Here is a 56,987-nt window from a genome sequence, read left to right as displayed (position 1 = left end):
TGTGCTCGGCGAGCGGGATGAACCGGTCCGGGCCGATGACGCCGTGCTGCGGGTGCAGCCACCGCACAAGCGCCTCGGCGCCGCGCACGCTGCCGTCGCCGAGGTGGACCAGCGGCTGGTACTCGATGAAGAACTCGCCCCGCTCCAGGGCCGCGGGCAGCGCGGTGGTCAGGCCGTGCCGGGTGATCGCGCGGGCGTCGGCCTCCGGGTCGGCGAGCTCGAAGCGGTTGCCGCCCGCCGACTTGGCGCGGTACATCGTGATGTCCGCGCTGCGCAGCACCTCCGCGGCGCCCCGCTCGCCCGCCGGGCCCTCCACGATGCCGATGCTGCCGCGCACGGTCAGCTCGCGGCCCTCGACGCGGATCGGCGTGGACAGCGCGTGCATGATGCGCCCGGCGAGCTCGTCGACCTCGGCCTCCGTGTCGCGGCCCGTGGTCAGCGCCACGAACTCGTCGCCGCCGAGCCGCGCGACCATCTCGCCGGGCGCGGTGGCGCAGGACTGCAGCCGGTCGGCGACCTCCACCAGGAGCCGGTCGCCCGCCGCGTGGCCCAGGCTGTCGTTGACGGTCTTGAAGCCGTCGAGGTCGAGATAGCAGAGCCCGAAGCGGGCGCCGTCGCCCGCGGCAAGGGCCTTCTCCAGGCGTTCGAAGAACAGCGTCCGGTTCGGCAGGCCGGTGAGCGCGTCGTGCGTCGCCTCGTAGCGCAGGCGCAGATTGAGCAGCCGGCGCTCGGTGGTGTCCTCCATCAACGCCAGCTGGTACTGCGGCACTCCGTCCGCGTCCCGCAGCAGCGAGACGGTCAGATTGGTCCACAGGACCGTGCCGTCGGGCCGGTAGAAGGCCTTCTCGACCCGGTAGTGCTCGCGCTCACCGCGCACCAGCTCGTCATAGAGCTTCCATACGTGCGGGGAGTCGTCGGGGTGCGTCCACTCCGCCACGTTGCGTCCGCGCAGCTGGTTCTCCAGGCCGCCGAACATCCGGATCAGGGCGTCGTTCACCTCCAGGACCGTGCCCGAGAGGTCGGCGATGCCGATGCCGATCGCGGCGCCGTGGAACACCGCGCGGAAGCGGGCCTCGCTCGCGTGCAGGGCCTCGGCGACGACGCTGCGGGCGTTCAGGGCGGCCCGCGATATCGCCTCCTGCTCGGAGAGGGTGCGCTCGCGCAGCGCCGCGGCGAACCCCGCGGCGACGGCGTGCTGGAGCCGCGCGGAGCGGGCTCGCAGATCCTCCTGCCGGCCTTCCTCGCCGCAGTACAGGACCAGGTATGCGTCCACGCAGTCCAGGGTGCGGCTCAGCGCCTCCGGATCGGTGCAGTGCGTGCCGATCAGCGCGGCGCCGACCGCCTGTCCCTCGCCGGAGTCGAAGACCCGCTCAAGGAGCGCGTCACGCAACCGCCGGGCCAGCGGCACCAGTTGGAGCTCGAACTCGGGCCGGGTCAGCGACGTGGCGGTCACCGGGAAGATCGCCCGGCTCCAGATCGTCGCGAACCTGCGCACTCTGTCCTCGGGACCGTCCGCTTCCCCGCTCATGCCCTGCGCCCCACGCCGGCGAACCCGGAGAAGGCGTACGGATCCTCCTCCTCGGGCGAGGTGTCGGGCCGCCAGTGCGGCATCGGCACGAGGCCGGGTTCCACCATGTCGTATCCCTCGAAGAACCGCGCGATCTCTTCGCGCGAGCGCATGATCAGTGGATTGCGGATGTCCTTGTACACGCCGACGGTCTGACCGGCCTGCTCGGCGGGGATCGGCATCCCTTCGTACGAGGCGTGCGTGAGGACGACCACGCTGCCGGGCGCGAGTGCGTCCCGCAGTTCGGCGACCGCTGTGTAGGGATCGTACGCGTCCTCCACGAAGTGCAGGACGGCGACGAGAAGAAGGGCCACCGGACGCTCGAGGTCAAGGAGTCCCTTCACCTCCGAACTGCCCAGAATGTCCCGTGGTTTGCGCAGATCCGCGGCGACGATCCCCGCCCTGTCGTTGCCTTCGAGCACGGCCCGGCTGTGCGCGACGGCCACCGGGTCGTGATCGACGTACACCACGCGGGCGTCCGGGTCGGCCTGCTGTGCGACCTCGTGGACATTGCCGAACGTGGGGATCCCGGAGCCGATGTCCAGGAACTGGCTGATGCCCTCGTCCACGGCGAAGCGCACAGCTCGCCGCATGAAGGCACGATTCGCCTGCATGATCTTGGGCAGGCCCGGCATGAACTCCATGGCCCTGCGGGCCGCGTCCCGGTCGACCTCGAAATTGTGCGAACCGCCAAGGTAGTAGTCGTAGATGCGGGACACGCTGGGCATCGTGATGTCGATGCCCTGCGGGGCCCAGGCGGGACGCTCCATCAGGACTCCAAGGCGTAGGCGAGGCGAGCCGGTGTTCGAAGGTGAGGCTACTGATCGTCCGCCAAGGGAGCGAGTCAAAACGGAAATTGGTCGTCCGTTCTCGGTCACTGCCTGCGGCATGTGCCGAATATCAACCCAAAGAACCGGTCCGTTCCACCCTCCCTGGCGGGAATGGAACGGACCGGTCGACCGTACGCGCACTCCTTCTTGCTGTCCCCCTTTCTTGGCCGAAGTTCGCCCTTTCTCGGCCGAAGTTCGGCCTACTTCGGCGCGCCGACTGGCTTTCCGTCCGGCCCCGCCGCGTACCAAGTCCCGCCCACACCCTGGCCGTTGGTGTCACCCGGCTTCTTGTCACCGGCGAAGGTGTACATCGGCCAGCAGTCGATGGTCTGCTGCTGCTGTCCGTCGGGCCGGTCGAAGACGACGAAGCCCTTCTTGAGGATTCCCTTGGTGTCGTTCTTCTCGACCGGCGGCACCACCGGCCACTTCTCCAGGCACGCGCCCGTGCAGGCGGACTTCATCGGCCAGGCGGAGTCCTTCGTGAAGCGATAGACCGTCATGCCGTTCTTGTCGACGACGATCTCGCCGAGCTTCGGATCGTTCCTGGTGGAAAGACCTGCCGGGTCCACGGGTTCGGTCTCGGCCGGCGGCGCCTCCTCCTCCTCGGCGGCCGCCGCCTTCTTGCCGTCGGGGGCGGCGGCGTACCAAGTGCCGCCCACGCCTTGGCCCTTGGCGTCGCCGGCCTTCTTGTCCTTGGCGTACCGGTACATCGGCCAGCCGTCGATGGTCAGCTGCTTGCTGCCGTCGGACCGGGTGACCTCGCCCATCAGGGACTCGTCGACGCCGGGCGGGGCGACCGCGCCCTTGGCCGACACGACGGGCCAGGTCGTGGCGCAGGCGCCCTCGCAGTTCGACTTGGGCGGCTGGGCGGTGTCCTTGTCGAAGCGATAGAGCGTCAGGCCCTCGCTGTCGGTGACGACCTTGCCGAGCTTCTTGCTGTCCCAGACGGCGAGTTGGCCCGCCGACTTGGCCTCCGCTCCCTCTTGCGCGTCCCCCGAGTCCGCGCCGTACCCGTCGCCGGCACCGTAACCGGCGTCGGCCGGGGCCTGGTTGCCCACGTTCTGTCCGTTGGGCGACTGGTCCCCCTTCTCCTGACCGCACGCCGTCGTCAGCGCCAGCATCGCCGCAGCTGTCGCTACGAGCGAGGCGCTCCGCCAGGCCCGGGGGGAACCCCCAGATAGATGCAGCATGTTGACTCCCGCTGTCCGCTTAGCTGTTCGCGCCACCCGAGTGGGTCACGCATGGCCCTAGGTACGGGCGGGAGCGGCTGATGCGTTCAACGGGGTTCCAATAATTTTTGTGAGGGGGCGGGTACGCGGGGGGCCGCTGGAGCTGTCGGCGTCAATCCCGCGATCATGGGCACCCACCTTCGGGTCATCATCGGGGCGGACCGGCGTTCCTGCGGGAAACGGCGCCCATGATCTCTGACGTGCTTGGATCATCAAGGGGCGCATCCGCCCTGGTCACGCGAGCGCTGGCGCTGCTGGTGCTGGCCTGGTTAATCGGTTCGCCGGCCACCGCCGTGGCCGTTCCCTTCGCCGACTGCGCCTATGCATCGGTCGATCAGGGCGGCAGCGGTTCGGGGGGCGGCGCGGTGGCCGTCTCGGGTGACGGGGTGGTGTGCAGTGCCGGTCCCACGCGCCGCCCGAAACCGCCGCCTCCGCCCCCTCCACCGCCGCCGCCCGCCCCGGCTCCCCCGCCACGGATCGAACCCCCGGCACCGGAGCCGCCGTCTCCACCGCCCCCGCCCCCTCCGCCGCCTTCGGCCGCTCCCGAGCCCGCTCCGAAGCCGACGCCAAAGCCCGTGCCGGCCGTCCGCCCCAAACTCGCGCCGGCGCCGGTGAGTTACCCCTCGTACCGCACAGCGCCACGCAAGACGCCGCCCCGCAGCGGCCCGTCCCTGGTCTCGCTCACCCTGCTCGTCACCGCGCCCGCGGTGCTCGCCGCCGCCGCGCTGCGGCCGCGCTGAACCGCCGGAGGTCCCATGTCGGAATGGCTTGTTCTCACCCTCGCGATGCTCGCCGCATGCGGCGTCGTCCTCGTCATCGCCTTCCTGCGGCACCGCAGAACGAGTCCGGATTACGACGCGTCGGAGACGCCGGACGTCATCGAGTACATGACGATGATGATCGGCGTGGTGTACGCGATCGTCCTCGGTCTGGCCATCGCCGGGGTCTGGGAGGCCCGCAGCGTCGCCGAGGACCACGTCCACGCCGAGGCCCAGGCCCTGCACGAGGTCTCCGAACGGGCCCGGGTCTACCCGGAGGAGGTCCGTGACCGCATCCGCACCGACGTCCACGCGTATGTCAGCTACGTGGTGAACACGGAGTGGGACAGCATGGCCGAGAACGCCGAACTCACCGACCGGGGACAGGAGTTGCTCACCCGGGTCCGCCACGACGTGACGGACTACGTGCCCAAGTCCGACTTCGAGGCGCAGGCCTATCAGCCGCTGGTCGACCAGGTCGCCGCCGCCGACGACGCCCGCAGCGCCCGAGGCGACAGCGCGGGGGCCACCATGCCCGGCGTGGTGTGGTTCGGCCTGATCGCCGGCGGCCTGGTCACCATCGGCATGGTCTTCGCCCTGCAGATCCGCCGCACCCCGCGCGAACTGATCCTGGCCGGGCTCTTCTCGGCCCTGTTCGCCTTCCTGCTCTTCCTGATCTGGGACTTCGACGCGCCTTACAGCCGCGGCATCTCGGCCAGCGCGGATCCGTTCCGGGCACTCTTCGACAACCTAGGGGGGTGAGTCAGCCGACGACGACCGATGCCAGCTGGGTGAGGTTGTCGATCCGCCAGTCCGCGCTCTGGACGACGGTCGGGTCGTCGGCCCACCAGTGGCCCCAGGGCCCGCGCCGGATGTGCGCCGCGCGCAGGCCCGCCGCCTTCGCCGGGTAGATGTCGTGTGCGGGGTGGTCACCGACGTACACGGTCCGCTCCGGCGCGGCCTGCGCGACCTCGGCGACCCGGGCGAAGAACGACGGATCGGGCTTCGCCACGCCCCACTCCTCCGACGTGACGACGAGGTCGGCGGGCAGATCCAGGTCACGCAGCAGTTCGCCCGCGCGCGGGCTCTGGTTCCCGGCGATGACGACGCGGATCCCCTGCTTGCGCAGCCCGCCGAGCGCGGGGCGCACGTCGGGATAGAGGTCGGTCTCGCTCAGATGCTCGCCGCGCCCCGCGACCTCGCGGGCGTGGTACGCGGCGGCGACGTCCATGTCCGGACTGAGCAGGCGCAGCGCGTCGGTGGCGTCCTGCCCCCGTGTGACCACGCTTCCCACGAGCGCGGAGACGGTGTGCCGTGGCACGCCGAGCCAGTCCGCCCAGGACGCCCAGTAGCGGTCATCTTTCGTGAGGGTCTCCCCCACGCCCAACACCACAGTCTCGATCATCATCGTCCGTAGCCTAGGACTCCGGACCGCGACCACGGCCGTGCGCCGCGCAGGCCTCGAGGTGTGTTCGGCCGCCGCACCGGCACCGGCCGCCCCCGCAGGTCCGCAAACTGGGCTGCGCCGCGGCCCCGCGCGGCGCACTCTGGTGGCATGGCAGCCTGGCAGACACCCATCGTCGTTCACCCGCCCGCTTCCGACGGCGGACGGCGGGTCACCGTGCGGGGGCGGACCGTCGGTGTCGCCCACGACGACCGGGACCTGGTGGAGTTCCTGCGCCGTACGGGACTCGGCGACGCCGACATGGCGCTTGACGACCCGCATCTGGTGGAGTGGCGCGGCGGCGGGCCGCATGTGTGGGCCGCTACACCGCCGACGCCCTGATATCCCGTCATCGAGGCCGCGACACCCCGGCCCGTTCCCCTGTCCGGCCCACGCGGTTGCCCCGTTCGCGCGACAGCGATCGCGGCCGCCCAGGTCCCTACCTAGCGTTTCGGGCATCGAGGTGCATTTCAGGCGCAAGCGGAAGAAGGTCCGCGGCTGCTCCTCGGGGACCCGGAGGAATCATCATGCGCGCGATACGCGTTGCCTCGGCCACTCTGCTCGCCGCCACCGCCCTGACCCTCACCGCCCCCACCGCGGCCGTCGCGGACGACGGCGACACGAAGAACAACATCACGTCGTTCGGCTTCCGCGTCACCCCGTCGACGATCGCCGCGGGCGGCCAGGTCACGCTCAGCGTGGACGGCTGCCAGGGCGACACGACGGTCACCTCCGGGGTCTTCGACGACGCCCATATCTCCCATGGGCAGCAGTCCGTCAACGCCCAGGTCTTCCCGGACGCCAAACCCGGCGCGATGTACGAGGTGACCTTCGACTGCAAGGGCGAGAAGGGGACGACGGATCTCACCATTGCCACGGGCCGTCCCACGCACCACCCGACCATGCACCCCACCACGCCTGCCCACCGGGGCGTGAAGGCCGGCGTCGGCGGCAGCTTCGGCGGTCTCGATCTGCACGAGATCGCTCTGGGCGGCGCCCTGATCGTGGGCACGCTCGGCACCGCGTACTACTGGACGCGCCGCCGTACCGGCGACGACAACTCCTGACCCGCCCGCCGCACGGGCTGCCGGGCGGCGGCGTGCGCCTGACCGGCGCGGAAGGGGGACGCGCCGGTCAGGAAGGCGGACTGAACCGCAGAGGAACGTGCCCTCAGATGCCGCGCCCCGCGTTCTCCGAACGGCGCCGCATCCAGAACACACCGCCGCCGATCACGGCGGCCGCCACGAGGCCCCCGCCGATCGCCATGTCGGTGGTGGTCGCCCCCTCGCTGGAGCTGCCGCCGAGGCCACCGCGGACACCGCCGTGGATGACGGTGAAGGCGGACGGGCGGGTGAGTTCCCTGCCGCCGCATACGGCCTTGATGTCGTACGCGCCCGGGTTGGCGTGTTGGTGGATGGTCGCGGTACCTGTCGCCGTGTGGCCGCCGCCGCCCGGCATCGGCTTGATGGGCGTCCTCGGGAAGGCGGGCGACTCGATGTGACCGCCGGACGGGCAGTTGTCGACCGTGACCGTCAGCTGCCCGCCTCTCGGGATGACGCTCGGCATGGCGACGATGTTGGACGGGTTGTCCCAGGCGGCGGCCGTCGGGGCGGCGAGCCCCACGACCGCCCCCGCGGTGACGGCGACCGCCAGAGCACGGGTGGCGCGCATACGGGAAGTACGCATGTGAATCCTCCGCGGAAGACGCCCCGGGGAAACCGTCCCCGGTCGATCGGCGAGAGCGCCTCCCAGACAGACCCTCAGATGCCTTGCACAGAGCCGCATTTCGGGAATCGGCCGTACTGGTGAGGCGACACGCCGAAGGGCGAAGGCACAAGCCGATATTGCCGCAGGTCACGGACCGTCAGAAAATAACTTTCCGGGGCGACTCGGATGGCGCACGCCCGGTATGGCCGCCACCCGTTCGCTCCTGCTCTGTCGCTGACCGCGCGCGCCGCGCTTAGCGTTCTCGTACGCGCAACGGACGCGGTTCGAAAGCCGCGTTGAGAGGGGATCAGAGAATGCTTTCGTCCCAGCCGGCCGAAGAGGAGGAAAGGCAGAGGAAGCGCGCGCCCTGGGGCGTGATGGCGCTTGTTCTGCTGACCGGCCTCGCGCTGATCCGGAATGGCTCAGGGGAATTCGACGTGGGTCCGCCACAGCCCGCGTCGGCGGCCGCGGCGGACCAGGCGCCCGATGCGGCCAGGAAGGACGTCGCACCGCTGACGTTCTCGCCCGCCGACCGGGTCCAGATCAAGGGGATCCGGGTGGATGCGCCGGTCCTGCCCGTAGGGCTCGACATGGAGGGCTGGGTGGACGCGCCGCCGCCGGAGGACCCGAACCTGGCCGGCTGGTTCACCGGGGCGGTGTCGCCGGGCGAGAAGGGCACGTCCGTGCTCGTCGGCCATGTCGACAATCAGCAGGGGCCCGCCATCTTCTACGGCCTCGGTTCGCTGAGGAAGGGAAATCGCATCGAGGTCCTGCGCAGGGACCGCAAGACCGCGGTCTTCGAGATCTACGGCATCGAAGTGTTCGAGAAGAACAATTTCCCGGGAGATCGCGTATACGGCGACAAGGGAACCCCGGAAATCCGGGTCATCACCTGTGGCGGCGGTTTCTCCAAGCAGGCCGGATACGACGGGAACGTCGTCGTTTTCGCCCGCCTTGTGGATGTGCGGGGCTGACGGCGATCTCGCCGAAAGCACGCGGCACAGGGCAGGCGAAAGCCCGACCTGCTCAGACCTACATCGAATGGCGGCTCGGCACCGTAATGCGGTAGCCCGATTCGATGAGTTCCGGAAGGTACGTCCGCAGGGCGTCGACGCTCTGGGAGCGGTCGCCGCCCGCGTCGTGCGAGAGCACCACGACCCCGGGAGCCGCGCCGTTGCGCACGCGCCGGATGATCGTGGCGGTGCCCGGCTCGGTCCAGTCCAGGGTGTCGACGGTCCAGGCGAGCGGCTCCATGCCCAGGTCGGCGCCGAGCTGGAAGGCGTTGCGGTTCCAGGCTCCGTAGGGGGCGCGGAACCAGGCCGGGGGTTCGCCGACGGCGTCGTCGACGACCTCGCAGGTGCGCTCGATCTCCTCGCGCATCGCGCTCCTGTTCACCTTCAGCAGGAGCGGATGGGACCAGGTGTGATTGCCGATCAGATGCCCTTCATCGGCCATCTCGCGCAGCAGGTCCTTGTTGTCGACGGCCCTCTCCCCGCACACGAAGAACATGGCGCGGACGTCGTACCGGCGCAGGGTGCGCAGGATGCCCGGGGTGTAGCGGGGGTCGGGTCCGTCGTCGAAGGTCAGCACCATGCTGCGGTCCTGCCCGTCCATGCGCAGGATTGGGGCACGGCGTACGCGCGGCAGGGCGCGGGCGACGTGCGGCGGGCCATAGCCGGCCATCGGCTGGAGGCGGTACGCGGACGGCTTGAGGGCGCGCGCGGCCGGTGGTCCACCGGCCGCCGCCCCGCCGGTGGGCTTGGGTCCTGGCGTGCCGGGCCGTTCCGTGCCCACACAGCCCGCGGTGGCGGCAAGACCGAAGACAGCGGCGCCGCGCAACAATGCGCGGCGCCCTGGAGTCATTTGATGCTTTTTCATGACTAATCCGTCGCATGGCGGACGTCCCGCGCGGACCAGCAACACCACGGCGGGCCGCGAATGCACCCGATCCGACCAGCGGCGACGGCTCCAGGGCCGGGTGGGTAACCTCTGCGCTGTGACCGAAGACCACTCCCACCAGTTCGAACGCGGTACCGACGGCCCGAAGGTGATCGTCGTCGGGGTCGACGGCTCGGACTCCTCGCTCCGGGCCGCCGCCTACGCCGGAGGGCTCGCCCGACGGCAGCGTGCGCTGCTCGCCGTCGTCTACGTCCAGCCGGTGATGGCCGCCGGTGCCGCGCTCGGCGCCCCCGTCGCCGAGACGACGGACGAGATCGCCGAGGGTCTGATCGCCGAGATCCGGGCGGCGACCGAGCGGGTGAAGGGGATATTCGACGTGCGCTGGGAGTTCCACACCTTCCGCGGCGACCCCTACAGCGGTCTGGTCAAGGCCGCGGACGACCTCAAGGCCGACGCGGTGGTCGTCGGGGCCTCCGAGCAGGCCGGGCACCGGATCGTCGGATCGGTCGCGGTACGCCTGGTCAAGGCGGGCCGCTGGCCCGTCACCGTGGTGCCGTAGCCGTCGTGTCATAGCCGTCGTGTCGTAGCCGTCACCCGCCAGAGTGCTGAACCCTCACATATGTGAGGGGTGTGGTGTCTGTCGCCGCGAGCCCGCCTGCGCCATCATGATCCGCCGTCAGCTCATGGCCGTCTGCGAAGAGGTGGAGCTCATGGCGGGACTCCGTATGGGGCAGGGCGTACTGCGCCGCAAGCCCATCGAACACATCGAAGAGACCGAGTCGGGAGCGGCCGGCGGCCTCTCCCGGTCGCTCGGTCTGTGGCAGCTCACGGCGATCGGCATCGGCGGCATCATCGGCGCGGGGATCTTCACCCTCGCCGGGACGGTGGCCAACGGCACGGCCGGACCCGCCGTCCTGATCTCCTTCCTCATCGCCGGTGTCGCGAGCGCGGCCGCGGCCTTCTCGTACGCCGAGTTCGCGGGCCTCATCCCGAAGGCCGGATCGGCGTACACGTACGGCTATGTGGTGCTCGGCGAACTCGCGGGCTGGTTCATCGGCTGGGACCTGCTCCTGGAGTACACGGCGATCGTGGCGGTGGTCGCGATCGGCATCTCCGGCTACTTCACCTTCCTGCTCAACGACATGGGCGCCGAGCTCCCCACCTGGATGCTGGGCGCGCCGGGGACGGGCGACGGGCACCAGGTCGACCTGTTCGCTGCGGTGCTCTGCCTGCTCATCGCGTATCTGCTGACCCTTGGCATCAAGAACGCGGCGCGGTTCGAGATGGTCGTCGTGATCCTGAAGGTCATCGTCGTGATCGTGGTGATCGCGGTCGGGTTCTTCCACATCAACACCGACAACTACAGCCCGTTCTTCCCCTTCGGGGTCAGCGGGGCGTTCACCGGTGCGGCGACTGTCTTCTTCGCGGTCTTCGGGTACGACGCGATGAGCACCGCCGCCGAGGAGTCCAAGGACGCCCAGCGCCACATGCCGAAGGCGATCCTCTACTCCCTCGCCGTCTCGATGGTGTTGTACGTCCTTGCGTGCCTGGTCCTCACGGGCATGCAGAGCTATACGGACATCGACCCGGAGAGCGGGTTCTCCACCGCCTTCAAGTCCGTGGGGCTCGGCGGTCTCGCCGATGTCATCGCGGTCGGCGCGATCATCGGCATCCTCACCGTGATGTTCACGTTCATGCTCGGCGTGACCCGCGTGTGGTTCAGCATGTCGCGCGACGGGCTGCTGCCGAAGTGGTTCGCCAAGACGCACAAGACCCGCCATGTGCCGACGCGCGTGACCTGGATCGTCGGGTTCGCGTCGGCCGCCATCGCCGGGTTCCTGCCGATCGGCGAGGCGGCCGAGCTGACGAACATCGGCATCCTGCTCGCGTTCGTCGTGGTGTGCATCGCGGTGATCGTGCTGCGCTACCGGCAGCCCGATCTGCCGCGGACGTTCCGCTGCCCCGGAATGCCGGTGGTGCCTGCGATCGGGGTCGTCTTCTCCATCTGGCTGATCACGTTCCTGCAGTGGCAGACCTGGGTGCGGTTCGCCGTGTGGTTCGCCGTCGGCCTCGTCGTCTACTTCGGGTACTCGTACCGGAAGTCGGAGCTCGCCAAGGCCGACGTACGCGACAAGACGCGCTAGCGGATCAGGCGCTCTTCTCGATCGAGAGGGCGAACTCCTTTGCCATCTGGTCCAGGCCCTTGTTCTTCCACTCCGCCCAGAACGGCTTCCACTCGCTCAGCTTCTTGCGGCCGCTGACGATGTCGTTGACGAGGTCCCCCGCCTCGGTCTGCATGCGGCCGTAGTGCTGGGTGTACGCGTCGGAGTAGTGGCCGACCACCGGGTTCTGGATGGCGGTCGCAAGGAGCTTCTTCTCGGCGGCGTACACGTCCTTGACGTCCTGGGCGCGCTCGTCGCCGGGGAAGCTCGACGCGATGATCGCGAAGGGCGAGGTCGTCGACGTCTGCAGTCCGCTGAAGAGGCCCTCGACCTGCTGCTTGCCCTGCTTGGTGCGGGTGGGGAAGCCGTTCTTGTCGTACGTGAAGTCCTCGCCCTCGGTGCCGTATTCGAGGAACTCGCGCTCCTTGCTGCCGAACGGCGCCGCCAGGTAGTTCAGGACGTCGAGCAGCATGCGCACCCGCTTCTCGTCGCCCTTCTTGACGGCGGTGTAGCCGATGGTGCCCAGGTGGTAGTGGTGGTTGGGTTTCCGGCCGCCCGCGGCGAAGGGGATCAGGATCTCGGCGGCAAGCTCCGGGTCCTGGACGCGGATTTCCTTGCGGGCGTTGAAGGGGTTCGCGAAAACGCAGGCGCCGATCGAGCCCTGCGCCATCTTGGTGTACGCGTCGGCCATCTTGGGGTTGCCCGGGTAGAAGACCCCGGCCTTCTTCAGCTTCAGGACGAAGTTGAGGGCTTCCAGGTACTCGTCGGTGTCCTGGAACCAGGTGAGCGAACCGTCCTTGTTCTGCCGCCACTTGTTGGGGGCGCCGAAGCACTGGCTCATCACGCTGGCGGTGTTGACGTAGATCGGCTCGAGGGCCCAGACCTTGTCGCCGGTGACCTCCTTGCACTTGGCGAGGAACTCCTCGGGGCTGCTCGCCTGGATGCCGTCCGCCTTCGCCCAGACCTTGGGATTGCCGCCGAAGACCTGGCCGAACGCGGGGTACGGGACGGGCGCGCCCCAGATCTTGCCGTTCACGACGGCCGTCTTCCAGTGCGCGGGCGTCATCGCGGCGAGGTTCGGATATCTCTTCACCGCGTCGCCCGAGACGTACTCGGTGATGTCGGCGCACTTGGCTTCAAGCAGCTCGGCGATGTGCTGGATGCCCTGGTTGGGCGGAATCCACAGCAGGTCGGGCAGGTCGCCGCCCGCGACGACCGCGGAGAACTTCTCCTCGTAGCCGGGGTCGGTGCCCAGGATCGCGGTCAGGTCGACGCCGAGTTCCTTGTCCAGCTTCTTCCAGTACGCGTTGGAGTCCTTGGGGGTCGGCGGCTGCGTCCAGATCTCCGTGAGCATCGTGATCTTCGAGCCGTCGCCCGGGGTCTTGGCGACGCTCTGCACCAGGTCCTTGGGGTACGAGAGGAACCCCGCCGAGAGCCCCTTCGCGTTCGGCGCCAGGTCGGGACTGATCCCGGCGAAGGGAACGTACGAAGGCAGCTTCACCTTCGACGATGCCGCCTCGCCCGTCTTCTTCGTCGACGAGCCGCAGCCCGTCAGCGAGGTGGCGGCCGCTCCCGCGGCGACGGCGGTGGAGAGGCTGAGGAAGGTGCGTCGGGACATGCCGGTCATGGGAATCTCCGCGAAGGGTGTCAGGGTCTGGAAGGGGGCGGGGAGGTTCAGCCCTTGATGGCGCCGGTGAGCACGCCCTTGGTGAAGTACTTCTGCAGGAACGGGAAGAGCAGCAGGATCGGGATGAGCGCGATCATGACGACCGCCATGGAGATCGATTGCTGGGGAGGCATGTTCGTGACGCCCAACTGGTCGCCCGTTATGGACTTGCCCTGCACCACGTAGGTGCGCAGGACCAGTTGGATGGGCCACTTGCCCGAGTCGTTGAGGTAGAGCATCGCGTTGAAGAAGGCGTTCCAGTACGTCACCGCGTAGAAGAGGCCGACGACGGCGACGACGCCCTTGGAGAGCGGGAGCACGATACGGGTCAGGATCCGCCAGTCGCCGGCGCCGTCGATCCGCGCCGCCTGGTAGAGCTCCTCGGGGATGTTCATGAAGAACGCCCGCAGGACGACCAGATTGAAGGCGTTGATCATGACGGGGAGGATCAACGACCAGTAGGAGTCCAGGAGTCCGAGCTCCTTGACCACCACGTACATCGGGACCATGCCGGGCACGAAGAGCAGCGTGAACAGGACCATCAGGAGGATCGGCTTGCTGCCGGGGACGCCGCGCTTGCTGAGGGCGTAGGCGAGGGCGATCGTCGTCAGGAGCGAGAGTGCCGTGCCGACCAGGGTGATCAGGACGCTGACGACGACGGCGCGCGAGACGATGCCTCCGGAGAGGATCGTGCGGTACGCGTCGAGGGTCGGCTCCGTGGGGAAGAGGACGAAGCCGCCCGCCTCGGTTATCTCCTTGCGGGAGGCCAGGCTGGTGGAGAGGACCGTGACGAACGGCAGGATCATCACGGCGCAGATGACGGTGATGACGACGGCCTTGGCGGTCGAGCCGATCTTCGTCGGCGGTTCTTCCCAGGCGGGCCGCTCCTCGCGGGCGGCGCGGGTGCGCAGGGGGGATCCGAAGCTGCTCATTTGCTGTACACCCCGTGCTCTCCGAAGGCGTGGGCGACCTTGTTGGCGCCGTAGATCATCAGGGCTCCGACGACGCCCTTGACCAGGCCGGCGGCGGCGCCGACGCCCCAGTCGCCGTAGACGACGCCGTGGTAGTAGATGTACGTGTCGAGGACTTCCGCCGCGCGTGCGCCGACCGCGTCGCGCTGGAGCAGGAACTGCTCGAAGCCGACGGACAGTACGTCGCCGAGGCGGAGCACGAGCAGCATGATCGTGACGCCGCGCACCGCGGGCAGGGTCACGTGCCACATGCGGCGCCAGCGTCCGGCGCCGTCGACGGCCGCCGACTCGTACAGGGACTGGTCGACGCTCGCGAGCGCCGCCAGGTAAATGATCATGCCCCAGCCGATGTCCTTCCAGATCACCTGCCCGGTGATCAGGAGGGGGAAGGTGCCGGGGTCGGTCATCACCTCCAGGGCCGACATGCCGTGGTCGCGCAGGTAGTTGCTCAACAGGCCCGCGCCGCCGAGTACTTGCTGGAAGAGCGCGACGACGAGCACCCAGGAGATGAAGTGCGGCAGATAGACGACGCTCTGCACGAACTTCTTGATGCGCGGGCTGACCAGGCTGTTGATCAGCAGGGCGAGGGCCAGCGGGGCCGGGAAGAAGAAGATCAGCTGGAGCGCGGCGAAGGCCAGGGTGTTGCGCACGGCCTCCCAGAACGCGGGGTCGGCAAAGAGCTCCTGGAAGTTGGCGAGGCCGACCAGCGGGCTTTCCTTGAAGCCGATGAAGGGCTGGTAGTCCTGGAAGGCGACGATGTTGCCGAGCATCGGCACGTAGAAGAAGACCAGGAAGAAGAGCAGGCCCGGGGCCATCAGGGCGAGCATCACCCAGTTGTTCCGCAATCGGACGCGGAGCGGGACGCGGCGGTGGCGCTGCGGGCCCTTTGATGTCGCGGCTGACGCGGGTGGTGGCGACGCGGCCTTGGGCCTGCGCAGCGTTCCTTGGGATGTCACACGTACTCCCTGGCCTGACGGCACGACGGAATAGGGAAGTCGGCATCCGGCTAATTAGGAAGCCAACTTGCCGAATGAGAGCCACATCATCGAAGCGCGGCTCCCGTCCGTCAACCACCTGTCAGTCCTGGAGAGTTGGACTTTTCCGCGCGGCGTGATCGATGTGTTCCAGTGCGAGACGGGCTGCCCCGATTGCGGTCGATTCCTCGCCGAGTACGGAAGTTTGCACCGTCGGCGCATAGGGGCTGAGCCCGGCGAGCCGTTCCGCGAACGGCTCGCTGAGCAGGGCGCCCGCGCGGGAGATGCCGCCGCCGAGCACCACGGACTGCGGGTCGAGTACGGCGACATGGCGGGCCAGGCTGTCGGCGAGCGCCTCGGCGAACGCGCGCAGCGTGTAGCGGGCGCCGCCGTCACCGGCCGCCGCGGCGGTCACCACCGCCCGTGCCGCGTTCTCGCGGGTGGGCCGGTCCGCGCCCTCGTGGCCCGCGAACCAGTCGAGAAGCCGCTGGTAGCAGTTCCCCCAGCCGTCCTCTGCGACCATCTCGCCCGCCGCGCCGTGGTGTCCGCGGTGCAGCTCGCCGCGCAGCCACAGGCCGATGCCGAGGCGGTTGCCGACATACAGGTACACGCAGTCACGGGCGCCGACGGACACTCCCCCGGTGCACTCGGCGAGGGTCGCGAGCTGGATGTCGTTGCCCACGACGACCGGGCCGTGGGTGTCGTCGGCGAGCTCGCGGGTCAGGTCGCGGCCCGTCCAGTCCGGCAGCGAGTCGCTCTCCACCACCCGGCCCCGCGCGTCCACCATGCCGCTGGTGCCGACGCCGGTGGCCAGCGGGCGCACGCCTGCCGCCGCCGGCTGGGCCAGACAGCCCGCGATCGCCTCACGGACGGCGTCCAGGCGCCGGGGCCCCGGCAGTTCGGGCGTGACGGCGACGCGCTGGGTGGCCACGGTGCGGCCGAGCAGATCGGCCGCGTGCACCAGGATCTTGTGCGCGCCGATGTCGACGCCGAGCACATGGGCGGCCTCGGCACGGAAGCGGAACCTGCGGGCCGGCCTGCCCACGCTGCCGCTGCCGGGCGTCAGCTCCACCAGGCGGCCCTCGCGAAGCAGCTGGGCCGTGAGGTCCTGCGCCGTGGGCCGCGAGACGCCGATCAGCGCGGCGAGTTCGGGCACGGTGATCTCGTCGCGCTCACGCAGCACGCGCAGGGCGGCGGCCGCGTTCAGGCGGCGCAGCAGCGACGGGTCTCCACTCATGGGTTCCCCCTTCATGGATTCCCCCGACTGCTTCATGGACTCCCCCGCCTGGGCTCCCCGATTCAAGGCGTCCCCCTTGACATCGCGATCGGTTGATCTCCAGTGTGACCCCGGAGAGATTGAGAAACTTACCTAATAAACAGCGCCCTTGGGGGAGCACAGATGGGTGAGACTGGTCATCCGGAGCTGGCATGCGGGATCGGCTCCTGGGACAGCGACGTCTACGGCAACCACCGGCTGCTCGTGCGCGCCGACGCCTCCGACACCGCGGCGCCCGCCGTCGCGGCCGAACTTCCGTGGCGGCGCCAGGATCCGGACCCGGCGTCCGTCGACGTGATCGTCGTGGGCCCCTCCGGAGAGCGCGTGCGCAACACGGTGGCCCTGGAGGTGACGGACGAGGCGGGGCGCATCGCCTTCGAGCCGGTGGACGGCCCCGGCACCTACGCCGTGCACTATCTCCCGTACGCGCACACGGGCAAGCCCTACTACCCGCAGGCCGACTACCGCAGGCCGACCAGGACCGCCGACCCCGGCTGGGTCCACCGCTGCGGCCTGCACGACGCCGCCGGGTGGGAGAAGCTGCCGCGCGCCGAGGCCTTCGGATACGAGGCGGCGAGCGCGGTCGACTCGTTCGCACCGCTGGGCTTCGCGGCGACGGCGGACGAGCGCGATCGGCTCCAACGGGCCCATGCCGCCGAGCAGTTCCTCCTCTTCGGCGAGGACAGGGCACATCCGCTCGGCCGCTACCACCGGCTGCCCGCGCGCTGGGCACGGGCCACCCCGTTCACACCGCACACGGCCACGGCCGACCGGGGCGAGTTCCACGCGCTGCAGGTCGGCGTGTACGCACTCGGGGACCTGACGGACGTACGCGCCGAGATCCGCGGGCTGCCCTTCGCCGTGCGGTGCCTCAGCACGGGCGGCATCGACGCGCGGGGCCGGGCCTTCGAGCGGCCCGTCGGTCTCGACGCGGGGCGGGCGGGCGCGCTGTGGTTCGGCGTGGAGGTGCCCGAGGAGGCTGAACCGGGCGTGTACGAGGGCGAAATCGCCGTCCACGCGTCCGGCGCCCCGGAGCGCATCCTGCCGCTGCGGCTCACCGTCGCCGAGGACGTCGTCGCCGACGGCGGTGCCGGGGAGCCGTGGCGGCTCGCGCGGCTCGGCTGGCTGGACTCGGCGTACGCGCAGGACGACGAGGTGGTGGCGCCGTTCACCCCCGTCGAGGCCGACGGGCGGCAGCTGTCGATACTCGGCCGCACGGTCGAACTCGGCCCGGACGGACTCCCCCGCCGGATCGCCTCCACCTTCACCCCAGCCGTCACACGCACCGACGGACCGGCGCGTGAGCTGCTCGCCGCGCCGATCACGCTGGACGTGGGCCGGCCGCTCGACCAGGAGCCGCTCACCTTGGAGCGGCCGGGCCCGGCACGGGCGCGCTGGTCGACGCGGGCGACCGGACAGGATGTACTCCTGTCCGTCCAGGGCGAGTTGGAGGCGGACGGCTTCCTCGTCGTACGCGCCACGGTCGAGGCGACCGCCGACACCGAGCTCGACGTGACGCTCGACGTGCCGGTCCGCGAGGAGGTCGCGCGGTACGCGATGGGGCTCGGCCTGACCGGCCGGGCGTGCCCGACGACGTACGACTGGAACTGGGACACCCCCACCCGCAACCAGGACGCCTTCTGGCTCGGCGACCCGGCGGCGGGCCTCCAGCTGAGCCTGCGCGACGAGCACTACGCGCGGCCGCTCAACACCAACTACTACCGGGAGAAGCCCCTGCGCACGCCGCGTTCCTGGGCGGGCGACGACGGGGCGGGCGGGGTGCGGCTGCGCACGGAGCAAGGCGTCCGGCGGCTGACCGCCTTCAGCGGTCCGCTGACGCTGCGCGCCGGGGAGAGCCGGTGCTTCGAGTTCCGTCTGCTCCTGACCCCGTTCAAACCGCTGGAGCCTGGCCGGCAGCTGTCCGAGCGCTACTTCCACGCGTACGCGTCGCCCGCGGAGATCGCCGAGTACGGCGCGAACGTCGCCAACCTCCACCACGCGACGCCGCCCAACCCCTACATCAACGACCCGCTGCTCGGCGCGGACGCGCTGCGTTCGTACGTGGCGGAGGCGCATCGGCTCGGGGTCCGGGTCAAGGTGTACGACACGGTGCGTGAACTGACGCGGCACACACCGGAGTTGCCGGTGCTCGCCGGGCTCGGGGACGAGATCTTCGCGCCGGGTCCTGGGGGTGGACACGCGTGGCTGCGGGAGCATCTGGGCGGCGACTACGTGCCCGGCTGGGTGGCGCCCGACGTGGGAGATGTCGCGGTCGTCACGTCGGGCGACTCGCGGTGGCACAACTCCTATGTGTGCGGGATCGAGCGGCTGCGACGGGTCGTGGGCGTCGACGGGCTCTACCTCGACGACGTGGCGTACGACCGGACGACGATGAAGCGGGTGCGGAAGGCGCTGGGCGGGGCGGGGGCGTCACCCCCGCTCGTCGATCTGCACTCCTGCAATCAGTTCCGCGAGGCGGACGGGTTCGCGTCCAGTGCGAATCTGTACGCGGAGCTGCTTCCGTACGTGGACCGGCTGTGGCTGGGCGAGCTCTTCGACTATGAGGACGGCGCCGGGGCGGACCCCGCCTACTGGCTCGTGGAGATCTCCGGGATTCCGTTCGGGCTGATGGGCGAGATGCTGGAGGGCGGGGGAAATCCCTGGCGGGGGCTGGTCTTCGGGATGACCGGGCGGGCGCCGATGGTGGATGTGCGGGGGTTGTGGCGGGCCTTCGATCAACTTCGGCTGCCGGAGGCGGAGATGACGGGGTGGTGGGCGTCGCCGTCCATCCACACGGGGCGGGAGGACGTGCTTGCCACGACCTGGGAGGGGCCTGGCGGGACGGTGGCGGCGGTTGCCTCGTGGGCGGCGGGGCCGGTGGACGTCGTGCTGACGTCGGCTGCCGGTGAGCCGGTGGCGGCGTACGCGCCCGCGGTCGAGGGCTTCCAGCCCGAGCGGAGGTTCGCGGCGGGCGAGGGGGTGCCGGTGGCGCCGGGGCGGGGGTGGTTGCTGCGGATCAGCTAGGGGCGGGTACGTCGTGGGGCCGGCCTAAGCGGCTTTGGCGAAGTCCGGTGCGGTTCAGGTGCGCCCCGAAGGGGCGCGGGGAACTGCGCGACCAGCCACGACACAGCCGCAGACGAGCGACGGCACCCTAGCGGCCCTTCCCGCGGAGCGCTCAGTGGCCGACCCGCTCGGCGATGAGCCGTCGGTAGTTCGGGCACTGGGTGACGTCCTCGTACGCGCAGTTCAGACCGCCCTCGATGAGCGTCAATGAGGCCTGGGCCGCCGCGATCGTCGACCGGAGCTCTTCGGCCGCGGGGCGCAGGATCTTGTGCCGGGTGCGGCGGTCGACGGTCGCGGACAGACTCCTGATGGTGGTCAGGCCGAGGCCCGCCTCCTTCAGGATGAGGATCGTCGCCACGCGGGTGAAGTCGTCCGCGCCATAGCGGCGGCGCCCGCCGGCGTCGCGTCCGGGGTGCAGCAGGCCCATCGTCTCCCAGTGCCGCAGCACATGCGTGGCCAGGCCGAACCGTGCCGCGATGGCGCCGATGCTCAACGTGCCGGTGCCGCAGCCGTCTTCGCTTGACTTCATGCCGACATTAAGTCGCAGCATGACGCCCATGTCCAAGAATCAGGAAGCGGTGCGCGAGCACCGCGACACCGAAGCCCTGCTGGCCGTCCTCGACGCCGCGGACCGGCTGCCGAGCGCCGCTCGGCTGCGGGACCGCTCCTACGAACTGCTGTCTCTCGTCCCGGGGTCGACCGTCGTGGACGTCGGCTGCGGCGGCGGACGGGCCGTCGCCGAGCTGGCCGAACGCGGCGTCCACGCGGTGGGGGTGGACCCCGGCCCGGAGATGCTTGCCGCGGCCCAGGGTCGGTGGCCGGGGGCCGAGTTCCGGGAGGCGGGGGCGGAGGATCTGCCGTTCGCCGACGGAAGCGTGCGCGGCTACCGTGCCGACAAGGTCTTCCACGTACTGCGGGAGCCGGGGCGCGCGGTGGCGGAGGCGCGACGGGTGCTCTGTCCGGGCGGCAGGATCGTCCTGGTCGGTCAGGACTGGGACGCCATCATGATCGACTCGGCTGACGCGGAGCTCACCCGCACGATCGTGCACGCCCGCGCCGACCTCCTGGGCACGCCCCGCGCCGGGCGCCAGTACCGCGGCCTGCTCCTGGACGGCGGCTTCGACGACGTCACGGTCGAGGCGCACACCAGCGTGTTCACCGACCCCGCGATGCTGTCGCTGCTCACGAGGCTCGCCGAGCCGGCCTGCGCGAGCGGTGCCGTCGACCGTGCACGGGCGGACGAGTGGCTCGCCGACCAGCGCCGACGCGCCGAGACCGGCCGCTTCCTCGTCGCCATCCCGTTCTTCGTGGCTGCCGCCTCCGCCCCCGCCTGAGCAGGCGCTGTCCGGACACCGGCTACCGGCCCATCACCAAGCCCTGCTTCCCCGCACCGCGGCTCAGCACCACCCTGCGGATACGGTCCCGGACGTCGCCGACGTCCGCCCCGCGCGCCAGCGCCGCGTTCAGATTCACGACCCGGCCCGTGTCCGTGTTGAACCACTGCGGAATGAACTCCGCCTTCTTCACCGCCCAGCGGGCACCCGGCTCGGCAGGCGGGGCGAACGTGAAGCGGCCCAGGGTGCCCTGGTTGCCCCGGGGGTCGTTCTCGCCGTCGTGGTTGATCATGTCGCCGGCGATCTGGTCGCCCATGCCGTACACCACCCAGGTGCCGTTGACCTTCTCGTACGCCTGCGGCACATGCGCGTGCGTACCGACGATCAGGTCGATGTCGGGGCGGCCCGCCGTCCGCGATGACGTCAGCTGCTTGCCGAGGCTCAGCTGGCGGCGGTCCGGTGCGTCCTGCCACTCCGTGCCCCAGTGGACGGAGACCACGACCACGTCGGCGCCTGCCTTGCGGGCCGCCCGCGCGTCCGCGACGATCCGTTCGCGCTGCATGAGGTTGACCGTCCAGGGCTTGCCCTTGGGCAGCGGGTACCCGTTGGTGCCGTAGGTGTACGCCAGTTGCGCGACCTTCGCGCCGCCCGCCCGCAGCCATGCCGGGGACCTGCCCTCGGCGGCCGTGCGGCCCGAACCCGCGTGCTTGACGCCCGCCTTGTCCAGCGCGGCCAGCGTTCGGCGTACCCCCGCGGCGCCGTCGTCGAGCGTGTGGTTGGAGGCGGTCGAGCAGGAGTCGTAGCCGGTGGCCTTCACGGCGCGGGCGATCTGCGGCGGGGACTTGAAGCTGGGGTAGCCGGTGTAGTCGCCGTTCGCGCCGTACACCGTCTCCATGTGACAGATCGCCAGATCCGCCTTGGAGACGACGGGCCTGACGCCCGCGAGCATCGGCTCGAAGTCATGGCCGTCGCCGCCCGCGTCGGCGTTCGCCTTGCTGATGATCGAGGAGTGCGGGAGCACGTCCCCTGAGGCGATGAGGGTGAAGGCGCGCGGCGCGCCCGCGCCGCCGCCCGCCGCGGATGGCGCGGGCGGCCGTACTTCCCGATGGGCGCCGCGCGGGTGCTGTTGCGCGGGCTCCTCATTCGCCGTGCAGGCGGCGGTCCCGGCGAGAGTGGCTCCGATCATTACGGCCGCCAGAACGGCTGTTCCCTGCGGTGTGCGCTGTGTCATCGACCGGGCTCCGTGAATGGGGGATATTCGGCGAAACGAATCCACATTCGGGCACAAGGCCGAGTCAAGCAGCAATGCCTCCATAGTCCCTGAAACGGACTCAAAACCTTCGGCCATGTGACACGAAAGACAGAGGGCATTTGACCTGCGACGAAACCGGGGCCCGGGTCAAAGCTCCGTAAAGCGCCTTGCTCAGCACCCCTGTTGAGTAATCGGCTGTCCTCATCCGTGCTTCGGATTGGGGGCCAGAGGCCGGCGACGCGCACGGACAGAGGAAGGCGAGACGGGATGCTGCACGAGAGCAGAGGAAACGCCGAGGACCCCGGCGGCGAACTGACCGTGCCGATGGCCTGGTTGTACGCGGAGTACATCGCGGACGAATTACTGCGCACCGGCGATTTGATGCCGCCGACATCTTTCGAATACCGAGCGGGGCGTGATGCTCTGGCCCTGACTATTTTCCTCTCCGACACGCGGGGCGAACTGTCGGGCATCCGTGTGGTCTCGCAGCTGGAGACCTGGCTCTCCCTGACGGCCTATGACCAGCCGTGGCAGGACTGGGTCGCCGAGCGGATGGCCGGGCTCGCGGCGGACGCGGCCGCATCCGGCGCCCCCACGCCCGATCTGGAGCTGGCCGACCAGGCCTGGCGGTGGCTGGAGGAGACGGAGCTGCTCGCCCCTGACCTGGACGCGGTGCCGGGCGGCGGGTCGCCCGGGAGCGAGGACGACGGGCCGAAGGTGTGGACGGCCGCCTGGCGCCTGGGGCTGCCGCTGGGGCATCTGGCGATCCACTTGTTCTGATAGGTCTCGTTCTGATACGTCGCCGACCGCGCCGCTTTGTGGCACGAGGCCACGCCACGACACGAATGACTGTTCTGCCGCCGCGTCTTGAGTGATTCGGCGGTCCACTGCGTACGGAAGGGCAAGAAGCAACCTGACCCACACAGAACGCAAGGAACGCCATGAGGTCCCTGGAGCGGCATCGCGACGCCGGCGCCTACGCGCTCGGTGTCCTCGACGCGGCGGACACCTTCCGCTTCGACGATCACCTCATGGACTGCCCGGTCTGCCGTGATCTGGTCACCGAACTGACCCCGACAGCACGGCAGTTGGCGGCATACGCCCGGGTGACGCCACCGCGCGTCGACCCGCTGGCCACGGCAGGACCCGGCCTGCTCGACCGGCTGCTCGCCGATGCCGGGCGGCTGCGGCGCAGGGCGGCCGGGCGCCGGCGGTGGCTGTACGCGGTCGCCGCGAGCGTCGTGCTCGCCGTGGCGGGGCCCGCGGTGGCGGTCCTCACCGCCGACGGCCCCGGCCCCGAGCGGATCACTGCGCGGGACGGCCGCACCGGCGTCTCGGCGACGCTCACCGCGCACGACCGCGCCTGGGGCACGGACATCGGGCTCCGTGTGGATGACCCGGAGGGTTCCCGGGTCTGCGAACTCGTCGCCATCGCCGCCGACGGCTCCGAGCAGCCGGTGACCACGTGGAAGGTGCCCGCCGGTGCGCCGTCGGACGGGGTGTCGACGCAGGGCGGCGCCGCGCTCCCCCGCGAGGACATCGACCGGTACGAGGTGCGCACCACGGCGGGCAAGCACCTCCTGACGCTCGACCGCCGCTGAACCCCGCCACGACTGAACCCCGCTACTGCTGACCCCCGCTACTTGAGCAACCGTGACATCCGGCGGTCCGCGAGCCGTCTGCCGCCGGTCTGGCAGGTGGGGCAGTACTGCAGCGAGGAGTCGCTGAAGGAGACCTCCCGGATGGTGTCGCCGCAGACCGGGCACGGCTCACCCGTACGGCCGTGGACGCGCAGGCCGCTCTTCTTCTCCGCCTTGAGCCGGCCCGCCGCGACCCCGTGCGAGCGCTCCACCGCCTCGCTCAGCGTGGTCCGCAGCGCCGCATACAGCCCATGGGTCTCCTCCTTCGTCAGGCTCGAAGCCAGCTTGTACGGGGACATCCGGGCCGCGTGCAAGATCTCGTCGCTGTACGCGTTCCCGACACCGGCGATCAGGGTCTGGTCCCGCAACGCGCCCTTGATCTGGCGTCGTTCGTCCGCCAGGAGCCCCGCGAAACGCTCCTCGTCGAAGTCGTCGGCGAGCGGGTCGGGGCCGAGACGGGCGATGCCCGGGATCTGCGCCGGATCCTCGGTGACGTACACGGCGAGGCGCTTCTGCGTGCCCGCCTCCGTCAGGTCGAAGCCCTCGCCGGTCTCCAGCGCGACCCGCAGGGCGAGCGGGCCCTTGCCGGGGCGTGGCACGCCGTCGGGCAGCCGGTCCTTCCAGTGCAGCCAGCCGGCGCGGGCAATGGGGTCTCCCCTGCTCGAGCGAAGCCGAGAGCTTGGGGAAGGGTGACCAGGTGCAGGCCGTCCGCGTCGATGTCGAGGAACTTGCCGTGCCGCGCCACGCCCGTGACGGGCCGGCCTTCGAGGGCGGTGAGCGCGGGGTCGTACGTCTTCAGAACGCTGACCGCGACGGGCAGCACCCGGACGATCTCGTGGCCGACGAGGTGGTCGGTGAGGAAGGCACGCAGCGCCTCGACCTCGGGGAGTTCCGGCATCCACTCACTCCTGACCCTGACCCTGACCTAGCCGTTGCTGTCCCGCTCGGGCACGATGAACTCGCACCACACGCACTTGCCGGTCCCCCGCGAGTCCACACCCCACACGTCCGCGAGCATGTCCACCAGGAGCAGACCGCGGCCCGACACCCCCGACTCCCCGGCCTCCCTGCGGCGAGGCAGCGCGCTTGACGAGTCCTCGACCTCGACGCGAAGGCGCCGGTCGGGGCCGGTCAGGACGCGCAGGGTCACGATCGCCGCGCCGTCGGTGTGCATCAGGGCGTTGGTGATGACCTCGTCGGCGACCAGCTCGACCTCATCCGCACGGTCCTTGGCCCCCCAGGCGCGGACGGCGGCCCTGATCATGTGCCGGGCCTCGGCGAGCGCCTCCGGATCGCCGGGGCCGACATGCTGCTGGAGGCGGCCTCCGGAGCGCGGCGCGTCCAGGAGGCGGCGGCGCAGGAGAAGGAGGGCCGCGTCGTCGTCGCCGCCCCGCTCGTCGACGATCGAGCAGAGCCGGTCGGCGAGCTGCTGGAGGTCGCGCGGGCCCGAGCAGGCGAGGTCGCCGAGCGCCCGAAGGCCGTCGTCGAGGTCGGCGCCCGGCTCCTCGATGAGACCGTCGGTGAAGAGCAACAGGGTCTGTCCCGCGTCGAGTTCGAGGGTGCTGACGGGGTATTCGAGACCGCCGAACTCGGCGGAGAGGCCCAGCGGGAGCCCACCGTCGACCGGCACCCTGCGGCAGCTCCCGTCGGTCTGCTGGAGCAGCGGATCGATGTGCCCGGCCCGCACCAGCTGGACGACGCCCGTCGACAGATCGGCCTCGGCGTAGAGGCAGGTGGCGAAGCGCTCGGTGTCCAGCTCGTGCAGGAAGCCCGATGCGCGGGCCATGACGGTGGCGGGGGTGTGCCCCTCGGCGGCATAGGCGCGCAGGACGATGCGCAGCTGACCCATGACGGCCGCGGCGTGGGTGTCATGACCTTGTACGTCGCCGATGACGGCCCCGACCCGGCCGCCGGGCAGCGGGATCACGTCGTACCAGTCGCCGCCGATGTCCCGGCCGAGCGCCGCCGAGCGGTAGCGGACCGCGATCTCGGCGCCCTGGACGCCGGGGATGGTGCGCGGCAGCATCGCCTGCTGGAGGCCCTGGGCGAGGTCCTTCTCCTGCTCGTAGAACATCGCGCGCTGCAGGCTCTGCGCGATGCCGCTGCCCAGGGCGACCAGGACGTTGCGTTCCTCCTCGGTGAAGCCGGTCTTCTCCTGGTAGAGCAGGCCGAGCACGCCGATCGGCCTGGCCTGCGCGATCAACGGCAGATAGGCGGCCGCGGTGATGCCGAGCTTGTCGATGTGCGGCCACAGCTCCGGGTACGAGGCCGCGAACTCGGCGGCCGTCTCGATGAAGCGCGGCGCGAGCGTGCGCACCACCTCGCTCATCGGATACGGCTCGTCGACGCGGCTGAACTTGGTGCCCGGCACGAAGCTGCCCGTCGGCCCCTCCGCGACAAGACGGATCCGCCCGGCCTCGACCAGGCCCATGACGAGGTTCGACGCGCCCAGGTGGGCCAGGCCGTGGGTGTCCTTGAGCACGTCGATGACGTCCCGCACGGTACGGGCGTGCGCGAGGGCCGCTGTGGTGCCCTGCACGATGCTCGTGCGGCGCCGCCGGTCCTCCTCCTCGTCGGCGCGCTCGCGCCGGGCCGTGCTGTCGCCCAGCTCCTGGGTGGCGTCGCGGACGATGCCGACGATGCGGCGCGGGCGGCCCGTCCCGTCGCGTTCGATGTGCCCCTGGGTGTGTGTCCAGCGCAGCCCGCCGTCGCGCAGCCGGATGCGGAAGTAGATGCCGTAGGTCCGGCTGCCGTCCTTGAGCGCGTGCGAGACGTACGCGTCCAGGCGGTGCGCCTCGATGGGCGGGACCCGCACGGCCAGGGTCGCCGGATGGCCGTCGTACTCGTCGGCCCGCAGGTCGAAGACCTCCAGGCCCGCGGCGTCCAGGTGCATCAGACCGCTGTCGAGGTCCCAGTCGAAGCAGCCTGTCCGGTTGAGCGCCAGGATCGGCCGCGGGTCCGCTGGCCAGCCGTCCGGCAGTGACGTGGGCGTCATGACACTTCATGATTCTTCGCTGTCGGGCCCGAGCGCGCACGCTCAGCTCTCGAAAGCGCCGGGATCGCTGGTCAGCGGGGTGTCGGGCAGGGACGGGCCGTCGGGTCCTGTCTCGTCGCCGGGGTCCTGCTGCGTGGTGTCGTCCTCGGGTGTGCTGGGCTCGTCCGTCGACGGAGTAGCCGAGGTGGGGGTGGGGCAGCCGGGCGGGGGCGGGGAGGGCGGCTCTGTTCCCGTGGCAGGGCTGGGCGTCGGGCAGTCCGCGGAGGTGGTGCCCGGGTCGGTGGGGGGCTCGCTGCTCTCTGAGTCGCTCGGCGTGGGGGGCGACGTACTCGGCGTCGGCGTGCTCGGGGTCGCAGTGCTCGGCGTAGGCGTAGATGTCGGGCGCGGCGGGGGCACCCTGTGGTCGTGGTCGCCGTGGTGGTCGCCGGTCTTCCGCTCGATCCAGGTGTTGTTGACGATGTTCACGATGGTGATGTTCGTGATGATCTTCGGTGCCGGGGTCACGACGATCACCTGCGTCGGGCGGTAGCCGGGCCACTGCTGCCCTTGCCGGCTCGGGGTGCCCTGCAGCGCGACGGGCGGCTTCAGCGGGTTCCCGCAGGCGCACCGCACACGCGGCAGTCCACGGTTGTCGACGAGGACGGCGGTGCCCGTCTGCAGCACCGACTGGTAGCCGGTGGCCTGACCACTGCGGTAGCCGTGGTTCGTGACGCGGGTGTCGGCCCGCAGCACGACGGGGGTCAGGCCGCGCAGGAAGCCGGGGATGTCGGCCTGGGAGATGCCCGACACCTGGGCGAAGGCGCGGGCCTTGCTCTGGTCGGCGGTGAGGAAGCGGACCTGGGCGTCGACGTCGCAGCTGCCGACGGACTGTGTGCCGCCGTAGAGGCCCGGTGTGCTGCCCGAGTAGGAGCGGGCGCCCTGGTGGGCCGTGGGCGACGACGTTCCGCTCGGTGCGGGCTGCGGCGAACGGGTGACGGGCGAGGGGGTCGCCGTGGACGTGGCGGTGGAGTCGGTGAAGGGGTCGGGTCCCTCGGCGGCGGCGGGCTGCATGAACAGCTCGGACCCGCCGTCGGCGGCGTTCTTCTCGCCTCCGCCGGAGCATCCCGCGACGGCGATGGCCATGGATATCGCGAAGGCCGTCGCATAGGTCCTGGTGGGCACTCGCACCCTGCTCTCCCGCCTCTTTTCGGCCACTTTCCACCCATTCTGTGAGGGCGTCGGGACGTACGCGCAAGCCGAGGGACGGGCGCCGGGTCCGCGCGGGCCGAGGGGTGCCAGGCGCCGGTTCGGGCGCAAAATGGGCGGGTGCAGTGGTTCACGGCAGATCAGTACTGGCTCGGCCGACTCGTCTTCCAGCGGGCGCTGGCCGCCGTCTACCTCGTCGCGTTCCTGAGCGCCGTACTGCAGTTCCGCGCGCTGATCGGGGAGCGCGGCATGCTGCCGGTGCCGCGCTACGTGGAGCAGGTGCCGTTCCGCCAGGCGCCGAGCCTCTTCCAGCTGCACTACTCGGACCGCTTCTTCGCCGCGGTCTGCTGGGCGGGCTGCGGCTGCGCGGCGGCGCTGGTCGCGGGGGTCGACGGGCTGCTGCCGCTGTGGGGCGGGATGCTCCTCTGGATCGTGCCCTGGGTGCTCTACCTGTCGATCGTGAACGTGGGGCAGACCTGGTACGCCTTCGGCTGGGAGTCACTGCTCCTGGAGGTGGGCTTCCTCGCCGTCTTCCTCGGCAACGACGAGACCGCTCCCCCGGTCCTTGTGCTGTTCCTGCTGCGCTGGGTGCTGTTCCGTGTCGAGTTCGGGGCCGGGCTGATCAAGATGCGCGGCGACGCCTGCTGGCGCAAGCTCACCTGCCTGTACTTCCACCACGAGACCCAGCCGATGCCGGGCCCGCTGAGCTGGTTCTTCCATCACTTGCCGAAGCCCGTCCACCGGATGGAGGTCGCGGCGAACCACTTCACCCAACTCGTCGTCCCTGTCCTCCTGTTCACGCCGCAGCCGATCGCGACGGGCGCGGCCTGCCTGATGATCGCCACCCAGCTGTGGCTGGTCCTGTCCGGGAACTTCAGCTGGCTGAACTGGATCACGATCGTGGTCGCCCTGTCGGTCCTGGACTTCGGCGGCGTGGGCGCACCGGCCGATCCGCCCGCCGCCCCGCTCTGGTACGAGGTGATGGTCATCGCCGTGACCGCGCTGCTCCTCGGCCTGAGTTACCGCCCGGCGCGGAACCTCGTCTCGCGCCGCCAGATCATGAACTACGCCTTCGACCCGCTCCATCTCGTCAACGCCTACGGCGCGTTCGGCAGCATCAGCCGCGTCCGCATGGAGGTCGCGATCGAGGGCACGGCGGACACCACGCCGCGTCACGACTCGCGTTGGCTGGAGTACGAGTTCAAGGGCAAGCCGGGCGATGTGCGGCGCTGGCCACGCCAGTTCGCGCCCTACCATCTGCGGCTCGACTGGTTGATGTGGTTCGCCGCGCTCTCCCCCGCCTACGCCCGGCCGTGGTTCGGCCCGCTGGTGGAGCGGCTCCTGGACGGCGACCGGGACACCCTGCGGCTGCTGCGCCGCTCCCCGTTCCCGCCGGACGCGCCGCCCGCGTACATCCGGGCGCGCCTGTACCGCTACCGCTACACGACCTGGCGGGAGCTGCGCGAGACGGGCGCCTGCTGGGAGCGGACGTATGTGCGTGAGTTCATGCCGCCGACGCGGGTCGGCCAGGCGGCTCAGAGGCGGTAGACGCGGGTGGCGGTCCCTGCGAACACGGCGGCACGTTCCGCGCCGCTCAGCGAGTCGGTCAACTCCCGTGCCAGGTCGGCGACTTCGCCGTACGAGGCGTCCAGGGTGCAGACGGGCCAGTCGGAGCCGAACATCAGCCGGTCCGGGCCGAAAGCGTCAAGGACGGTGTCGGCGTACGGCCGCAGATCGTCGACCGTCCAGCTCTTCGGGTCCGCCTCGGTCACCAGGCCGGAGAGTTTGCAGACGGTGTTGGGCAGCGCGGCGAGGACGCGGACGTCGGCGGCCCAGGGTGCCAGGTCGCCGGACGCGATCGGCGGCTTGCCCAAGTGGTCGAGCACGAAGGTGAGTCCGGGGTGCTCCCGGGCCGCATCGACGCAGGCGGGCAGTTGATGGGGCAGCACCACGAGGTCGTAGGCGAGGCCTGTGTCGGCGACCGCGTTCAGACCACGGCGTACGTCGGGCCGCAGCAGCCACCGCGGGTCGGGCTCCCCCTGGACCTGATGCCGGATGCCGACCAGATACTGCCTGCCGGGAAGCTCGCACAGCTCGGCGAGCGCGTCGGCGACATCGGGGCGGGTGAGGTCGGTCCAGCCCACGACACCCGCCACGAGCTCGGGGTCCGCCGCGGCAAGGGCGAGGAGTTCGGGGGTCTCGTCGGCGACGGTGACCGTCTGGACGACGACGGTCGCCGCGACCTTGGCGGCGCGGGCCTCGGGCAGCAGATCGGCCAGGGAGAAGTCCCGGCGGATCGGGGCGAGTGCGTCGCCGGTGATCCAGTCCTGGTCGCGTACGGAGAGGTCCCACACGTGGTGGTGGGCGTCGACCATCCACGCCGCCGGTTCGGCGGTCCACGCCGATTCGCTCATCACAGCTCCCATACGACGGGCAGTCCCGCCTCCGCGCCGTCGGCCGAGTAGTCGTGCACGACATCGAGCAGCTCGCCCATGCGTGCCTGCCAGGCGATGTTGACCGGCAGCTTCTCCAGTTCGGCGAGCATACGGGGGTAGTCGGCGCACTCCAGGACGTGGAAGAGGTCGGTGCCGCTGCGCCAGATCGTCCAGGAGGTGGCGCCCGCCGCGCGGATGGCGGCGGCGAGCTCGTCGGGCACCTCGCGGTGGGCGGCGTCGTACTCGGCGACGCGGTCGGCGCGAACCTTGGTGTGCAGGGCGACTCTCACGCGGACTCCTCACTGGGGACGGGAACTTCGGCGGGCAGCAGCCCCTCGGCCCTGACGTCCCGCCAGAAGGCGTCGGGCACCGCCCGCGCGAACTGCTCGGCCGCGTCCCGGACTTCGTACGCCGAGCGAGCGCCGACGAGGACACCGGTGACGGACGGGTGGGCGAGCGGGAAGGCGATGGCGGCGGCACGCAGGGTGGTGCCGTGCCGTTCGGCCATGGCCTTCAGCCGGAGGGCGCGGTCCAGGAGGCCGGCGGGCGCGGCCGCGTAGTCGTAGGTGGCGCCGGGCCCGGGGTCGGCGAGCAGGCCGGAGTTGAAGACCCCGCCCATCACCACCGATGTGCCGTGCTTCTGTGCCGCCGGGAGCAGATCGGTGAGCGCGCTCTGGTCGAGGAGTGTGTAGCGACCCGCGCACAGCACGGCGTCGACGTCCGTGTCGCGGACGAAGCGGGTGAGCATGGCCGTCTGGTTCATGCCGGCGCCGATCGCACCGACGACGCCCTCCGCGCGCAGCCGTTCGAGGGCCGGATAGCCCTCGCGGAAGGCCTGCTCGGCGTGGTCGTCCGGGTCGTGGAGGTAGACGATGTCGACGCGGTCGAGGCCCAGGCGGGTGAGGCTGTCCTCCAAGGAGCGGCGCACGCCGTCCGCGCTGAAGTCCCAGACGCGGCGGTGCGTGGCGGGCACGGCGAAGCCGTTGGCGAGGTCGTCGCCGACCGGCCGCCCTGCCACCGGTTCGAGGATCCGGCCCGCTTTGGTGGAGAGTGCGTACGCGTCACGGGGGCGCGCCCGCAGCGCCTCGCCGAGCCTGCGCTCCGACAGGCCCATGCCGTAGTGCGGCGCGGTGTCGAAGCAGCGGATGCCCGCGTCCCACGCGGCGTCGACCGCCGCGGCCGCCTCCTCGTCGGTGACGGGCGCATAGAGGTTGCCGATGCCGGCGGCGCCGAAGGACAGCTCGGTCACCTCGACGCCGCCGGGTCCCAGGGTGCGCCGCGCGATGCCGCTCACCGGCCCGCCGGGCGCAGTCGCAGGCCCTGCATGCCGCCGTCCACGGCTAGCGCGGTGCCGGTGGTGGCGCCGGAGAGGGGGCTCGCCAAGTAGGCGATGGCGCCCGCGACTTCGTCCGCAGACACGAGGCGTCCGGTGGGCTGGCGGGCCTGGAGCGCGGCTCGCTCGGCGGCCGGGTCGGGCGCGGCGTCCAGGAGCCTGCCGACCCACGGGGTGTCGACGGTGCCGGGGTTGACGCAGTTGACGCGCACCCCCTCGCGGACGTGGTCGGCGGCCATCGCGAGGGTCAGCGAGAGCACCGCTCCCTTCGACGCCGAGTACAGGGCGCGCTGCGGGAGTCCGGCGGTGGCGGCGATGGAGCAGGTGTTGACGATCGCCGCACGGCCGGAGTCCCTGAGATGCGGCAGGCAGGCACGGCTGGTGCGGACGATCCCGAGGACGTTGACGTCAAGGACAGTGTGCCACTGGGCGTCGTCGTTGTCCTCGACCGTCCCCTGGGCGCCGATCCCGGCGTTGTTGATCAGTACGTCGAGTCCGCCGAGGCCGGCCACGGCGGCGGCGACGGCCTCGCGTACCGACGCGTCGTCCGAGACGTCGGCGCGGTGGCCGGTGAGCGGCTTCTCCACGGTGCTCGGGTCGAGGTCGAGCACGGCCACCTGGGCGCCGCGCGCGGCCAGCAGTTCGGCGGTGGCACGGCCGATGCCGGAGGCTCCGCCGGTGACGAGGGCCTTCAGCCCCTCGAAGTCGGTCATGCGGCTGCTCCTTTTCCTTGAGGGATGGCGCCTTGAGCGAGTGCGTCTTGGGCGACTGCGTCTTGAGCAAGGTCTGCGGCCCAGAAGGCGCCGTCCGGATAGGTGAACTCCGCGAGGGACTCGGGCCGCATGGTGGCGGAGAAGCCCGGCGCGCCGGGGGCCGTGTAGTGGCCGGCGCGCACCACCACCGGGTCGGTGAAGTGTTCGTGGAGATGGTCGACGTACTCGATGACGCGGTTCTCGGTGGTCCCCGAGAGCGCCACGTAGTCGAACATCGACAGGTGCTGGACCAGTTCGCACAGGCCCACGCCGCCCGCGTGCGGGCAGACCGGGACGCGGAACTTGGCGGCGAGCAGCAGGATCGCGAGGTTCTCGTTGACGCCGCCGACGCGGGCCGCGTCGATCTGCAGGACGTCGATGGCGCCCGCCTGGAGGAGCTGCTTGAAGACGATGCGGTTCTGTACGTGCTCGCCGGTGGCGACCTTGACGGGGGCGACGGCCTCGCGGATCGCGGCGTGGCCGAGGACGTCATCGGGGCTGGTGGGCTCCTCCACCCAGTACGGGTCGAACTCGGCGAGGGCGCGGGTCCATTCGACGGCCTCGTCGACGTTCCAGCGCTGGTTGGCGTCGATCGCCATCCGGATGCCGGGCCCGATCGCCTCGCGTGCGGTGCGGCAGCGGCGTACGTCGTCCGCCAGGTCCGCGCCGACCTTCAGCTTGATCTGCGTGAAGCCGTCGGCCACGGCCTGGCGGGCGAGGCGGGTGAGCTTCTCGTCGCTGTAGCCGAGCCAGCCCGGTGAAGTGGTGTAGCCGGGGAAGCCGCGCTCCCGCAGCACGGCCTCCCGGTCGGCGGCACCGTGGCGGCCCAACTGGAGGAGATCCAAGGCCTCTTGGGGGGTGAGCGCGTCCGCGATGTAGCGGAAGTCGACCTGCGAGACGAGCCACTGCGGGTCGGCGTCCGCGAGGAACTGCCACAGCGGCTTGTGCGCGCGCTTGGCCGCCAGGTCCCACAGTGCGTTGACGACGGCCCCGATCGCCATGTGCATCACGCCCTTCTCGGGGCCGAGCCAGCGCAGTTGGCTGTCCCCGATCAGGTCGCGGTTCAACGTCCCCGGATCGGCGCAGAGTTCCTCGACGGAGCGGCCGAGCACGTGGTGGCGCAGCGAGGCGATCGCGGCGACCTGGACGTCGTTGCCGCGCCCGATGGTGAAGGTGAAGCCGTGACCTTCGAGGCCGTCTTCCGCGTCGGTGCGCAGCACCACGTAGGCGGCGGAGTAGTCGGGGTCCGGGTTCATCGCGTCGGATCCGTCCAGTTCCCGTGAGGTCGGAAACCGTACGTCGAAGGTGTCAACCGCGGTGATGCGGGCGGGAGTCGGGGACACGGGAGGCCTTTCCGGAAAGGGGCAAGGAGGCGCTGAACCAGAACGGGGTCAGTCCTGTGCGCGCCCCGTGGTGACGCGCGCGATCATCAGGGCGACCAGGATGATTCCGCCGTAGATGGCCTGGATCCAGAAGGACGGCACCTGGGCGAGGGTGAGCAGGTTCTGGACGACACCGAGCAGCAGTACGCCGGTGAGAGCGCCGAACATGGTGCCCTTGCCGCCGTCGAGACTGATGCCGCCGATGACCGCGGCCGCGAACACCGTGAAGATCATGTTCTGGCCCTGGTTGGCGTTGATCGCGCCGACGTACCCGGTCTGCATCAGCCCGCCGAGGGCCGCGAGCACACCGGCGACGACGAACACGCCGAGCATCACGCGCTCCACCCGGATGCCGGCGGCGCGCGCCGCGTCCGCGTTGCCGCCGATCGCGTACAACGCCCGCCCCACGCGGTGGTACTTGAGGACGAAGCCCGCGATGCCGAAGGCGGCCGCCGCGAGCCACACGGAGAGCGGGATGGTCAGGAAGGTGGAGGTGGCGAGGGTGTAGAAGGCGTCGGGCATGCCGAAGAGCGTCTTGCCCTCGGTGGCGCCGACGAGCAGTCCGCGCAGCACGATCAGCATGGCGAGCGTCACGATGAACGCGTTGAGCTTGAGCTTCACCACGAGGATGCCGTTGAAGGCGCCGATGACCGCGCCGACCACGAGGATCGCGAGCAGGGCCACCGCGGCGGGCATCTCGGTGCCGAAGCCGGCCTGCGCGGCGGGCAGGACCAGGAGCGCGCCAACGGCGGGTGCGATGCCGACGACCGACTCCAGGGAGAGGTCGAACTTGCCGGTGATGAGGACGAGCGACTCGGCGAGCACGACCATCGCGAGGGCCGCGGAGGCGCCGAGGATGGAGATGAGGTTGCGCTCGGTGAGGAACGAGTCGTTGACCAGGGTGCCGAGGAGCATGAGGAGCAACAGGGCGGGGACCAGGGCGAGTTCGCGTGCGCGGCGTAGGAGGATGCTTTGCGCTGCGCGGGCTTCGGCAGGGCTTTTTGCTGCCGGGGTGGCCTTCGCGGCCGGGGCCTTGAGGTCAGCCATGGTGGTCTCCTTGTGCGTCGGCCGCGGGCCGGTGGGGGCTGGTCGCGCAGTTCCCCGCGCCCCTGGCGGGGGCCGTGGTGCCCACCCCCTCGATTGATGCGATCAGGTCGTGGTCGTTGAAGCCCGCCGCGTGTTCCGCGACGACCCGGCCGTGGAAGAGGACCAGCACGCGGTCGCAGCGGCGTAGGTCGTCCAGTTCGTCGGAGACGACCAGGACGGCGGTTCCGTCCTCTCGGGCGTTGTCCATGCGGGCGAGCAGGGACTCCTTGGACTTCACGTCCACGCCGGCCGTCGGGTTGATGAGGACGAGGAGGCGCGGGTCGGAGGCGAGTGCGCGGGCCATCACGACCTTCTGGGCGTTGCCGCCCGAGAGGTCGGACACCGGCTGGTCGGGGCCCTCGGCGTGGATGTCGAGGCGGTCGATCAGCTCCTCGGCGAAGCCGCGCTTGCGTTCGGTGCCGACGAAGCCGTACTTCCCGAGCCGGTCGAGCACGGTCATCGTGGCGTTGTCGCCGATGGACATGCCGAAGACGAGGCCCTGGTCGTGCCGGTCGCGCGGCACACAGCCGACCCCGGCGCGCAGAGTGGCGGTCACATCGCCGAACGGCAGTCGCCTGCCGTCCAGTTGAGCGGTGCCGCCGGTCGGCGTGTGCAGTCCGGCGATGGTCTCCGCCAGGTTGATCTTGCCGCTGCCGCTGGACCCGGCGAGGCCGACGACTTCGCCCTTGCGGACGGTCAGGTCGACGTCCGCGTACGACTCACTCGTCAGGCCTCTGACGTCGAGCATCACCGGGGCGTCGGCGGGGACCTCGGTCCGGGCGACGGACTCCTCGGCCGCGGCCTGCTCCGTCAGGGCCTCGCCCGCCATCGCCTCCACGAGGGCGGCGCGCGGCAGTTCGGCCACGGGCGCGGTGGTGATCCAGCGGGCGTCGCGCAGGACGGTGACGGTCTGGCAGACCTCGTACACCTCCTGGAGATGGTGAGAGATGAAGAGGAAGGTGACGCCGGATTCCTGCAGTGCCCGCATCCGTGTGAAGAGCCGCTCGATCTCGCGGTTGTCGAGCTGCGCGGTCGGCTCGTCGAGGACGATGAAGCGGGCGCCGAAGCTCAACGCCCGTGCGATCTCCACCATTTGGCGGTCCTCGACCTTGAGCTCGGCGGTGCGCGCTTCCGGGTCGACGCGTACGTCCCAGGTGTCGAGGACCTGCGCCGCCTCCACCCGCAGCCTGCGCCAGCTGATGAAGCCGCCGCGGCCCTCGGGCTGCCGGTTGATGAAGAGGTTCTCGGCGACGGTCAGTTCGGGGACGACGGTCGGCTTCTGGTAGACGCAGGCGACCTTGCGGCGCCAGGCGTCGCGGTCGGCGAGCGGCGGCGCGGGCTCGCCGTCGAAGCGGACGGTGCCCGCGTCCGGGGCCTGGAGTCCGGTGAGGACGGTGACCAGGGTGGACTTGCCCGCGCCGTTGCGGCCGACGAGGGCGTGGGACTCACCGGGCAGGACGGTGAGACGGCCGTCCTGCAGGGCGACGGTGGGTCCGTACCGCTTGACTATGCCGCTCGCCTCGACGAGCGGCGTCGCCCCTGTCGTGGGGGGCTTGCTCATCGGCGTACTCATTTGACCGTGTTGCCCCAGAGCTTGGAGTCGTCCACGTTCTCCTTGGTGACCAGGGGCGCGGGCAGCTGGTCCTCGAGGATGCCGCTGGGCAGCTTCACGATCGTGGAGTCGTGGTCGGTCGGCCCCGGCTTGAACTTCTTTCCGTTCATCGCGGCCTTGATGTAGTACATGCCGTACTTGGCGTAGGCGTCGGCGGGCTGCGAGACGGTCGCGTCGATCTGGCCCTTGCGGATGGCGTCGAACTCCTGCGGGATGCCGTCGTTGGAGATGACGGTGATGTGGCCCTTCTCGCCCGTCTTCTTGAGCATCTTCTTGGACTTGAGGGTCTGCAGGGTGGGCGCGAGATAGACGCCGCCCGCCTGCATGTAGATGCCCTTGATGTCGGGGTTGGAGTTCAGCAGCGTGTCCAGCTTGGAGGCGGCCGTGTCGGACTCCCACTTGGCGGGGATCTCCAGGACCTTCAGCTTGGGGTACTTCTTCTTCACACAGGTGCGGAACGCCTCGGAGCGCTCACGGCCGTTGACGGAGGCGAGGTCTCCCATGATCTGGACGACCTTGCCGGTCTTGACCTGCTTGCCGAGGTATTCGCAGGCCTTCTCGCCGTACGCGACGTTGTTGGCCCGCACCACCATCGCGACCTTGCCCTTCTCGGGGGCGACGTCGACGGCGACCACGGGCACGCCCTTGCGCTCGGCCTGGTCGAGTCCCGCGGAGATCGCGGCGCTGTCGAGGGGCGCGACGACGAGGCCCTTGACCCCTTGATTCAGCTGGTTGTTGATGTCGGTGATCTGCTGCGACGGGTCGCTGTTGGAGTTGACGGTCTTCATCGCGTCGACGTCCTCGGACTTCGCCATCTTCGGCACGTAGTCGTTGTACGACTGCCAGAACGGCGAGGTCAGCAGGGGCAGGATCACGCCGACCTTGCCCTCGCCGCCGCCTCCCCCGCCACCGCCGGACGCGGTGTCCTTGGTGCTGCCGCACGCCGTGAGCACGAGGGACGCGCAGGCGGCCGCTGCGGCGATCCGCACCGCCCGCGAAGTCCCCACCCTGGTAGGCCTGTTGCGAACTGTTCTGCCGGCCATCTGACGGCTCCTCATCGAGCGTGATCGGACGAAGTCCTTGCGGGGTCTGGCGAGTCCTGGCGACTGATGCCCAGCGACCGATGGGCGAATATTTATCAGACCACTTGGCGCTCACAACACCCCTCGTCGCCAACTTTCCCCGCTTTCGGACCGTAGTGGTCGGACCACATCTCTGGTTAGACTGCGGCGCACTCAGCCAGTGGAGGAGCGTCACGTGGACCAGACCGCCCCGCAGAAGGGCACCGTGACCGGTCGGGCCATCGAGCAGATCAAGGCCATGATCGGCGAGGGCCGGCTCGAACCGGGTGAACGGCTGCCCACCGAACGGGAGTTGGCGACGCAGCTGGGCATCTCGCGCAGTTCCATGCGGGAGGCGATTCGCGCCCTGACCGTGATGGGCGTCCTGGAGGCCCGGCACGGATCGGGCATCTACGTCACCCAGCTGGAGGCCGGGGATCTTCTGGAGAACTTCGGGGTGGTGGCCGATCTGTCGCGCGGGCCCCGGCTCGTCGAGCTCCTCGAAGTCCGCCGGGTCCTTGAGTCCACCGCCACCGCGCTGGCCGCCGCGCGCATCTCGGCCGACCAACTGGCCGATGTGGAAAAGCACTTGGAGGCGATGAACGCCACCGACGACCCCGAGGAGATCCTCTCCCACGATCTGGCGTTCCACCGCACCATCGCCTTGGCCGCGGGCAACGACACGATGGCCGCCATCCTGGAGGGCCTCTCCTCCCGCACGTTCCGCGCGCGGGTGTGGCGCGGCTACCAGGAGGAGGGTGCGTTCGAGCGGACGCGCCGGGAGCACGCCCGCATCCACCGGGCGCTGGTGGCCCGCGACCCGGAGGCGGCACGGGCCGCCGCCGCGGCGCATGTGGGCGAGGTCGAGGAGTGGCTGCGGGCGCAGCTGGACGAGTAGCGGGATGCTCCCGCTTCCCGAGCGTTTCCCGAGCGTCTCCCGAGCAGGATTGCCCCCGCCGCGCATTCCCCTGCCGGTCATGGCGTGATCGGATACTTGCCGTGACGTGATGTGCGAGTGCTCTCATCAGGTCATCCTCGCCATGAGGCCAGGCCACTCGTCCTCGCCATGAGGCCAGGCCACCCGACCCGAGCAGAGGCGCCGACCATGGATTCACCCGCCGCGGGACCACCCACCGCCGGCATCAGCCTGCGCCAGCTGCTGATGTCGCTCGGCGAGCCCTTGGTGGAGCTGCAGACCGCACCCGCGGGCCTCGACGTCGAGATCCGCAGTGTGACCCTGCTCGATCCCGAGGATCCGCCGGTCGCCCACCCCGGGGAGCTGGTGCTCGCCATCGGTGTCCGTGGCCGCGCCGCCTTCCCCGCGCTGCGGGCGGCCGGGCGCGACGGAGCCGCCGCCGTCGCCGTCAAGGTGGACGCTCCGGGACAGGCCGCCGCCCTCAGCGAGACCGCAGCCGAGGCGGGGGTCGCGCTGCTTTCGGTGCGCGGCGAGGCGCGCTGGGACCAGGTGGACGCGATCGCCAGGGCCGCCCTCGACGACGCACCCGTGGACGGCTCCACCGAGGACGCCGATGAGGGCGACCTCTTCTCGCTCGCGCAGACCACCGCCATGCTCACCGGCGGCATCGTCAGCATCGAGGACACCGCCAACCGGGTCCTCGCCTACTCGCGCTCCGCCGACCACGACGGGGCCGACGACCTGCGGCGGCAGTCCATCCTGGGGTGGCAGGGCCCGGAGGCGTATCTGGCACGCCTGCGCGAATGGGGTGTGTTCCAGCGGCTTCGCACCTCCGACGACGTGATCAATGTCGACAGCCACCCCGAGTTGGGGATCCGCCGCCGGCTCGCGATCGCCATCCGGTCGGGGGACCGGCAGCTGGGCACCATCTGGGTCCAGGAGGGGTCGACGCCGCTGACCGAGCGCTCGGACCAGGCGCTGCTCGGCGCGGCCCGGGTCGCCGCGCTCCACCTGGTGCGCCGCCGCCGGGAGCTCTCGGCGGACGTGACGCTCGCCCGCACCCTCGCGGCCGGGCTCCTGGAGGGCAGCAGCGGCCCGCAGCCGCTCGCCGCCCACCTGGGCCTCGACGCCGCCCGCCCGGCCGCGGTGCTCGGCTTCTCGTACGGGGCGACCGAGGCCACCGGAGCCGAGCTGGCCCGCGCCGAGGTCACCAACCTGATCTCGGTGCACACCGCAGCCCGGCACCGCGCCGCCCTGGTCACGGAGGGCGATCACCGCATCTACGTCCTGCTCCCGCAGCTGCCGCGCAGCATCGACATCGGCACGCTGCGCGGCTGGGGGCAGGACATCGCCGACACCGCACGCCGCCACCTGGGCCTGGTGCTGCGCGGATCGGTCGGCTGCATCGTGCCGGGCCTCGGCAAGGTCCCCCAGTCGCGCCGGGAGGCGGACCGGATCCTCGACGCCATGGTGAACGCCGATGTCGCCACCACGGTCGCCGCGCTGCCGGACATCCAGGCGGAGGTCCTGGTCAGCGAAGTGCTTGCGCTGCTCGCCGACCGCACCGACATGCGGGACCCCCGGCTGACCGCCGTGACCGCCCATGACAGCCGGCATCAAGGGCGGCTTGCCGAGTCGATCCTGGCGTACCTGAACGCCTTCGGCGATGTGCGGGCGGCCGCCGCCCAGCTGCATGTGCACCCCAACACCGTGCGCTACCGGATCGGGCGGGCCGAGCAGCTGACCGGTCTCGATCTGAGCCGTCCCGATCAGCGGCTGCTCGCCATGCTGCAGCTGCGGCTTTCCGGGTGATTCTCACTAGAATGTGCACTAATGCGCAGTTGAGATGACGGGCTGATGACGGGCTGGCGAAGATGACCTCGGAGAATGCCCTGCCGGACGGCTCGGACCGAGCATGTGACATCGCCAGCGCCGCCATGGCCGAACTGGACGCGGCGGGAACCGTCATCGGGTGGACCAGGGCGGCCGAGCGGCTGCTCGGCCACCCGGCCGAAGAGATCCTGAACCGTCCTGCGGCCCAACTGCTCGCGATCCCGGGGGACGAGGCGCGAGCGGCCGCCGTCGCCAACTGGTGCCGCGCCGCGGACGGCTGGAGCGGCTCGGTCGCGGCACGCCACCGCGACGGCCGGAGCGTACAACTCGCGGTGCAGGTGACGCCGCTCGTCGACGCGGCGGGACGGGAGCGCTGGTCCGTCCTCGCGCTCAAGGAATGGCGGGTGCCGGGCGGCGGGGTGAACCAGCTGATGCTGGAGCCGTTCCTCGCCCACGCACCCGTGGGCATGGCCGTACTGGACACCGATCTGCGCTACGTCTGGGTCAACGACGTACTGGAACGCCTGATCCCCCTGGAGCGCCGGCTCGGCCGGCTGGTGAGCGAGGTGCTGCCGAAGCTGGAGGCCGAGGCGTTCGACGCGCGGATGCGCCATGTCCTGGAGACCGGGTCCCCGGTCATGGAGTACGAATTCCGCAGCCCCACGTACGCGGACCCCCACGAGGAGCGCGTCTACTCGGCCTCGTTCTTCGGCCTGGAGGACCCGCACGGCCGGCGCGTCGGCATCTGGTACATGGTCATCGACATCACCGAGCGCTGGCAGGCCCAGGGACGCCTTGCCCTGCTGAACAACGCCGGTGCCCGGATCGGCAGCACGCTGGATGTCACACGGACCGCGCAGGAACTGGCCGACGTCAGCGTGCCGCCGCTGGCCGACTTCGTCACCGTCGACCTGCTCGACTCGGTCATCAGCGGCCAGGAGCCGGTGCCCGGCCCGGTCGACGGCGCACCCGCCCTGCGCCGGTCGGGCCAGCAGTCGGTCCGTGAGGGCTGCCCGGAATCCAGTCGGGCCGTGGGCGAAGCCGTCCCGCGCTCGCCCTCGTCGCCGATCTCCCGCTGCCTCCTGGAGAGCCGGTCCCTGGTCGAACCGATCCTTGACGCGGCCACCAGCGGATGGGTCACCGACGACCCGGCGCGGGCCGCCGACATCCGCGACTTCGACTTCCGCTCGGTGCTCGTCGTGCCGCTCCTCGCGCGCGGTGCCACCCTGGGCGCTGCGACCTTCGTACGGTCCCGGCGGCTCGGCCCGTTCGAGGAGGGCGACATCCAGCTCGCCGAGGAACTCGTCGCCCGCGCCGCGGTGTGTGTCGACAACGCCCGCCGCTTCACCCGTGAGCGCGTCGCGGCCCGCGTGATGCAGCGCAATCTGCTGCCGCACGACCTGGCCGGGGGATCCGCCGTCGACGTGGCCTCGTGGTACTTCCCCGCGGACGCCCCGAGCGGTGTCGGCGGGGACTGGTTCGACGTGATCCCGCTGTCCGGGGCCCGCGTCGCCCTGGTCGTCGGGGACGTCGTCGGACACGGCATCAACGCCGCGGCCACCATGGGACGCCTGCGCACCGCCGTGCAGACGCTGGCCAACCTGGATCTGCCGCCCGATGAACTCCTCGCCCGCCTCGACGACCTGGTCATCGGGCTCGTCGAGCAGCACGGCTCCGCCGAATCGGCGGATGCGGGGAACGAGAGCGTGGCCGCCACCTTCACGGGGGCCACCTGTCTGTACGCCGTGTACGACCCGGTCAGCAGGCGCTGCACGATGGCCCGGGCCGGCCACCTGCCGCCCGCGATCGTCACCCCCGACGGCGCCGTCGACTTCCCCGACCTGCCCGCGGGACCGCCGCTCGGCCTCGGGGCGCTGCCCTTCGAACCCGTCGAGTTCGAGCTGGCCGAGGGCAGCCTGCTCGCCCTCTACACCAATGGCCTGATCGAGACCTGCGACCGGGACATCGACGTCGGTCTCGCCCGGCTGAGCAACGCCCTGGCGGTGACCGGACCGAACCTTGAGGAGATCGGCCGGAGCGTGGTCAAGGCGCTCCTCACACGGCCGCCGTCCGACGACGCCGCCCTGCTGCTCGCCAGGACCCGCGCCCTCGGTGCCCACCAGGTCGCCTCCTGGGACCTGCCGTCCGACCCGGCCGTGGTCGCCGATGCCCGCAGCCTCGCAGGACGGCAGCTGGCGGAGTGGGGCCTGGACGATCTGCTCTTCACCACCGAGCTGATCGTCAGCGAACTGGTCACCAACGCCATCCGGCACGCCACCGGACCGATCACCTTGCGGCTGATCCGGCAGGCCGCCCTGATCTGCGAGGTCTCCGACTCCGGCAGCTCCGCACCGCGCCTGCGGCACGCCCGCACCACCGACGAGGGCGGGCGTGGTCTTTTCATCGTCGCGCAGCTCACCCGGCGGTGGGGCACCCGCTACACGTCGACCGGCAAGATCATCTGGACCGAGCAGCAGATTCCACCGGACGACGCGGTGTGAGCGCGCCGCAGGGCACGGCTCGCCCGCAGTCGTCCCGGGCCGGGACCGGCCAGGCGACGAGGCCGCGACCGGGCAGGTCGACATGGTCGCAGTCGGCGTCGGCGATGACACGGCGGGGCATGGCGCCGGTCAGGTGAGCGGTCACGTATGCCGCGCTGGTCCGGGTGATGTCGCGGGTCAGACCGAGAGGAAGCAGCGAGCGGGTCTCGGCGATCGCCTCGTCCTCGCCCGCCCTGAGCACCACCCGGACATCGGGCGCCACGCCATGGGCGGCGACCGCGACGGCGATGTTGTCCAACTCCTCGGAGCCGACCGCGGCGAGCGCGTGAGCGCGCCCCAGACCGAGCCGTGCGAGCACCGCACGATCCTCGCCGTGCGCGAGCACCACCGGGATGCCCATCGACCGTGCGAGACGGAGATTCGGGGCGGCCGGCTCACGCTCGACCCCGACCACCGGCACCCCCAGCTGACGCAGCGTCTGGCACAGCCGCAGGCCGACCTGGCCGAGCCCCACCACGATGACGTGCCCGGCACGGGGCAGCACCCGCGGCCCCAGGACCCCGACCAGGCGCGGCCCGAAGAGCCGGTCGACGATTCCCGCGGTCAGCAGGGCGGTGAAGCCCACCGTGATCAGCATCGCCGCCCCGGAGACCCACTCGTAGACGGGATGGCCGTCGTGCGGGGCTGCCGGGCCGACGCCGCTGACGACCCGGGCGGCCTCCAGGAAGGCGGTGCTGGCCGGCTTGTGGAAGACGGCGACCAGCCACAGCCAGTCCAGCGTGAGGACCGTCGCGATGCCGAGCAGACCGATGAGCAGCAGACGGGCGTCCGCGTCGTGGGGCTGCAGCTGACCGCGCAGCCGCCCCGACAGTGCTCGCCGCCGCGCCGCGGGAGAGGGCCGCCATGGCGTCTCGACAAGGCGTCCCTCGCGTCGGCGGACCGCCACGGCGCCGTCCCCGTCATCCCATACGGCGAGTACGTCGCGGGCCTCGGGGTCGACGCACAGGCCGGCCAGGGTCGGCGCGATGAGGTCGGCGGGCGAGACCGGCTCGCAGCGGCGCAGCAGGGCCTTGAGCTGCTGCGCCACGGTCCGGTCGAAGACCGTGACGACGATCCGGACGGTGCTGCTGACGTGCCGTACCGCCAGCGCGTAGCGGAGCGCGGCGAGGTCGTCGCCCACGAGGACGGCCACGCGGGCCGGCTGGGCGGCGAGCGCCTGCCGGAGGTCCTGGTCGTCCGGCGCGGCGAGGTGGTCCACCGGGTGCCCGCTCTCCCACAGGGCCGCGCAGACCCGGCGGGCCAGCGGGGTCGCGCCGATCACCACGATGCCGTCGGCTGTTCCGTCCGCTGTTTCGTCCGCTGTTCCGTCCGCGGAGGTGCCCGCCGTTCCGTCTGGCTGACCCGGCATGTCGTCCCCGTGCATGGAGCTCCCTTGATCGACGCGTTCGGGGGGTGGTCTGGAGCCACTCACGCTAGGCCGGGGCCGGGACGAGGCCCTTGTACCGCAGGCCAAGGAATGCCCCGCAGCCCTGTCCGGCCGGCCAGCTGACGTCCCGGCCGGTGCCCGCGCACGGGCGGCCCCATGGTCCCCGCGCATCCCGGATTCGGCATTGGCCGACCGGCCAGTGATCGAGGGGGGTTTTGTGGCTGCTCACAAATAATCCGCCTCGTCTCCCCGCATACGCTGTCGCAAATCCATTCCGGCAGTGACGCGGCTCACCTCTCACAAGGAGGCGGCGCGAAGGGCTACAGCGCGGCAGCCGTCACGTCCCCATCCCCCTGCCCCGCGCCGGAACACGGAGAGCGCGGCCCGCTCCCGCCTTGTCACCGAGGCGATGTGCCGCCAAGGCGATCCAGCACGTAGTCACCCCTCGCACGACCCGTCCCAACTCACTGGATGTCGAGATGACTTCACTTCCTCCTGCCCCCGCGGACTCTCCTCCCGCTCCCCCTGGGGACCGCACGGCTCCGCACGATTCGGAGCTGCGGTCCGGCCTCAAGAACCGCCATCTGTCCATGATCGCCATCGGCGGTGTCATCGGAGCGGGCCTGTTCGTGGGCTCCGCCTCCGGCATCGCCGCCGCGGGTCCCGGCATCCTGCTGTCGTACGCGCTGGTCGGCACCCTGGTCGTCATGGTGATGCGGATGCTCGGCGAGATGGCCGCCGCCGACCCGACATCGGGGTCCTTCTCGGCGTACGCGGACCGGGCGCTCGGCCGCTGGGCCGGCTTCTCCATCGGCTGGCTCTACTGGTTCTTCTGGGTCGTCGTGCTCGCGGTGGAGGCCACCGCAGGTGCCGTCATCCTCAACGGCTGGATACCGGCCGTACCGCAGTGGGGCTGGGCGCTCATCGTGATGACCGTGCTGACCGCCACCAACCTCGCATCGGTCGCCTCCTTCGGCGAGTTCGAGTTCTGGTTCGCGGGCATCAAGGTCGTCGCCATCGCCGCCTTCATCGGCGTCGGCGCCCTGGCGATCTTCGATGTGCTGCCCGGCTCGGACAACGCCGCCACCGGCTTCGGCAACCTCACCTCGCACGGCGGATTCCTGCCCCACGGCCCCAGCGCCATCCTCACCGGCGTACTGATGGTCGTCTTCTCCTTCATGGGCAGCGAGATCGTCACCCTCGCCGCCGGTGAGTCCAAGGACCCGCAGCGGGCCGTCGCCAAGGCCACCAAGAGCGTCATCTGGCGGGTCGGCGTCTTCTACCTGGGCTCGATCCTCGTCGTGGTCTCCCTGCTCCCCTGGAACGACCCCTCGATCGAGAAGAAGGGCTCGTACGTCGCGGCCCTCGACTCGATCGGCATTCCGCACGCCGGCCAGGTCATGAACGTCATCGTCCTGACCGCGGTGCTCTCCTGTCTGAACTCCGGGCTCTACACCGCGTCCCGCATGGCCTTCTCCCTCAGCCGGCGCGGCGACGCCCCGAAGGCCTTCGCCCGGACGAACGGGCGGGGCGTCCCGCAGGCCGCGATCCTGGCCTCCGTCGTCTTCGGCTTCGTCGCGGTCGGCTTCAACTACCTGTGGCCGGACACGGTGTTCCAGTTCCTGCTGAACTCCTCCGGCGCGGTCGCGCTCTTCGTCTGGCTGGTGATCTGCTTCTCGCAGCTGCGGATGCGCGGCATCATCCTGCGCGAGAACCCGGAGAAGCTCATCGTCCGGATGTGGCTCTTCCCGTATCTGACGTGGGTCACCATCGCGATGATCTCGTTCATCCTGGTCTACATGCTCACTGACGACAGTCCGGGCGGCGGTCGTATCCAGGTGCTGCTGTCCGTGCTCCTCGCGGCGCTGGTGGTCGGCGTCTCGCTGGTCCGCGAGCGGTGGCGTGCACAGGCACGCCGCCAGCGGCATCATTGACATATGTCAGGACATGCCCCTGTGGTCGTGCACCCGCCGTCGCCTGACGGTGGCCGGCGGGTCACGATCCGCGGTGAAGACGTGGGAACGGCCTTCTACCTGTTCGATGTGCTGGAGTTCCTGCGCCGAGCGGGCCTGCCCGAGGCCGACACGGCGATCGACGACCCGGAGCTCATCGAGTGGCGCGGGGCCGGGCCGCAGGCCTGGGGCCCGGAGAAGAGCCCGTGACCGGCAAGGGCTTCTCGAACCAGTGATGGGCGTACGGCTCGTCATTGAAGGCGGCGACCTCCTGGAAACCGAAGGAACGGTACAGGCCGATCGCGGCACTGAGTGCCTTGTTGGTGTCCAGGCGCAGCGCTTCACAGCCGTGCCGGACGGCCCGCGCCTCCAGGTCGGCGAGGAACCGGCGGGCGAGGCCGAGACCCCGCGCGTGCGGCGCGACCCACATGCGTTTGATCTCGGCCGGGGCGCCGGGCGGCAGCTTCAGACCGGCGCAGCCGATTGGCTCGCCATGCGTCCGCGCAACGAGGAACAGGCCGTGCGGCGGCCGGAGTTCACCGGCGTCGGGCAGCAGGCTCCGCTCGGGGTCGAAGCCCGTGTCGAAGCGCTCCCGCAGCTCGGCGAAGTAGGACAGCAGGCAGTGCCGGGCGTCCGGGTGGTCCGGGTCGACGACGTCGAGCGTGACCGTGCCGGCGGTGAGCAGGCGGTCGACCTCGGCCATGGCGGCCACGAGCCGGGCGCGCTGATCGGCGTTGAGCGGCTCCAGGATGGCGCCCGCAAGCTCGTCGCTGCTGTCGTCGAGCAGGGCACGCTCCGCGAGGCCCGCTTCGGTGAGCCGGACGGTGCGCACCCGCCTGTCCCGGGGCTGCGGCTCCACGGCCACGAGCCCGTCGGCCTCCAGTGAGCGGAGCAGCCGGCTCACGTACCCGGAGTCGAGCCCGAGGCGCTCGCGCAGCCGCCGTACGTCCTGGCCGCCCGCGCCGATCTCCCAGAGCAGCCGGGCCTCGCCGATGGGCCGGTCGCGGCCCAGGTAGCGGTCGTGCAGCACGCCCACACGCTCGGTGACGGTGCGATTGAACCTACGCACCTGTTCGATCTGCCCCTGGGGCATTTCGCCCGCCGCGTCCGCCGGGTCCGCCGGGTCCGCTGGGTCCATTCGGTCCGCTGAGTTCATTCTCTGACTTTAGTCAGAGAACGCTGTGACGAGCCAGTGGGAATGCGCGTAACTGACGATCTTGCGTCGCGTTGGTCTGCCGGGGCCCGGCGATTCCGTCGCGGGCCATGACGAAGGATTGAGGGGCTTTCCACCATGCACGAGATCACCAAGAAGCTCGCCACCTGGATCGCGGCAGTGGCCGCCGCACTCGGCTGCGTCATCGCCGCGGGCCCGTCGGCGGTCGCCGACGGCAAGTGGTGCAACCACTCGGTCTGCATCGAGACGTACGACTCAGGGACCTATCTGGGCCGGGTGGAGGTGTCGGTCACCAACACCAACCAGCCGCACAGCATCAGGGCGCGCGTGTGGACCACCAACGGCTGGAGCGCCAACACCAAGGTGGAGGACGTCGCCAAGTTCCGGACCTACCGGGACCAGGCGTACCCCCAGCGCCACTTCCCGGCGGGCACCCGCCTCTGCGCGGAGGGCTTCCGCGGCGGCGAGAGCGTGGGCCTGCCCTGCGTGACCATCACCGGCTGACCGGCCAAGACCGCCGGAGGGGCCCGTCGCCACAGCCCCTCCGGCGGTCTTCAGAAGCGGGATCGCCTGCGGATCACGCCCTGGTCAGCCGCAGCGTCACCAGCTCGAACGGCCGCAGCCGCACCGCGACGCCCTCTCCCACCCGCTCCGGGGACGGGGCGTCGGCCAGCGGACGCTCCAGCAGGTCCGTCACCGTCACCGAGCCGATGCCGAAGCCCGCCGTCAGCGTGGCCCGCGCCCGGCCGCCGCGCGATTCATGGAAACGGACCACCACGTCACCGCTGCCGTCGTCGGCCAGCTTGACCGCGGTGACGACGACCGCGTCGTTGTCGACGGTCACCAAGGGGGCCACCTCCGCGCCACCGGCGATCCGGCGCTCCGGAAGGTTGATCCGGTACCCCTCCCGCACGGCGTCGCCGATCGCCGCCCCCGGCACCAGCGCATGCCGGAACCGGTGCACGCCCTGGTCCGTCTCGGGGTCGGGGAAACGGGGGGCGCGAAGGAGCGAGACACGCACGGTCGTGGTCGTCCCGGCGTCCGGCTCCCGGACCGTCCGCGTCACGTCATGCCCGTACGTCGAGTCGTTGACCAGTGCGACACCCCAGCCCGGCTCCTCCATGTGCACGAAGCGGTGGTTGCACGCCTCGAACTTGGCGGCCTCCCAGCTCGTGTTGGTGTGCGTGGCGCGGTAGAAGTGGCCGAACTGGGTCTCCGACGCGTACCGCTCGGCGTGGATGTCCAGCGGAAAGGCCAGCTTCAGGAACTTCTCCGTCTCGTGCCAGTCGACCTCGGTGTCGATGTCCAGACGCGTGGCGCCGGGCGCCAGGGACAGGACCTGCGTGAGCTTCGAGTCCCCGAAGGCGCGCACGACACGGACCGAAGCGCCGTCATCCCCCGGCACGACCTCATCCGCGTCGGTGAGATCGGTGACGGTGTTGCGGTAGAACTCGTCGACGTCCCACGCGTCCCACATGTTCGGGAAGTCGGCGTGGATCTGCGGCAGGTTCGCCACCTGGCCGGGTGCGACGGTCTCCCGGTCGGCGGCGATGTCGTACGCCGAGACGATGAGACCCCGGGCGTCGATCTCGACCCGCAGCAGTCCGTTGTCCAGGACGTAACCCCCGTTTGCCCGCGAGGCGATCGACGACTGCCCGTCGACGAGGGCGGGGCGCGCGCCTCCCGCCGGGACGCCGTCGCGGGTGTGCGGGGTGGAGTTGAAGACGAGGGTTCCCGTGCCGCCGTCCCCCGCCAGCGCACGCTGGGCCGCGTCGATGATGCCGTTCAGCTCGTCGGCGACCGCCGCGTAGGTGGCCCGCGCCTCCCGGTGCACCCAGGCGATGGACGAGCCGGGCAGGATGTCGTGGAACTGATGGAGCAGGACCGTCTTCCAGATCCGGTCCAACTGCTCGTAGGGGTAGGCGAATTCGGCATCGCGCACGGCCGCGGTCGCGGCCCACAGCTCCGCCTCCCGCAGCAGATGCTCGCTGCGGCGGTTGCCCTGCTTGGTGCCGGCCTGGCTGGTGAGGGTGGCACGGTGCAGTTCGAGGTACAACTCGCCGACCCAGACAGGTGCGTTCGGGTACTCGGCCTCCGCCTTCTCGAAGAAGGCCGCGGGGGTCTCCCACTCGACGGTCGCCGAGCCCTCCAGGTTCCGCAGCCGTCCCGCCTTCGCGATCATCTCGCGCGTGGTGCCACCGCCTCCGTCACCCCAGCCGGTGGGCGCGAGCGAGTGCCGGGCAACACCCTTGTCCTTGAAGTTCTTCGCCGCGTGGGCGATCTCGCTGCCCTTCATGGAGCAGTTGTACGTATCGACGGGCGGGAAGTGGGTGAAGATCCGGGTCCCGTCGATGCCCTCCCAGTTGAAGGTGTGGTGCGGGAAGCGGTTGGTCTGCGACCAGGAGATCTTCTGCGTGAGCAGCCACTTGGAGCCCGCGGCCTTGATGATCTGCGGAAGCCCGGCCGCGAACCCGAAGGTGTCCGGCAGCCAGGCCTCGTCGTTCTCGACGCCGAACTCGTCGAGGAAGAACCGCTTGCCGTACACGAACTGACGGGCCATCGCCTCCGAGCCCGGCATGTTCGTGTCCGACTCGACCCACATGCCGCCGGCCGGCACGAACCGCCCGTCGGCGACGGCCTTCTTGACCTTCGCCCACACCTCGGGCCGGTGCTCCTTCACCCACGCCCACTGCTGCGCCTGCGACATGGCGAAGACGAAGTCCGGTTCGTCCTCGATGAGCGCGGTCATGTTGGAGGTCGTACGGGCGACCTTCCGCACCGTCTCGCGCAGCGGCCACAGCCACGCGGAATCGATGTGCGCGTGGCCGACGGCGCTGATGCGGTGCGCGGACGGCTCGGCGGGGGTGGCGAGGACGCCTTCGAGTTCGGCGCGGGCGGCGGGTGCGCTGCCGTTGACGTCCTGGAGGTCGACGGCGTCGAGGGCGCGGCCGATGGCGCGCACGATCGCGTAGCGCCGCCCGGAGTCCTCGGGCAGCTCCCGCATGAGCTCGCCGAGCACTTCGAGGTCGATGACGAGCTGCCACACCGTCTCGTCGAAGACGGCGAGGTCCATGCGGGCGAGCTGGTACTGGGGCTCGCTGCCGGCCGTCTCCTTGTCGCCGAGCTGGGTGGGCAGGAAGGGGTGGTAGTCGAGGATGACGGGGTTGGACGCGGCCTCGATGTGCAGCTGGACGTCTTCGCCGCCGGTCGCCGGGGCGGCGATCCTGACCCACTGGTTGCGGGGGTTGAGGCCCTTCACCGGGGTGCCGTCGGGGCAGTAGACGAGGCCTTCGCACTGGAAGCCGGGCATGTTCTCGTCGAAGCCGAGGTCGAGGATTGCCTCGACGGTCTTCCCGGCCCACTCCTGGGGGACGGTGCCGGTCACCCGGAACCAGCTGGTGGCCCAGGGGGCGCCCCAGCGGGCGCCGACGGTGGTCGGCTCGGGGGCGGCGGCGAGGCCTTCGGCTACGGGGACGGGCTCGCCCGGGGCGGTCCATACGGCTACGTCCAGGGGGACGGATTCCGGGTATACGGCGGGGCGGATGCGCTCGTCGAGGACGCGCTTGAGGCGGGCTTCGATGAGGGTGCGGTCGTCGTGCATGGGGGTCTCCCGGGTGGGCGTGTGTTGGGTGCGGGTGTTGGGCCCTGCGGGGCCTTCCCCAAGCCCGCCCCTTCCCGAAACCGGCTTCGCCGCCACCAGTGGCCGTAGATCACCGGCTCCGCCGAGTTCGTCCTCAAACGCCGGACGGGCTGAAATGAACCTGGCTCATCGGGTGGGCGGGCAATTGCGGGGCAATCGGGTGGGTGGGCGGGAAAGATCCGCCGCGAAGCGGCGGTCTTGATCGGGGTCTGGGGCGGAGCCCCAGTTTCGGGAAGGGCTAGCTCACCTCCCCCGGCGACACGACCTCCGTAATGCCCCGCGCGGCGAGATGCTCCGCATCCCCCACCCGTCCGGCGAGGACCACCGCGGGGCGCACCCCATCCGCCACGAGGCGAGCGAACGCCTCGAACGCCACCCCTCCCGGCGCACACTCCGAGCGCCGGGAGACGGCACCATCCACGACCACCGCAGTCGTCCGAGGCGCCGGCGCCTGCCCCCGCCCCCGCCACTCCTTGGCGATCCGCGCCAACGCCGCACCCCCCGGCTTCACCCGCCCGTCATTGGTCAACAGACCCAGGCTGTACTCGAGTTCGGGAAAGTCCGCCAGCGACCGCGACACGTCGTGGGAGCACCACCACGTCACGCCCCACACATCGGCACAGTCCAGCGCCGCCGCCACCGTCGCCTCGGTGAAGGCGGCCGCGTGCTCGGCCGGGATGAGGGGCGCGGGCGCCCCGACCTCCTGGAGCCAGACGGGACGGTGCGGATCGTCCGCCCACGCCTTGGACAGTTCGATCATGTACGCGGCGTGGTGCGCGGTGGCCACCCCCTCCCGCCCATGCCGCTGCGCCGTCCCGTTGAACACCCAGGAGTGCACGGCGGTCGCGCCCCCAAGCCGGGCCGCCTGCGCCGGGGTGAAGGGCTGGTCGTCCTGGTACCAGGCGGCGTCGTACTCGGCATGCAGATGCAGCTTGCCGGGGGCGCCCTCCTCGCACGCGGCGAGCACCCGCGTCAGCCACGCCTCCGCCTGCTCCTCGGTGATCCTGTCCGGGTCGGGATGCGGCCCCGCCGAGAACTGGTTGACCTCGTTGCCGATGGTCATGCCGATGAAGTTCGGCCGGTCGGCGAGCGCCGCGGCGAGCGTGCGCAGATACTCGGCCTGCCCCGCCACCACGTCCGGATCGGTGAAGATGTTCCGCCGGTGCCAGGTCTGCGTCCACGCGGGCAGGAAGTCGAAGCTCGACAGATGGCCCTGCAGTCCGTCGACGTTGACGTCGAGTCCGCGCTCGGCGGCGGCGTCCGCGAGCGCGACCAGCTGCTCGACGGCGCGCGGCCTGATCAGGGTGCGGTTGGGCTGGAAGTACGGCCAGATGGGGAAGACCCGGATGTGGTCGAGGCCGAGCGCGGCGATCGAGTCGAGGTCGGCGCGCACGGCGTCGAGGTCGAAGTCGAGCCAGTGGTGGAACCACCCTTGGCTCGGCGTGTAGTTGGCGCCGAAGCGCACCACGTCAGAAGGCGTGCGAGGCATACGAGTCCTGGTTCTCGGGGGTGCGGGGGGGATGATCTCCGGTACGGCGATGAACTGGACGAACTGGATGAACTAAGGGGACGGCCTCAGCCTTTGACCGCCCCTTCGCCCACCCCGCGGAAGAAGTACCGCTGCAGACAGGCGAAGAGAGCGATCAGCGGCAGGACGGCGATGACCGTGCCCGCCGCGACGAGCCGTTCGTCGTTGGCGAAGGTGCCGTGCAGATAGTTCAGGCCGATGGTCAGGGTGAACCGGTCCGGGTCGCTCAGCACGATCAGCGGCCAGAGGAAGTCGTCCCAGGCGCCCATGAAGGCGAAGATCGCGACCACGGCGAGGGTTCCCTTGACCGCGGGCAGGGCGATCCGGGAGAACCGCTGCCATACGTTCGCGCCGTCGACGTAGGCCGCCTCTTCGACCTCGTACGGCAGATTGAGGAACGCGTTGCGCATGAGCAGCACATTGAGCGCCGAGATGCAGCCGGGCAGGAGTACGCCGATGAGGGTGTTGTTCAGGCCCAGCTCCCGCATGGTCGTGAACTGGGCGATGATGATGCCCTCCACCGGCACCAGCATGGCGAGGATGAAGACGAGGGTGGCGACCTTGCGGCCGCGGTAGCGGAGGCGGGCGAGGGCGTAGCCGGCGAGGGTGGCGCCCACGCAGTTGGTCACCACGTTGGCGGTGGCCACCTTCAGGGAGTTGAGGGCGTAGTCCCAGACGGGGATGGTGTCGGCGACGCGCTCGTAGTTGTGGAGGGTCGGCTCGGACGGCAGGAATTTCGGGGGCGAGCTGAAGATGTTCTCGTGCGGTCCCTTCAGGGACGTGGACAGCTGCCACAGGAACGGGCCGATCATCAGCGCGAGTACGCCGAGCAGGAGTGCGTAGCGCAGGACGATCTCCCACACCGGCATCCGGCGGCCGTTCTCGTCGGTGATCCGCCCCCGCCGGGTGCCCTTCTTGCGGGGCTTCTCGCCGGTCCGCGCCGGCTGCTCGGTCTTGCGTGCGTCGGTCGCGATGCTCACGCGTCCTCCTTCCGGTCCGCCCGCAGCACGAGCAGCATCAGCGCGACGGTGACGACGAAGACGACGACGGAGATGGCCGAGGCGTAGCCGACGCGGCCGGTGAGGCCGGTGCCGACGCGCTGCACCAGCATCACGAGCGTCGTGTCCTCGCCCGCGGGACCGCCGTTGGGTCCTGCCATCAGATAGACCTCGGAGAACACCTTGAAGGCGGCGACCGAGGACAGCGCGGCGACCAGGACCATCGTGGAGCGCACGGCGGGCACGGTGACGGTGAAGAAGCGGCGGACCGCTCCGGCGCCGTCCACCGACGCCGCCTCGTGGAGCTCGCGGGGGACGTTGGCGAGCGCCGCGAGATAAATGATCATGTAGTAGCCGAGGCCCTTCCAGACCGTGACCGCCATGGCGCTGAGCAGCAGCAGCCACTGGTCGCTGAGGAAGCCGACCTTGCCGACGCCCACGGCTTCCAGCACCGCGTTGACCAGGCCCCGTTCATCCAGCATCCACACCCAGATCAGGCCCACCACGACGACGGACGCGACCACCGGCGTGTAGAAGGCGGACCGGAAGAAGGTGATGCCGGGGATGTGCTTCTGGACGAGCATCGCGAGCAGCAGGGGCAGCAGGACGAGCGCGGGGACGACCCCGACGACGTACAGCGTGCTGTTGCGCAGGCCGATCCAGAACATCTCGTCGTGCAGCAGCTCACGGAAGTTGTCCAGGCCGACGTACTCCCCCGGGATCAGGGTCCGTTTGTCGGTGAAGGAGTTGATGACCGTGCTGACGAACGGATAGAGGATGAAGATCCCCACGATCGCGAGTCCAGGTGCGGCGAACAGCCAGGGGCTGGACGGCAGTTGACGCCGGATGCGACCGCGGGACGGTGCCGGGCGTGGCGCGGTGGCGGCGCTTGAGCTTTTCATGGTGGCGGTCCCGGATCGTCTCAGCTCTGCTTCAGCAACCGGTCACAGTTCTTGACAGCGTTGTCAAGCGCTTCTTGGGGGCTCTCCTTGCCCTGCAGGGCCTTGCCGACGCTGTTGCGCAGCTCGATCTTCATCTGCTCGCTGAACTGCACCGGCGTGTAATTCACCGCGGTCTTGATGGACTTGGCGGCGGCGATCCGCACGCGCGTGTCGTCCGTACCGTCCTGCTTGGTGAAGTACGGGTCGTCGAGCGAGCCTTGCGTACTGGGGAAGATCGCGACCTTCTTGGCGAAGGACATCTGATGCTGCGCGTCCGTGACGTAGTGCGCGAAGGCGACGGCGGCGGGCGTGTGCTTGGTGCGGGTGTTCACCATCACCCCCATCACGTACATGTTGTCCTTGCCGTTGTTGGTGATCTGCGGGGTGATCCCGATGTTCTTGTAGAGACCGGGCGCTTCCTTCTTGAACTTGCCGAGGTCCAGGGCGCTTCCGGGGTTCATGGCGACGGCCTCGGTGAGGAACTTCTTGCCCGTGGACTCGGGCGTCGCGTTCAGCGCCTGCCCGTCAAGGGCCTTCGCGTCGTACAACTCCTTGTACTTCTTGAGGAGTTCGACCCCCTTGGGGCCGTTGAAGGTGAACTTGGTCCCTTCCTTGTCCATCAGCGGTACGCCGTAGCGCCCGAAGTCCTCGATGGCGGGGATGTTGGCGAGCGTGGCGGTCTTGCCCTTGCTCTTCTCCGACATCTGCAGGGAGGCTTCGAAGAGTTCGTCGAACGTCTTCGGCGGCTTGTCGGCGTCGAGCCCGGCGTCCTTGAAGAGCCGCTTGTTGTAGAAGAGCGGCCCGGTGTTCAGATACCAGGGGAAGGCGTACGTCCCCTCCGTGCCCGGTATCTGGTGGCTCTGCCACGCGCCCGGCAGGTACTCCTTCTCGTACTTGCCCGCGGCCTTGTCGAGGTCGAGTGCGAGGCCCGCCTTGGCTAGCGGGGCCACCAGGTCGGGCGAGACGTTCACGACGTCGGGGAGGGTGCCCGCGGCGGCGTCGGCACTGATCTTGTCGGCGTAGCCCTCGCCGGGCTGGTCGACCCAATTCACCTTCGTGTCCGGGTACTTCTTCTCGAAGCCGTCGACGACGCCCTCGAAGTACGACTTGAAGTTGGCCTTCAGATTCCAGGACTGGAAGGTGATCTCGCCCTCGATCTTGCCGGAGGCGTCCTTCGATCCGCCCCCTTCGCCCCCGTCCCCGCAGGCGCTCAGCGGCAGGAGCACGGCGATGGCGGCGGCAGCGGCGACTGCCCTTCGGTGGATGCGGGGATGACGGGAGATGCGCACGGTGAAACGGCTCCTTTGCTCGGCCCAGCGTGAGGCAGACCCTGCATGGAACGCGGGTAAAAAGTCAATGGATTCGTTGAAGAATCCTTGGCGAGGACGCCAACTCCGCAGGTCAGAGAGGTGTGTTGAAGTTCTTGCGGGGATCGACTAATGCGCTTTAGAGTGGGCGGGCTCAAGCGCATTAGTATGCGGGCAACGGGAAAGGGGCAACACGGGTGCAAGGCAAGCGGTCACCGGCACGCCGGCCGACCATGAAGGACATCGCACGCCGCGCCGGAGTCTCCGAGAGCGCCGTCTCCTTCGCGCTCAACGACCGGCCCGGAGTCTCCGACGTCACCCGCGACCGTGTCCGCAGGGTCGCCGAGCAGCTGGGCTGGCGGCCGAGCACGGCGGCGCGCGCACTGTCGGGTGAGGGCTCGGCGACGGTGGGACTCGTGGTGGCACGGCCCGCGGGGACGCTCGGCGTCGACTCGTTCTTCCTGCAGCTGATCTCGGGCATCCAGGAAGTCCTGGCGGAGCGTCACCTGGGCCTGCTCTTCCAGGTGGTGGAGGACGTGGCCGCCGAGTGCGCGGTCTATCAGCGGTGGTGGGCCGAGCACCGCGTTGACGGCGTCCTGGTCGTGGACCCGCGCACGGACGATCCGCGCCCGGCGCTCCTCGACGAGCTGGGTCTTCCGGCCGTGGTGACGGGAGGAGCGCCGGATCCGGACGCGGCGCATCCGGGGCTCTCCACGGTCTGGGCGGACGACGCTGGAGCGATGGCGACCGTCGTGGACCATCTGTACGGCCTCGGGCATCGTCGCATCGTGCACATCGCGGGCCTTCCCGGCCTCGCGCACACGGAGCGGCGGATCCGTACGCTGCGGTCGGAGGCGGGGCGCCGGGACCTGTCCGAGGTCCGCTCGGTGACCACCGACTACTCCGACGCGGAGGGCGCGGCCGTGACGCGGCGGGTGCTCGGCGCCGCGTCGCCGCCGACGGCGCTCGTGTACGACAACGACGTGATGGCGGTGGCGGGGGTCGCCGCGGCTTCGTCCCTCGGCTTCAGTGTGCCCGGGGATGTGTCGGTGGTGGCATGGGAGGACTCGGCGCTGTGCCGGATGGTGCACCCGTGGCTGACGGCGCTGTCGCGCGACACGGTGTCCTTCGGGCGGACGGCGGCGCGGGAGTTGCTCG

The 56,987-nt window shown here is 70.5% G+C and carries 48 protein-coding genes and 1 pseudogene (2 of these 49 only partly in view); 19 read left to right on the top strand and 30 right to left on the bottom strand.

Features of this window, described 5'->3' with window-relative positions; all coding sequences use genetic code 11:
* The 3 genes from OG453_RS36090 to OG453_RS36080 all read right to left on the bottom strand — a co-directional run.
* Positions 1–1,528 carry the 5' portion of a bifunctional diguanylate cyclase/phosphodiesterase gene (locus tag OG453_RS36090; RefSeq protein ID WP_266872762.1) on the bottom strand. The gene continues 608 nt to the left of window position 1, outside the view, so 1,528 of the gene's 2,136 nt are visible here — the first part of the coding sequence; the start codon lies at positions 1,526–1,528; the stop codon falls past the left edge of the window.
* Positions 1,525–2,337 carry an SAM-dependent methyltransferase gene (locus OG453_RS36085; protein WP_266872761.1) on the bottom strand — a complete coding sequence of 271 codons (813 nt, stop codon included), beginning with the start codon at positions 2,335–2,337 and terminating at the stop codon, positions 1,525–1,527. Before OG453_RS36085 ends, OG453_RS36090 begins: the two co-directional genes overlap by 4 nt.
* A 260-nt stretch (positions 2,338–2,597) precedes the next feature.
* Positions 2,598–3,587 carry an SCO0930 family lipoprotein gene (locus OG453_RS36080; RefSeq protein WP_266872760.1) on the bottom strand — a complete coding sequence of 330 codons (990 nt, stop codon included), beginning with the start codon at positions 3,585–3,587 and terminating at the stop codon, positions 2,598–2,600.
* A 650-nt stretch (positions 3,588–4,237) separates the two neighbouring features.
* Here OG453_RS36080 and OG453_RS36075 point away from each other — a divergent pair.
* Both OG453_RS36075 and OG453_RS36070 read left to right on the top strand, forming a co-directional pair.
* Positions 4,238–4,366 (top strand): hypothetical protein, encoded by a 129-nt coding sequence (locus OG453_RS36075; RefSeq protein ID WP_266872759.1) that lies wholly within the window; start codon positions 4,238–4,240, stop codon positions 4,364–4,366.
* A gap of 15 nt (positions 4,367–4,381) precedes the next feature.
* Complete coding sequence (locus OG453_RS36070; RefSeq protein ID WP_266872758.1) at positions 4,382–5,146, top strand: DUF4239 domain-containing protein; 765 nt, start codon at positions 4,382–4,384, stop codon at positions 5,144–5,146.
* Between the two features lies 1 nt (position 5,147).
* Here the strand turns inward: OG453_RS36070 and OG453_RS36065 are convergent, their stop codons facing one another.
* Entirely contained in the window at positions 5,148–5,789 is a 642-nt protein-coding gene (locus tag OG453_RS36065; RefSeq protein WP_266873256.1) for an HAD family hydrolase, read from the bottom strand.
* Positions 5,790–5,939: 150 nt separating this feature from the next.
* Here OG453_RS36065 and OG453_RS36060 point away from each other — a divergent pair, with 150 nt between their 5' ends.
* Positions 5,940–6,170, top strand: a complete 231-nt coding sequence (locus OG453_RS36060; RefSeq protein WP_266872757.1) for a hypothetical protein — start codon at positions 5,940–5,942, stop codon at positions 6,168–6,170.
* 185 nt (positions 6,171–6,355) lie between these two features.
* A complete protein-coding gene (locus OG453_RS36055; protein WP_266872756.1) occupies positions 6,356–6,895 on the top strand; it encodes a hypothetical protein in 540 nt (179 codons plus the stop codon).
* A 103-nt stretch (positions 6,896–6,998) separates the two neighbouring features.
* On the opposite strand, the gene OG453_RS36050 is transcribed toward OG453_RS36055, so the two are convergent.
* Positions 6,999–7,499 carry a hypothetical protein gene (locus OG453_RS36050; RefSeq protein ID WP_266873255.1) on the bottom strand — a complete coding sequence of 167 codons (501 nt, stop codon included), beginning with the start codon at positions 7,497–7,499 and terminating at the stop codon, positions 6,999–7,001.
* A 350-nt stretch (positions 7,500–7,849) separates the two neighbouring features.
* Here OG453_RS36050 and OG453_RS36045 point away from each other — a divergent pair, with 350 nt between their 5' ends.
* On the top strand, positions 7,850–8,509 hold the full coding sequence (locus OG453_RS36045) for a class F sortase (protein WP_266872755.1): 660 nt from the start codon (positions 7,850–7,852) through the stop codon (positions 8,507–8,509).
* Between the two features lie 58 nt (positions 8,510–8,567).
* Here the strand turns inward: OG453_RS36045 and OG453_RS36040 are convergent, their stop codons facing one another.
* Positions 8,568–9,413: a polysaccharide deacetylase family protein gene (locus OG453_RS36040; RefSeq protein WP_266872754.1), complete on the bottom strand. Its 846-nt coding sequence runs from the start codon at positions 9,411–9,413 to the stop codon at positions 8,568–8,570.
* A 118-nt stretch (positions 9,414–9,531) separates the two neighbouring features.
* Here OG453_RS36040 and OG453_RS36035 point away from each other — a divergent pair, with 118 nt between their 5' ends.
* Together OG453_RS36035 and OG453_RS36030 are read left to right on the top strand one after the other, a co-directional pair.
* Positions 9,532–9,993, top strand: coding sequence for a universal stress protein (locus OG453_RS36035; protein WP_266872753.1), 462 nt, complete (start codon positions 9,532–9,534; stop codon positions 9,991–9,993).
* 151 nt (positions 9,994–10,144) lie between these two features.
* Positions 10,145–11,578 (top strand): amino acid permease, encoded by a 1,434-nt coding sequence (locus tag OG453_RS36030; RefSeq protein ID WP_266872752.1) that lies wholly within the window; start codon positions 10,145–10,147, stop codon positions 11,576–11,578.
* Between the two features lie 4 nt (positions 11,579–11,582).
* On the opposite strand, the gene OG453_RS36025 is transcribed toward OG453_RS36030, so the two are convergent.
* From OG453_RS36025 to OG453_RS36010, 4 genes are all read right to left on the bottom strand, one after another.
* Positions 11,583–13,223: an extracellular solute-binding protein gene (locus OG453_RS36025; protein ID WP_266872751.1), complete on the bottom strand. Its 1,641-nt coding sequence runs from the start codon at positions 13,221–13,223 to the stop codon at positions 11,583–11,585.
* A 47-nt stretch (positions 13,224–13,270) separates the two neighbouring features.
* Positions 13,271–14,194 carry a carbohydrate ABC transporter permease gene (locus OG453_RS36020; protein WP_266872750.1) on the bottom strand — a complete coding sequence of 308 codons (924 nt, stop codon included), beginning with the start codon at positions 14,192–14,194 and terminating at the stop codon, positions 13,271–13,273.
* Positions 14,191–15,189, bottom strand: a complete 999-nt coding sequence (locus OG453_RS36015; RefSeq protein WP_266872749.1) for a sugar ABC transporter permease — start codon at positions 15,187–15,189, stop codon at positions 14,191–14,193. The genes OG453_RS36020 and OG453_RS36015 overlap by 4 nt, the downstream gene beginning before the upstream one ends.
* A gap of 121 nt (positions 15,190–15,310) precedes the next feature.
* Entirely contained in the window at positions 15,311–16,444 is a 1,134-nt protein-coding gene (locus tag OG453_RS36010) for an ROK family protein (protein WP_266872748.1), read from the bottom strand.
* Positions 16,445–16,606: 162 nt separating this feature from the next.
* Between OG453_RS36010 and OG453_RS36005 the strand changes: the two genes are divergently transcribed.
* The gene (locus tag OG453_RS36005) at positions 16,607–19,507 is read left to right on the top strand and encodes a glycoside hydrolase domain-containing protein (protein ID WP_266872747.1); all 2,901 of its coding nucleotides are present in this window, start codon (positions 16,607–16,609) and stop codon (positions 19,505–19,507) included.
* A gap of 151 nt (positions 19,508–19,658) precedes the next feature.
* Here the strand turns inward: OG453_RS36005 and OG453_RS36000 are convergent, their stop codons facing one another.
* Positions 19,659–20,075, bottom strand: coding sequence for a MerR family transcriptional regulator (locus tag OG453_RS36000; protein ID WP_266872746.1), 417 nt, complete (start codon positions 20,073–20,075; stop codon positions 19,659–19,661).
* A gap of 28 nt (positions 20,076–20,103) precedes the next feature.
* Between OG453_RS36000 and OG453_RS35995 the strand changes: the two genes are divergently transcribed.
* Entirely contained in the window at positions 20,104–20,880 is a 777-nt protein-coding gene (locus OG453_RS35995; RefSeq protein WP_266872745.1) for a methyltransferase domain-containing protein, read from the top strand.
* Between the two features lie 22 nt (positions 20,881–20,902).
* On the opposite strand, the gene OG453_RS35990 is transcribed toward OG453_RS35995, so the two are convergent.
* Positions 20,903–22,111, bottom strand: a complete 1,209-nt coding sequence (locus OG453_RS35990) for a CapA family protein (RefSeq protein WP_266872744.1) — start codon at positions 22,109–22,111, stop codon at positions 20,903–20,905.
* 288 nt (positions 22,112–22,399) lie between these two features.
* On the opposite strand from OG453_RS35990, the gene OG453_RS35985 reads away from it, so the two are divergent.
* Complete coding sequence (locus OG453_RS35985) at positions 22,400–22,912, top strand: hypothetical protein (protein WP_266872743.1); 513 nt, start codon at positions 22,400–22,402, stop codon at positions 22,910–22,912.
* Positions 22,913–23,073: 161 nt separating this feature from the next.
* Positions 23,074–23,733 carry a zf-HC2 domain-containing protein gene (locus tag OG453_RS35980; protein ID WP_266872742.1) on the top strand — a complete coding sequence of 220 codons (660 nt, stop codon included), beginning with the start codon at positions 23,074–23,076 and terminating at the stop codon, positions 23,731–23,733.
* Between the two features lie 38 nt (positions 23,734–23,771).
* Here the strand turns inward: OG453_RS35980 and OG453_RS35975 are convergent.
* The 3 genes and pseudogenes from OG453_RS35975 to OG453_RS35965 all read right to left on the bottom strand — a co-directional run bounded on the left by OG453_RS35975 (position 23,772) and on the right by OG453_RS35965 (position 27,934).
* Positions 23,772–24,670 (bottom strand): annotated as a pseudogene (locus OG453_RS35975) (Fpg/Nei family DNA glycosylase).
* Positions 24,671–24,697: 27 nt separating this feature from the next.
* Entirely contained in the window at positions 24,698–26,767 is a 2,070-nt protein-coding gene (locus tag OG453_RS35970) for a SpoIIE family protein phosphatase (protein WP_266872741.1), read from the bottom strand.
* Positions 26,768–26,809: 42 nt separating this feature from the next.
* Positions 26,810–27,934 carry a DUF6777 domain-containing protein gene (locus OG453_RS35965; protein WP_266872740.1) on the bottom strand — a complete coding sequence of 375 codons (1,125 nt, stop codon included), beginning with the start codon at positions 27,932–27,934 and terminating at the stop codon, positions 26,810–26,812.
* A 138-nt stretch (positions 27,935–28,072) separates the two neighbouring features.
* Here OG453_RS35965 and OG453_RS35960 point away from each other — a divergent pair, with 138 nt between their 5' ends.
* Positions 28,073–29,500: a lipase maturation factor family protein gene (locus OG453_RS35960; protein ID WP_266872739.1), complete on the top strand. Its 1,428-nt coding sequence runs from the start codon at positions 28,073–28,075 to the stop codon at positions 29,498–29,500.
* Here the strand turns inward: OG453_RS35960 and OG453_RS35955 are convergent.
* The 8 genes from OG453_RS35955 to OG453_RS35920 are packed head-to-tail and all read right to left on the bottom strand — an operon-like array spanning position 29,488 to position 37,595.
* Positions 29,488–30,366 carry an amidohydrolase gene (locus tag OG453_RS35955; RefSeq protein ID WP_266872738.1) on the bottom strand — a complete coding sequence of 293 codons (879 nt, stop codon included), beginning with the start codon at positions 30,364–30,366 and terminating at the stop codon, positions 29,488–29,490. The two genes, OG453_RS35960 and OG453_RS35955, sit on opposite strands and share 13 nt — an antisense overlap.
* On the bottom strand, positions 30,366–30,677 hold the full coding sequence (locus OG453_RS35950; RefSeq protein ID WP_266872737.1) for an L-rhamnose mutarotase: 312 nt from the start codon (positions 30,675–30,677) through the stop codon (positions 30,366–30,368). Before OG453_RS35950 ends, OG453_RS35955 begins: the two co-directional genes overlap by 1 nt.
* Positions 30,674–31,681, bottom strand: a complete 1,008-nt coding sequence (locus tag OG453_RS35945; RefSeq protein WP_266872736.1) for an aldo/keto reductase — start codon at positions 31,679–31,681, stop codon at positions 30,674–30,676. Before OG453_RS35945 ends, OG453_RS35950 begins: the two co-directional genes overlap by 4 nt.
* Entirely contained in the window at positions 31,678–32,433 is a 756-nt protein-coding gene (locus OG453_RS35940; RefSeq protein ID WP_266872735.1) for an SDR family NAD(P)-dependent oxidoreductase, read from the bottom strand. The genes OG453_RS35945 and OG453_RS35940 overlap by 4 nt, the downstream gene beginning before the upstream one ends.
* The gene (locus OG453_RS35935) at positions 32,430–33,815 is read right to left on the bottom strand and encodes an L-fuconate dehydratase (protein ID WP_266872734.1); all 1,386 of its coding nucleotides are present in this window, start codon (positions 33,813–33,815) and stop codon (positions 32,430–32,432) included. Before OG453_RS35935 ends, OG453_RS35940 begins: the two co-directional genes overlap by 4 nt.
* A 48-nt stretch (positions 33,816–33,863) precedes the next feature.
* Positions 33,864–34,901 (bottom strand): ABC transporter permease, encoded by a 1,038-nt coding sequence (locus tag OG453_RS35930; protein ID WP_266872733.1) that lies wholly within the window; start codon positions 34,899–34,901, stop codon positions 33,864–33,866.
* Complete coding sequence (locus OG453_RS35925) at positions 34,894–36,501, bottom strand: sugar ABC transporter ATP-binding protein (RefSeq protein ID WP_266872732.1); 1,608 nt, start codon at positions 36,499–36,501, stop codon at positions 34,894–34,896. The genes OG453_RS35930 and OG453_RS35925 overlap by 8 nt, the downstream gene beginning before the upstream one ends.
* A gap of 8 nt (positions 36,502–36,509) precedes the next feature.
* Positions 36,510–37,595, bottom strand: a complete 1,086-nt coding sequence (locus OG453_RS35920) for a sugar ABC transporter substrate-binding protein (RefSeq protein WP_266872731.1) — start codon at positions 37,593–37,595, stop codon at positions 36,510–36,512.
* Between the two features lie 214 nt (positions 37,596–37,809).
* Here OG453_RS35920 and OG453_RS35915 point away from each other — a divergent pair, with 214 nt between their 5' ends.
* From OG453_RS35915 to OG453_RS35905, 3 genes are all read left to right on the top strand, one after another.
* Positions 37,810–38,511, top strand: coding sequence for a FadR/GntR family transcriptional regulator (locus tag OG453_RS35915; protein WP_266872730.1), 702 nt, complete (start codon positions 37,810–37,812; stop codon positions 38,509–38,511).
* A gap of 207 nt (positions 38,512–38,718) precedes the next feature.
* Positions 38,719–40,341 (top strand): CdaR family transcriptional regulator, encoded by a 1,623-nt coding sequence (locus OG453_RS35910; RefSeq protein ID WP_266872729.1) that lies wholly within the window; start codon positions 38,719–38,721, stop codon positions 40,339–40,341.
* Between the two features lie 62 nt (positions 40,342–40,403).
* A complete protein-coding gene (locus OG453_RS35905) occupies positions 40,404–42,863 on the top strand; it encodes a SpoIIE family protein phosphatase (protein WP_266872728.1) in 2,460 nt (819 codons plus the stop codon).
* Here the strand turns inward: OG453_RS35905 and OG453_RS35900 are convergent.
* Complete coding sequence (locus tag OG453_RS35900) at positions 42,820–44,271, bottom strand: NAD-binding protein (RefSeq protein ID WP_266872727.1); 1,452 nt, start codon at positions 44,269–44,271, stop codon at positions 42,820–42,822. The two genes, OG453_RS35905 and OG453_RS35900, sit on opposite strands and share 44 nt — an antisense overlap.
* A 497-nt stretch (positions 44,272–44,768) precedes the next feature.
* Between OG453_RS35900 and OG453_RS35895 the strand changes: the two genes are divergently transcribed.
* Both OG453_RS35895 and OG453_RS35890 read left to right on the top strand, forming a co-directional pair.
* Positions 44,769–46,223 (top strand): amino acid permease, encoded by a 1,455-nt coding sequence (locus OG453_RS35895; RefSeq protein ID WP_266872726.1) that lies wholly within the window; start codon positions 44,769–44,771, stop codon positions 46,221–46,223.
* A gap of 3 nt (positions 46,224–46,226) precedes the next feature.
* Entirely contained in the window at positions 46,227–46,451 is a 225-nt protein-coding gene (locus OG453_RS35890; protein ID WP_266872725.1) for a hypothetical protein, read from the top strand.
* Here the strand turns inward: OG453_RS35890 and OG453_RS35885 are convergent.
* Positions 46,396–47,334, bottom strand: a complete 939-nt coding sequence (locus OG453_RS35885; RefSeq protein ID WP_266873254.1) for a helix-turn-helix domain-containing GNAT family N-acetyltransferase — start codon at positions 47,332–47,334, stop codon at positions 46,396–46,398. The genes OG453_RS35890 and OG453_RS35885 overlap by 56 nt on opposite strands.
* Before the next feature lie 198 nt (positions 47,335–47,532).
* Between OG453_RS35885 and OG453_RS35880 the strand changes: the two genes are divergently transcribed.
* Complete coding sequence (locus tag OG453_RS35880) at positions 47,533–47,919, top strand: hypothetical protein (protein ID WP_266872724.1); 387 nt, start codon at positions 47,533–47,535, stop codon at positions 47,917–47,919.
* Between the two features lie 73 nt (positions 47,920–47,992).
* On the opposite strand, the gene OG453_RS35875 is transcribed toward OG453_RS35880, so the two are convergent.
* From OG453_RS35875 to OG453_RS35855, 5 genes are all read right to left on the bottom strand, one after another.
* Entirely contained in the window at positions 47,993–51,016 is a 3,024-nt protein-coding gene (locus tag OG453_RS35875; RefSeq protein ID WP_266872723.1) for a glycoside hydrolase family 38 C-terminal domain-containing protein, read from the bottom strand.
* Positions 51,017–51,293: 277 nt separating this feature from the next.
* Positions 51,294–52,544, bottom strand: a complete 1,251-nt coding sequence (locus tag OG453_RS35870) for a glycosyl hydrolase (RefSeq protein WP_266872722.1) — start codon at positions 52,542–52,544, stop codon at positions 51,294–51,296.
* A gap of 86 nt (positions 52,545–52,630) precedes the next feature.
* On the bottom strand, positions 52,631–53,563 hold the full coding sequence (locus OG453_RS35865) for a carbohydrate ABC transporter permease (RefSeq protein ID WP_266872721.1): 933 nt from the start codon (positions 53,561–53,563) through the stop codon (positions 52,631–52,633).
* Complete coding sequence (locus tag OG453_RS35860) at positions 53,560–54,483, bottom strand: carbohydrate ABC transporter permease (protein ID WP_266872720.1); 924 nt, start codon at positions 54,481–54,483, stop codon at positions 53,560–53,562. The genes OG453_RS35865 and OG453_RS35860 overlap by 4 nt, the downstream gene beginning before the upstream one ends.
* Positions 54,484–54,503: 20 nt before the next feature.
* Entirely contained in the window at positions 54,504–55,811 is a 1,308-nt protein-coding gene (locus tag OG453_RS35855) for an extracellular solute-binding protein (RefSeq protein ID WP_266872719.1), read from the bottom strand.
* A gap of 251 nt (positions 55,812–56,062) precedes the next feature.
* Here OG453_RS35855 and OG453_RS35850 point away from each other — a divergent pair, with 251 nt between their 5' ends.
* Positions 56,063–56,987 carry the 5' portion of a LacI family DNA-binding transcriptional regulator gene (locus OG453_RS35850; RefSeq protein ID WP_266872718.1) on the top strand. Its footprint extends 92 nt past the window's final position, so only the first 925 of its 1,017 coding nucleotides appear in the window; the start codon lies at positions 56,063–56,065; its stop codon lies off the right edge, out of view.

This window comes from Streptomyces sp. NBC_01381 (assembly GCF_026340305.1).
Classification (GTDB): Bacteria; Actinomycetota; Actinomycetes; order Streptomycetales; family Streptomycetaceae; genus Streptomyces.
The sequence above is the reverse complement of the archived record's forward strand: the minus strand, read 5'-3'. Positions and strand labels throughout refer to the sequence as shown.

Coding starts and splice junctions, on each gene's coding strand:
- OG453_RS36065 (WP_266873256.1), bottom strand. CDS start 5,789: ATGATCGAGACTGTGGTGTTGGGCGTGGGGGAGACCCTCACGAAAGAT.
- OG453_RS35870 (WP_266872722.1), bottom strand. CDS start 52,544: ATGCCTCGCACGCCTTCTGACGTGGTGCGCTTCGGCGCCAACTACACG.
- OG453_RS36060 (WP_266872757.1), top strand. CDS start 5,940: ATGGCAGCCTGGCAGACACCCATCGTCGTTCACCCGCCCGCTTCCGAC.
- OG453_RS36055 (WP_266872756.1), top strand. CDS start 6,356: ATGCGCGCGATACGCGTTGCCTCGGCCACTCTGCTCGCCGCCACCGCC.
- OG453_RS35995 (WP_266872745.1), top strand. CDS start 20,104: ATGTCCAAGAATCAGGAAGCGGTGCGCGAGCACCGCGACACCGAAGCC.
- OG453_RS36010 (WP_266872748.1), bottom strand. CDS start 16,444: ATGAGTGGAGACCCGTCGCTGCTGCGCCGCCTGAACGCGGCCGCCGCC.
- OG453_RS35990 (WP_266872744.1), bottom strand. CDS start 22,111: ATGACACAGCGCACACCGCAGGGAACAGCCGTTCTGGCGGCCGTAATG.
- OG453_RS35875 (WP_266872723.1), bottom strand. CDS start 51,016: ATGCACGACGACCGCACCCTCATCGAAGCCCGCCTCAAGCGCGTCCTC.
- OG453_RS36070 (WP_266872758.1), top strand. CDS start 4,382: ATGTCGGAATGGCTTGTTCTCACCCTCGCGATGCTCGCCGCATGCGGC.
- OG453_RS35955 (WP_266872738.1), bottom strand. CDS start 30,366: ATGAGCGAATCGGCGTGGACCGCCGAACCGGCGGCGTGGATGGTCGAC.
- OG453_RS36000 (WP_266872746.1), bottom strand. CDS start 20,075: ATGAAGTCAAGCGAAGACGGCTGCGGCACCGGCACGTTGAGCATCGGC.
- OG453_RS35905 (WP_266872728.1), top strand. CDS start 40,404: ATGACCTCGGAGAATGCCCTGCCGGACGGCTCGGACCGAGCATGTGAC.
- OG453_RS36025 (WP_266872751.1), bottom strand. CDS start 13,223: ATGACCGGCATGTCCCGACGCACCTTCCTCAGCCTCTCCACCGCCGTC.
- OG453_RS36080 (WP_266872760.1), bottom strand. CDS start 3,587: ATGCTGCATCTATCTGGGGGTTCCCCCCGGGCCTGGCGGAGCGCCTCG.
- OG453_RS35910 (WP_266872729.1), top strand. CDS start 38,719: ATGGATTCACCCGCCGCGGGACCACCCACCGCCGGCATCAGCCTGCGC.
- OG453_RS36030 (WP_266872752.1), top strand. CDS start 10,145: ATGGCGGGACTCCGTATGGGGCAGGGCGTACTGCGCCGCAAGCCCATC.
- OG453_RS36040 (WP_266872754.1), bottom strand. CDS start 9,413: ATGAAAAAGCATCAAATGACTCCAGGGCGCCGCGCATTGTTGCGCGGC.
- OG453_RS35925 (WP_266872732.1), bottom strand. CDS start 36,501: ATGAGCAAGCCCCCCACGACAGGGGCGACGCCGCTCGTCGAGGCGAGC.
- OG453_RS35880 (WP_266872724.1), top strand. CDS start 47,533: ATGCACGAGATCACCAAGAAGCTCGCCACCTGGATCGCGGCAGTGGCC.
- OG453_RS35895 (WP_266872726.1), top strand. CDS start 44,769: ATGACTTCACTTCCTCCTGCCCCCGCGGACTCTCCTCCCGCTCCCCCT.
- OG453_RS35930 (WP_266872733.1), bottom strand. CDS start 34,901: ATGGCTGACCTCAAGGCCCCGGCCGCGAAGGCCACCCCGGCAGCAAAA.
- OG453_RS35940 (WP_266872735.1), bottom strand. CDS start 32,433: ATGACCGACTTCGAGGGGCTGAAGGCCCTCGTCACCGGCGGAGCCTCC.
- OG453_RS35860 (WP_266872720.1), bottom strand. CDS start 54,483: ATGAAAAGCTCAAGCGCCGCCACCGCGCCACGCCCGGCACCGTCCCGC.
- OG453_RS36020 (WP_266872750.1), bottom strand. CDS start 14,194: ATGAGCAGCTTCGGATCCCCCCTGCGCACCCGCGCCGCCCGCGAGGAG.
- OG453_RS35970 (WP_266872741.1), bottom strand. CDS start 26,767: ATGACGCCCACGTCACTGCCGGACGGCTGGCCAGCGGACCCGCGGCCG.
- OG453_RS36005 (WP_266872747.1), top strand. CDS start 16,607: ATGGGTGAGACTGGTCATCCGGAGCTGGCATGCGGGATCGGCTCCTGG.
- OG453_RS35890 (WP_266872725.1), top strand. CDS start 46,227: ATGTCAGGACATGCCCCTGTGGTCGTGCACCCGCCGTCGCCTGACGGT.
- OG453_RS35900 (WP_266872727.1), bottom strand. CDS start 44,271: ATGCCGGGTCAGCCAGACGGAACGGCGGGCACCTCCGCGGACGGAACA.
- OG453_RS36050 (WP_266873255.1), bottom strand. CDS start 7,499: ATGCGCGCCACCCGTGCTCTGGCGGTCGCCGTCACCGCGGGGGCGGTC.
- OG453_RS35885 (WP_266873254.1), bottom strand. CDS start 47,334: ATGCCCCAGGGGCAGATCGAACAGGTGCGTAGGTTCAATCGCACCGTC.
- OG453_RS35920 (WP_266872731.1), bottom strand. CDS start 37,595: ATGGCCGGCAGAACAGTTCGCAACAGGCCTACCAGGGTGGGGACTTCG.
- OG453_RS35980 (WP_266872742.1), top strand. CDS start 23,074: ATGAGGTCCCTGGAGCGGCATCGCGACGCCGGCGCCTACGCGCTCGGT.
- OG453_RS36085 (WP_266872761.1), bottom strand. CDS start 2,337: ATGGAGCGTCCCGCCTGGGCCCCGCAGGGCATCGACATCACGATGCCC.
- OG453_RS36045 (WP_266872755.1), top strand. CDS start 7,850: ATGCTTTCGTCCCAGCCGGCCGAAGAGGAGGAAAGGCAGAGGAAGCGC.
- OG453_RS35985 (WP_266872743.1), top strand. CDS start 22,400: ATGCTGCACGAGAGCAGAGGAAACGCCGAGGACCCCGGCGGCGAACTG.